51 protein-coding genes and 1 rRNA gene (1 of these 52 running past the window's edge) are annotated in these 56,273 nt (G+C 53.0%); 32 read left to right on the top strand and 20 right to left on the bottom strand.

Features of this window, described 5'->3' with window-relative positions:
• Nucleotides 1-4: 4 nt before the first annotated feature.
• The 3 genes from rrf (at nt 5) to J4645_RS18295 (ending at nt 2,189) form a co-directional block, all read left to right on the top strand.
• Nucleotides 5-120 (top strand): 5S ribosomal RNA (gene rrf / locus J4645_RS18305).
• A gap of 208 nt (nt 121-328) precedes the next feature.
• Nucleotides 329-784: a DUF4385 domain-containing protein gene (locus tag J4645_RS18300; RefSeq protein ID WP_000985657.1), complete on the top strand. Its 456-nt coding sequence runs from the start codon at nt 329-331 to the stop codon at nt 782-784.
• Nucleotides 785-887: 103 nt separating this feature from the next.
• Nucleotides 888-2,189 carry an MFS transporter gene (locus J4645_RS18295; protein ID WP_023214587.1) on the top strand — a complete coding sequence of 434 codons (1,302 nt, stop codon included), beginning with the start codon at nt 888-890 and terminating at the stop codon, nt 2,187-2,189.
• Here J4645_RS18295 and J4645_RS18290 read toward each other — a convergent pair.
• From J4645_RS18290 to trxC, 5 genes are all read right to left on the bottom strand, one after another.
• On the bottom strand, nt 2,186-2,509 hold the full coding sequence (locus J4645_RS18290) for a YfiM family lipoprotein (RefSeq protein WP_023214315.1): 324 nt from the start codon (nt 2,507-2,509) through the stop codon (nt 2,186-2,188). The two genes, J4645_RS18295 and J4645_RS18290, sit on opposite strands and share 4 nt — an antisense overlap.
• A 43-nt stretch (nt 2,510-2,552) precedes the next feature.
• A complete protein-coding gene (gene pssA / locus J4645_RS18285) occupies nt 2,553-3,908 on the bottom strand; it encodes a CDP-diacylglycerol--serine O-phosphatidyltransferase (RefSeq protein ID WP_023376673.1) in 1,356 nt (451 codons plus the stop codon).
• Between the two features lie 114 nt (nt 3,909-4,022).
• The gene (gene pat / locus J4645_RS18280) at nt 4,023-6,683 is read right to left on the bottom strand and encodes a protein lysine acetyltransferase (RefSeq protein WP_000082636.1); all 2,661 of its coding nucleotides are present in this window, start codon (nt 6,681-6,683) and stop codon (nt 4,023-4,025) included.
• Nucleotides 6,684-6,736: 53 nt separating this feature from the next.
• Nucleotides 6,737-7,417 (bottom strand): tRNA-uridine aminocarboxypropyltransferase, encoded by a 681-nt coding sequence (gene tapT, locus J4645_RS18275; protein ID WP_000183647.1) that lies wholly within the window; start codon nt 7,415-7,417, stop codon nt 6,737-6,739.
• A 72-nt stretch (nt 7,418-7,489) separates the two neighbouring features.
• The gene (gene trxC / locus J4645_RS18270) at nt 7,490-7,909 is read right to left on the bottom strand and encodes a thioredoxin TrxC (RefSeq protein ID WP_001098732.1); all 420 of its coding nucleotides are present in this window, start codon (nt 7,907-7,909) and stop codon (nt 7,490-7,492) included.
• A gap of 203 nt (nt 7,910-8,112) precedes the next feature.
• Between trxC and J4645_RS18265 the strand changes: the two genes are divergently transcribed.
• Entirely contained in the window at nt 8,113-9,150 is a 1,038-nt protein-coding gene (locus J4645_RS18265) for a tRNA/rRNA methyltransferase (protein ID WP_023214585.1), read from the top strand.
• 115 nt (nt 9,151-9,265) lie between these two features.
• Here the strand turns inward: J4645_RS18265 and ung are convergent, their stop codons facing one another.
• Nucleotides 9,266-9,955 (bottom strand): uracil-DNA glycosylase, encoded by a 690-nt coding sequence (ung, locus tag J4645_RS18260; protein WP_000179978.1) that lies wholly within the window; start codon nt 9,953-9,955, stop codon nt 9,266-9,268.
• 318 nt (nt 9,956-10,273) lie between these two features.
• On the opposite strand from ung, the gene grcA reads away from it, so the two are divergent.
• Nucleotides 10,274-10,657: an autonomous glycyl radical cofactor GrcA gene (grcA, locus tag J4645_RS18255; protein ID WP_000627811.1), complete on the top strand. Its 384-nt coding sequence runs from the start codon at nt 10,274-10,276 to the stop codon at nt 10,655-10,657.
• Nucleotides 10,658-10,718: 61 nt separating this feature from the next.
• Here grcA and eamB read toward each other — a convergent pair whose 3' ends face one another.
• Entirely contained in the window at nt 10,719-11,306 is a 588-nt protein-coding gene (gene eamB / locus J4645_RS18250) for a cysteine/O-acetylserine transporter (RefSeq protein ID WP_000188414.1), read from the bottom strand.
• Nucleotides 11,307-11,408: 102 nt separating this feature from the next.
• On the opposite strand from eamB, the gene J4645_RS18245 reads away from it, so the two are divergent.
• Nucleotides 11,409-12,308 (top strand): LysR family transcriptional regulator, encoded by a 900-nt coding sequence (locus J4645_RS18245; RefSeq protein ID WP_000365861.1) that lies wholly within the window; start codon nt 11,409-11,411, stop codon nt 12,306-12,308.
• 17 nt (nt 12,309-12,325) lie between these two features.
• Here J4645_RS18245 and srmB read toward each other — a convergent pair whose 3' ends face one another.
• Nucleotides 12,326-13,660 (bottom strand): ATP-dependent RNA helicase SrmB, encoded by a 1,335-nt coding sequence (srmB, locus tag J4645_RS18240; RefSeq protein WP_000219174.1) that lies wholly within the window; start codon nt 13,658-13,660, stop codon nt 12,326-12,328.
• Between the two features lie 129 nt (nt 13,661-13,789).
• Here srmB and trmN point away from each other — a divergent pair, with 129 nt between their 5' ends.
• Nucleotides 13,790-14,527: a tRNA(1)(Val) (adenine(37)-N(6))-methyltransferase TrmN gene (gene trmN / locus J4645_RS18235; RefSeq protein ID WP_023214584.1), complete on the top strand. Its 738-nt coding sequence runs from the start codon at nt 13,790-13,792 to the stop codon at nt 14,525-14,527.
• Here the strand turns inward: trmN and nadB are convergent.
• Nucleotides 14,512-16,134, bottom strand: a complete 1,623-nt coding sequence (gene nadB, locus J4645_RS18230; RefSeq protein ID WP_000989187.1) for an L-aspartate oxidase — start codon at nt 16,132-16,134, stop codon at nt 14,512-14,514. The two genes, trmN and nadB, sit on opposite strands and share 16 nt — an antisense overlap.
• 263 nt (nt 16,135-16,397) lie before the next feature.
• Between nadB and rseD the strand changes: the two genes are divergently transcribed.
• The 12 genes from rseD (at nt 16,398) to acpS (ending at nt 26,009) form a co-directional block, all read left to right on the top strand.
• On the top strand, nt 16,398-16,562 hold the full coding sequence (gene rseD, locus J4645_RS18225; protein WP_014344135.1) for a rpoE leader peptide RseD: 165 nt from the start codon (nt 16,398-16,400) through the stop codon (nt 16,560-16,562).
• The gene (gene rpoE, locus J4645_RS18220; protein ID WP_000003307.1) at nt 16,559-17,134 is read left to right on the top strand and encodes an RNA polymerase sigma factor RpoE; all 576 of its coding nucleotides are present in this window, start codon (nt 16,559-16,561) and stop codon (nt 17,132-17,134) included. The genes rseD and rpoE overlap by 4 nt, the downstream gene beginning before the upstream one ends.
• A 31-nt stretch (nt 17,135-17,165) precedes the next feature.
• Nucleotides 17,166-17,816 carry an anti-sigma-E factor RseA gene (rseA, locus tag J4645_RS18215; RefSeq protein ID WP_001168374.1) on the top strand — a complete coding sequence of 217 codons (651 nt, stop codon included), beginning with the start codon at nt 17,166-17,168 and terminating at the stop codon, nt 17,814-17,816.
• On the top strand, nt 17,816-18,772 hold the full coding sequence (gene rseB / locus J4645_RS18210; RefSeq protein ID WP_000812021.1) for a sigma-E factor regulatory protein RseB: 957 nt from the start codon (nt 17,816-17,818) through the stop codon (nt 18,770-18,772). Before rseA ends, rseB begins: the two co-directional genes overlap by 1 nt.
• The gene (gene rseC / locus J4645_RS18205; RefSeq protein WP_000589089.1) at nt 18,769-19,248 is read left to right on the top strand and encodes a SoxR-reducing system protein RseC; all 480 of its coding nucleotides are present in this window, start codon (nt 18,769-18,771) and stop codon (nt 19,246-19,248) included. Before rseB ends, rseC begins: the two co-directional genes overlap by 4 nt.
• A 251-nt stretch (nt 19,249-19,499) precedes the next feature.
• Nucleotides 19,500-21,299 carry a translation elongation factor 4 gene (gene lepA / locus J4645_RS18200; RefSeq protein WP_000790154.1) on the top strand — a complete coding sequence of 600 codons (1,800 nt, stop codon included), beginning with the start codon at nt 19,500-19,502 and terminating at the stop codon, nt 21,297-21,299.
• A 16-nt stretch (nt 21,300-21,315) separates the two neighbouring features.
• The gene (gene lepB / locus J4645_RS18195; protein ID WP_000002559.1) at nt 21,316-22,290 is read left to right on the top strand and encodes a signal peptidase I; all 975 of its coding nucleotides are present in this window, start codon (nt 21,316-21,318) and stop codon (nt 22,288-22,290) included.
• Between the two features lie 273 nt (nt 22,291-22,563).
• Complete coding sequence (gene rnc, locus J4645_RS18190; RefSeq protein WP_001068341.1) at nt 22,564-23,244, top strand: ribonuclease III; 681 nt, start codon at nt 22,564-22,566, stop codon at nt 23,242-23,244.
• Nucleotides 23,241-24,146 (top strand): GTPase Era, encoded by a 906-nt coding sequence (gene era / locus J4645_RS18185; RefSeq protein ID WP_000102230.1) that lies wholly within the window; start codon nt 23,241-23,243, stop codon nt 24,144-24,146. Before rnc ends, era begins: the two co-directional genes overlap by 4 nt.
• 11 nt (nt 24,147-24,157) lie before the next feature.
• Complete coding sequence (gene recO / locus J4645_RS18180; protein ID WP_000399380.1) at nt 24,158-24,886, top strand: DNA repair protein RecO; 729 nt, start codon at nt 24,158-24,160, stop codon at nt 24,884-24,886.
• Between the two features lie 11 nt (nt 24,887-24,897).
• Nucleotides 24,898-25,629 carry a pyridoxine 5'-phosphate synthase gene (pdxJ, locus tag J4645_RS18175; RefSeq protein WP_000818972.1) on the top strand — a complete coding sequence of 244 codons (732 nt, stop codon included), beginning with the start codon at nt 24,898-24,900 and terminating at the stop codon, nt 25,627-25,629.
• Nucleotides 25,629-26,009, top strand: coding sequence for a holo-ACP synthase (gene acpS, locus J4645_RS18170; RefSeq protein WP_000986043.1), 381 nt, complete (start codon nt 25,629-25,631; stop codon nt 26,007-26,009). The genes pdxJ and acpS overlap by 1 nt, the downstream gene beginning before the upstream one ends.
• A gap of 111 nt (nt 26,010-26,120) precedes the next feature.
• Here the strand turns inward: acpS and J4645_RS18165 are convergent, their stop codons facing one another.
• Both J4645_RS18165 and J4645_RS18160 read right to left on the bottom strand, forming a co-directional pair.
• A complete protein-coding gene (locus J4645_RS18165) occupies nt 26,121-26,381 on the bottom strand; it encodes a YfhL family 4Fe-4S dicluster ferredoxin (RefSeq protein WP_001196290.1) in 261 nt (86 codons plus the stop codon).
• A 37-nt stretch (nt 26,382-26,418) separates the two neighbouring features.
• Entirely contained in the window at nt 26,419-27,345 is a 927-nt protein-coding gene (locus J4645_RS18160; protein WP_001022462.1) for a LysR family transcriptional regulator, read from the bottom strand.
• 115 nt (nt 27,346-27,460) lie between these two features.
• On the opposite strand from J4645_RS18160, the gene J4645_RS18155 reads away from it, so the two are divergent.
• Entirely contained in the window at nt 27,461-28,657 is a 1,197-nt protein-coding gene (locus J4645_RS18155) for an OFA family MFS transporter (RefSeq protein WP_001276368.1), read from the top strand.
• Between the two features lie 21 nt (nt 28,658-28,678).
• On the top strand, nt 28,679-29,596 hold the full coding sequence (locus tag J4645_RS18150) for an oxidoreductase (RefSeq protein WP_000684032.1): 918 nt from the start codon (nt 28,679-28,681) through the stop codon (nt 29,594-29,596).
• 38 nt (nt 29,597-29,634) lie between these two features.
• Here the strand turns inward: J4645_RS18150 and J4645_RS18145 are convergent, their stop codons facing one another.
• On the bottom strand, nt 29,635-30,483 hold the full coding sequence (locus tag J4645_RS18145; RefSeq protein ID WP_000995688.1) for a MurR/RpiR family transcriptional regulator: 849 nt from the start codon (nt 30,481-30,483) through the stop codon (nt 29,635-29,637).
• 115 nt (nt 30,484-30,598) lie between these two features.
• On the opposite strand from J4645_RS18145, the gene murQ reads away from it, so the two are divergent.
• From murQ to tadA, 4 genes are read left to right on the top strand one after another with little or no spacing between them, the layout of a single operon-like run.
• A complete protein-coding gene (gene murQ / locus J4645_RS18140; RefSeq protein WP_001048532.1) occupies nt 30,599-31,492 on the top strand; it encodes an N-acetylmuramic acid 6-phosphate etherase in 894 nt (297 codons plus the stop codon).
• Nucleotides 31,493-31,502: 10 nt separating this feature from the next.
• Nucleotides 31,503-32,864: a PTS transporter subunit EIIC gene (locus tag J4645_RS18135; RefSeq protein ID WP_000361660.1), complete on the top strand. Its 1,362-nt coding sequence runs from the start codon at nt 31,503-31,505 to the stop codon at nt 32,862-32,864.
• A 3-nt stretch (nt 32,865-32,867) separates the two neighbouring features.
• Nucleotides 32,868-33,503: a phosphatidylglycerophosphatase C gene (gene yfhb / locus J4645_RS18130; protein WP_000253558.1), complete on the top strand. Its 636-nt coding sequence runs from the start codon at nt 32,868-32,870 to the stop codon at nt 33,501-33,503.
• 24 nt (nt 33,504-33,527) lie between these two features.
• On the top strand, nt 33,528-34,079 hold the full coding sequence (gene tadA, locus J4645_RS18125) for a tRNA adenosine(34) deaminase TadA (RefSeq protein ID WP_001134556.1): 552 nt from the start codon (nt 33,528-33,530) through the stop codon (nt 34,077-34,079).
• Nucleotides 34,080-34,129: 50 nt separating this feature from the next.
• On the opposite strand, the gene mltF is transcribed toward tadA, so the two are convergent.
• On the bottom strand, nt 34,130-35,674 hold the full coding sequence (mltF, locus tag J4645_RS18120) for a membrane-bound lytic murein transglycosylase MltF (protein ID WP_000734249.1): 1,545 nt from the start codon (nt 35,672-35,674) through the stop codon (nt 34,130-34,132).
• Nucleotides 35,675-35,908, bottom strand: coding sequence for a hypothetical protein (locus tag J4645_RS18115; RefSeq protein WP_001543559.1), 234 nt, complete (start codon nt 35,906-35,908; stop codon nt 35,675-35,677).
• Between the two features lie 21 nt (nt 35,909-35,929).
• Here J4645_RS18115 and purL point away from each other — a divergent pair, with 21 nt between their 5' ends.
• From purL to glnB, 5 genes are all read left to right on the top strand, one after another.
• The gene (gene purL / locus J4645_RS18110) at nt 35,930-39,817 is read left to right on the top strand and encodes a phosphoribosylformylglycinamidine synthase (RefSeq protein ID WP_024147054.1); all 3,888 of its coding nucleotides are present in this window, start codon (nt 35,930-35,932) and stop codon (nt 39,815-39,817) included.
• Nucleotides 39,818-40,464: 647 nt separating this feature from the next.
• Nucleotides 40,465-41,895: a two component system sensor histidine kinase QseE/GlrK gene (gene qseE / locus J4645_RS18105; protein WP_023231178.1), complete on the top strand. Its 1,431-nt coding sequence runs from the start codon at nt 40,465-40,467 to the stop codon at nt 41,893-41,895.
• Nucleotide 41,896: 1 nt separating this feature from the next.
• On the top strand, nt 41,897-42,661 hold the full coding sequence (gene qseG / locus J4645_RS18100) for a two-component system QseEF-associated lipoprotein QseG (RefSeq protein WP_076727016.1): 765 nt from the start codon (nt 41,897-41,899) through the stop codon (nt 42,659-42,661).
• On the top strand, nt 42,661-43,995 hold the full coding sequence (gene glrR / locus J4645_RS18095; protein ID WP_024131152.1) for a two-component system response regulator GlrR: 1,335 nt from the start codon (nt 42,661-42,663) through the stop codon (nt 43,993-43,995). The genes qseG and glrR overlap by 1 nt, the downstream gene beginning before the upstream one ends.
• Before the next feature lie 76 nt (nt 43,996-44,071).
• Nucleotides 44,072-44,410, top strand: a complete 339-nt coding sequence (gene glnB, locus J4645_RS18090) for a nitrogen regulatory protein P-II (RefSeq protein ID WP_000717694.1) — start codon at nt 44,072-44,074, stop codon at nt 44,408-44,410.
• Nucleotides 44,411-44,458: 48 nt separating this feature from the next.
• On the opposite strand, the gene dtpD is transcribed toward glnB, so the two are convergent.
• The 5 genes from dtpD to hmpA form a co-directional block, all read right to left on the bottom strand.
• Nucleotides 44,459-45,919: a dipeptide permease DtpD gene (gene dtpD / locus J4645_RS18085; protein ID WP_023214580.1), complete on the bottom strand. Its 1,461-nt coding sequence runs from the start codon at nt 45,917-45,919 to the stop codon at nt 44,459-44,461.
• A gap of 55 nt (nt 45,920-45,974) precedes the next feature.
• Complete coding sequence (gene cadA / locus J4645_RS18080) at nt 45,975-48,119, bottom strand: lysine decarboxylase CadA (RefSeq protein ID WP_001100652.1); 2,145 nt, start codon at nt 48,117-48,119, stop codon at nt 45,975-45,977.
• Between the two features lie 82 nt (nt 48,120-48,201).
• Nucleotides 48,202-49,533: a cadaverine/lysine antiporter gene (cadB, locus tag J4645_RS18075; RefSeq protein WP_000100008.1), complete on the bottom strand. Its 1,332-nt coding sequence runs from the start codon at nt 49,531-49,533 to the stop codon at nt 48,202-48,204.
• A 360-nt stretch (nt 49,534-49,893) separates the two neighbouring features.
• Nucleotides 49,894-51,438 carry a lysine decarboxylation/transport transcriptional activator CadC gene (gene cadC, locus J4645_RS18070; RefSeq protein WP_001187142.1) on the bottom strand — a complete coding sequence of 515 codons (1,545 nt, stop codon included), beginning with the start codon at nt 51,436-51,438 and terminating at the stop codon, nt 49,894-49,896.
• Nucleotides 51,439-51,618: 180 nt separating this feature from the next.
• A complete protein-coding gene (gene hmpA, locus J4645_RS18065; RefSeq protein WP_000883147.1) occupies nt 51,619-52,809 on the bottom strand; it encodes an NO-inducible flavohemoprotein in 1,191 nt (396 codons plus the stop codon).
• Between the two features lie 324 nt (nt 52,810-53,133).
• Between hmpA and glyA the strand changes: the two genes are divergently transcribed.
• Nucleotides 53,134-54,387 carry a serine hydroxymethyltransferase gene (gene glyA / locus J4645_RS18060; RefSeq protein WP_000919178.1) on the top strand — a complete coding sequence of 418 codons (1,254 nt, stop codon included), beginning with the start codon at nt 53,134-53,136 and terminating at the stop codon, nt 54,385-54,387.
• A gap of 195 nt (nt 54,388-54,582) precedes the next feature.
• Nucleotides 54,583-55,722, top strand: a complete 1,140-nt coding sequence (locus tag J4645_RS18055; protein WP_001173729.1) for a 3-phenylpropionate MFS transporter — start codon at nt 54,583-54,585, stop codon at nt 55,720-55,722.
• On the opposite strand, the gene csiE is transcribed toward J4645_RS18055, so the two are convergent.
• On the bottom strand, nt 55,717-56,273 hold the end of the coding sequence (gene csiE / locus J4645_RS18050; RefSeq protein WP_023214579.1) for a stationary phase inducible protein CsiE. It continues 721 nt past the right edge of the window; 557 of the gene's 1,278 nt are visible here — the last part of the coding sequence; its start codon lies beyond the right edge, outside the window; its stop codon occupies nt 55,717-55,719. The genes J4645_RS18055 and csiE overlap by 6 nt on opposite strands.

Genomic DNA, 56,273 nt, shown 5'->3' with positions numbered 1-56,273 from the left:
TTTGCCTGGCGGCACTAGCGCGGTGGTCCCACCTGACCCCATGCCGAACTCAGAAGTGAAACGCCGTAGCGCCGATGGTAGTGTGGGGTCTCCCCATGCGAGAGTAGGGAACTGCCAGGCATCAAATAAAACGAAGGGCCCTGTCGGAAGACAGGGCCTTTTGTTTTTGTCTGTTTCTGCCGGATGGCGGCTCCGCCTTATTCGGCCCACAGGAATTATCCCGCCTACGAAGCTGGTGTTCTTGTAGAACCGATAAGAGCACAACCCACCCAATCGTTAACGATGAACTATCCTTTACACGTGCTTATATAAGCAGTGAGGATTTTCATTGGCTATCAAACCTTTTAACTACCAGCAAGACTTTTCCAGCATTGACTTCCGCCAGCAGCCTGAATTGTATCAGGTTGGACGAGGCGAGCAGGGGGTGCTACTGGTTGAACCCTACAAAAGCGAAATTCTTCCTTTCTGGCGCTATAAAGATGAAACATCGGCGATGAAATCCGCAGAACAGATCTACCAGTTGTTCGAAGCTTACCGGCAGCAGGATGATTTCGTTGGTATGGACATGGCGCGTAAATTTATTCAGATGGGATACACCCGCGCCAGGCGATACGCTAACTATAAAGGCGGTAAAAAGTATGCAGAAGACGGCAGCCTGAATACACGGGGTAATGATCCTATTAAGGCCGCGGCGGCAACGGTTTTCAAAAGTTGGTGGGATAAAATTCGTCAGGACGAAGACTATCTGAAACGGAAACGCCAGCATCAGGCACGGTGGGGATAAAAATTAGCAAACAAATAATTAACACTTTATTTACTTTTTGGTCTCGCGTAATCTGAATCTCCAAAATAAAAGGCCGATTAAGCCTGGCAACAAGGAGAACAGTATGGCAGAAATTATTCAGCGTATAGATAAAAACAACGCTGAGGCTCCGGAGATGCGGCGACGCATATGGGCTATCGTGGGGGCATCTTCCGGAAACTTAGTGGAATGGTTTGATTTCTACGTCTACTCTTTCTGCTCGCTCTATTTTGCACATATCTTCTTTCCTTCTGGTAATACCACCACTCAGCTTTTGCAAACGGCAGGCGTCTTTGCCGCCGGTTTTTTAATGCGACCTATCGGTGGTTGGCTGTTTGGACGCATTGCCGATCGACGCGGGCGCAAAGCCTCAATGTTGATTTCGGTGTGCATGATGTGCATGGGGTCGCTGGTGATTGCCTGCTTACCTGGTTACGATACCATCGGCACCTGGGCACCGGCGCTGCTACTTATTGCAAGGTTATTTCAGGGGCTCTCGGTAGGGGGAGAGTATGGGACCAGCGCGACATATATGAGTGAAGTTGCGCTTGAAGGTCGTAAGGGATTTTTCGCCTCGTTTCAGTACGTTACGCTTATCGGTGGCCAACTACTGGCATTGCTGGTCGTTGTGATTTTGCAGCAGGTTCTGGAGGATGCTGAGCTTCGTGCCTGGGGATGGCGTATTCCCTTTGCGTTGGGCGCCGTGCTGGCGGTTGTGGCATTATGGCTACGTCGCCAGCTGGATGAAACCTCGAAGCATGAGACTCGCGCGTTAAAAGAAGCCGGTTCGTTGAAAGGTTTGTGGCGTAATCGCAAAGCCTTTTTGATGGTGCTTGGTTTCACCGCGGCAGGCTCGCTGTGCTTTTATACTTTCACCACCTATATGCAGAAATATCTGGTAAATACAGCAGGTATGCATGCCAATGTCGCCAGCGGCATTATGACGGTCGCGCTGTGTGTTTTCATGTTGGTGCAGCCGTTATTCGGCGCGTTATCCGATAAGATTGGCAGGCGCACTTCTATGCTATGTTTTGGCGCGCTCGCGATGCTTTTCACCGTTCCAATTCTCTCCGCGTTGCAGAATGTGACGTCGCCTTATGCCGCATTTGCTTTAGTGATGTGCGCGCTATTGATTGTGAGTTTCTATACCTCGATTAGCGGGATCCTGAAAGCGGAGATGTTTCCAGCGCAGGTTCGCGCCCTGGGCGTCGGTTTATCTTACGCGGTAGCAAATGCGTTATTTGGCGGCTCTGCGGAATATGTCGCGCTGTCGCTAAAGTCTGTTGGTATGGAGAGTTCGTTCTTCTGGTATGTTACCGCGATGGCCGTTCTGGCTTTCCTGGTTTCGCTGATGTTGCACCGTAAAGGAAAGGGCTTACGCCTTTAGTATCGCGCCATTTGCCAGATAGCGTAACCGGTTGTCGCGCCAGCGACATCCCAGACAAAATCTTTCCAGCTCCAGCCGCTGCCTTCCGGGCGGCTGTCCCAGAGTTCTTTTGAGGCTCCGAGACTCAAAGAAAACATCAGCCCTATCGCTGCGCTGCGGTCAGGGCTTACTCCCTGGTGACGCGCATACTCATTACCGGCTGCCGATAGCATCGCTGATGCTATAAAATGCTGGGCTTTATCCTGACCGCTCCAGTGGTCGTTAGCCAGATGGCTGCACCCGGAGAGAAACAACACCGTAAAAGGAATCAACACGCGCACCAGTCACTCCTAAGAGAAAACCCCGTACAGGACGGGGCTTCGATTACAGGATACGGCTAATTAATCTGTCGATGCGGATCCGGCGCAGGCGGCGAATCAATTTACGCACTTTTATCGGATAGTCGGCAATGCTCTGCAGGTCACGATAATGTTTTACGATGGTTGTGTGCATTCGGATAAGTTCCAGCTCTTTTTCCCGCTGAGGGGCAAGCTCCTGCTTAGGATCGTGGATCAGAATGGCGTTTTCCAGATCCAGACGCCAGGCGCGAGGATTCAGATTGTTGCCGGTGAGCAGCATCCATTTATCATCTACCCACATCCCTTTCAGATGATAGGTATTGTCGTCATCTTTCCACAGACGCACCACAAGCTGATCGGTATTGACGTAATACTGTAAACGGCTCAGGAAGCGGCGCAGGTTAATCTCATAGAGATAGGGCAGCGCGCCAATGATCTTGAACGGTTCATCTTCCGGAATGTAAAAATCATTCGCGGTTTTATCGCCAACAATGATTTCGACTTTCTTTCCGTCGCGCAGTAGCTGAATAATATTCCGCACCAGCACCGCTGGTAGATTGAAATAAGGGGTACAAATGGTGAGCTTATGCTCCGCACAGGGCATGAGATGGAAAATGGTTTTGTTCAGCAGACTGGATTTTCCAAGCCCGACCAGCGGCGTAACGGAGAGTTGCTCGTCATTAGCGTCACCCTGAAAATGATATGACGCATCCCGCAGCTCCTGACGGTATAAGCGGATATCGTTTTTAATCTCCGGGCTTTTCGGACGCTGGGTATTATCCAGACGATTCACACCACGGCCATTCATCAGATTTTGCGTCACCCAGTCAAACATGATGTCTGCCATTTGCCGATTGCGAATCAGCTGGTAGCGATCGTAGCGATATTTGTCATGCTGATGGAGATAGACATCGTTCAGGCTGGCGCCGCTGTACAGGACGCTATCATCAATGATAAAGCCTTTAAAATGCAGTACGCCAAGCGCTTCTCGCGTATTAATCGGTACGCCGTAAACCGGGACATCAATGCCGGGGTTTTCCTGCGCCAGTCGGCAATACCAGTCTGCATTGGTATTCGAGGCTGCTGCGCCAATGCGCCCGCGTTGCGCGCGATGCCAGTCGACCAGCACCCTCACGTCCAGTTCAGGACGCTGCCGTTTAGCCGCATAGAGCGCGTCGAGTATACCTTTACCCCCATCGTCCTGTTCCAGATACAGGGCAACGATACAAATACGCTGCGTCGCGCTGGCGATTTTCTCCAGCAGTGTCTCCCGAAAAGTAGCAGGAGTATAAAAGAAATCTACATCATCAACTGACTGAGAAATCTTAGGGAGTTGGGCAAGGTGTTGTTGATGTTTATTACGCTTAAATTTTGACAACATCACAGTGCATTTCTTCTCTGTTCATTGAAGGGTCCTCTGTGCTATGCAGACGACATAAGCGAGCAATAATAACATCAGTACCCGTTAAAGTGGTCAACATTTCCAGTACATTACTCACGATTCATCACATTTGGCCAGATTCAGCGTCAATCCCACGATGCCCTCTTCGAGCTGGATATCGACCTGAAATCCCAGTTTTCTGGCCAACGCGACCATACCGCGATTGTTCGGCATCGTAATACCGTTCAGCCGCTTCAATCCGTGATCGCGAGTATAGGCAATCAATTTCTCCATTAAACGGCGTCCTAAACCCAACCCTTTGAGATCTGAACGCACCAATACGGCAAATTCGGCATCTACGTTGTCAGGATCGGAGATCGCGCGCGTTACGCCGAGGATCTCTTCAGCGTTGTCCATCCGCCTCACGGCCACAAAGGCCATTTCTCGATCGTAGTCGATCTGCGTCATGTTGGCTAAATCTTCATGGGTGAATTCGTTGATCTCGCTGAAATAACGGTAGTAAAGATCCTCTTTGGTGACCTGGGCGATGAATTGTCGCAGTTGGGGCTCATCTTCCGGCAGGATCGGACGGAACAGGCAGCGATCGCCGTTTTTCATCTCCACCCACTCTTCGAGCTGGTGGGGATAGGGGCGTACCGCAAGTCGACTTTCGTTATCGCCATCAAACGGGGCAATATCCAGCGTCACATCCAGCGCGGTAAACTCACTGGCGGAAGCCAGCAGCGGATGGATATCCAGACGCTGAATTTCCGGGCAGTCGACAATCAGGTTTGAAACCTGGACCAGCAGCTGGCTTAAACCGACAATATCCAGCGGACGCAGCGCGCTACGGGCGCGAATTTTCCGCTGTTTAATGCCCTGAATCACCAGATAGCGCGCCAGATTCATGTTGAGCGGCGGCAGCGCGACGACCGCCTGCTCTTCCGGACGCCACTCTACACCGCCTTCACCCAACATAATCAAAGGACCAAACACCGGATCGTGCTCGACCACCACACGCAGCTCCTGCGCGCCGGCGCGGTTAGCCATACTTTGTACCAGCAAACCGTGAATCCGCGCCTGCGGCCAGGCCATCTTTACACGATCGAAAATGGCGTTTGCGGCCTGTTGTACCTCGCTTGCGGTCCGCAGGTAAAGCATGACCCCCTGAACTTCAGATTTATGCGGAATGTCAGGCGAGCGCAGCTTGAGAGCTACCGGATAGCCTATCTGTTCGGCGATATGCACCGCTTCAGCGCTGTCGCTGGCAATCCAGGTTGGGAGCGTATGCAGCCCATAGGCGTGTAAAATCGGCTGTACTTCATGGGTGTCCAGTGAGGTGGCGCCTTCCGCAATCGCCCGCTGTAACAGATTATGCGCCTCAGCGGTATTGGACGTCAGGTTACTCGGCAACGCTGGCGTTTCCCGCAGTTGCTTCTGGTTACGCCGGTATTCCACCATATGCATAAACGCGGTAATCGTGCCTTCCGGCGTGCGGTAGGTTGGTAATCCGGCTTCGCTGAATAGCCGTCTTGCTTCCTGAGACGAGAACTCGCCGCACCAGTTTGTCAGCAGCGTAACAAACTTGCCTCTGGGGTGGCGCTTAATCGTCTCGATCAGGGCATGGGCGCTTTCCGTACCCGGCGCGGCAGCGCTGGGAGAGTGGATAACCATAAGCGCGTCAAAATCCTGACTGGCGAGCAGGATATCCAGCGTTTTGACGTAATGTTCGCTGCTGGCGTCATCACACAGATCCAGCGGATTGGCAATATCAATGTGCGCGGGAAGCGCCTGCCGTAATTGCAGGCAGGTCTCTTCGCTCAACGTCGCCAGTTTGCCGTTACGCGACCACAACTCATCTAACGCCAGCGCGGCAGGCGCGGCGCCATTGCTGATAATCATCAGTCTGTCGCCGCGTAGCGGACGCATATGGCTCAGTGTTTCGACGGCGGAAAAAAGCTCGTGCGTATCCTGGACTCGCAGCAGGCCTGCGCGCTGGATGGCCGCATCCCACGCAGGGTCCATTCCCGCGCTGGTATTAAGTAAACGCTGGGCTGCCGGGCTTCGGCCGCTTTTAATCACCAGAATCGGTTTGTTACGTGAAGCGCTACGGGCGGCGGAAACAAAACGGCGGGCGTCGCTTAACTGTTCCAGGTAGAGCAAAATCGCGCTGGTCTTGCTGTCGCGCGCCAGATAGTCCAGTAGTTCATCGACATCAATATCCAGGCTATCGCCCAGCGCGATAAAGTAGGAAAAGCCCATTTCACGCTGTTGCGCCCAGTCAAGAATAGTATTAGAAACGGCGGCAGACTGGGAAATAAAAGCGAGCTTGCCCTGTTTAATCGGGACGGGAGAAAAGCTGGCATTCAGCCCTTGCCACGGCGCGAGGAGCCCAAGACTGTTTGGACCCAGCAGACGCATTTTATAATGCCGGGCACAGGCAAGAAGTTCTTCATGTTGTGACGAGGGAGCAGAAAGGATAATGCACGTTTTACAACCTTTCGCGCCAAGCGCGTCCAGTAACGCCAGGTTTCGGCTGGCGTTAGTGCATAAAATAGCCAGATCGGGGGTGAAGGGAAGACTGGCGATATCCGGCCAGGCCATGACGCCTAAAACGGCTTTCCAGGCGGGCGTCACGGGAAGGACGGGGCCATTGAATCCGCCCGCCAACAAGTTACGCATCATCAGGTAACCCGCGCGGTGGGGCTTCATTGATGCGCCAATCACCGCGATCGATTTTGGTCGCAGTAGCGCTTCCAGTCCTTGCTGGCTCATACCGGTTTCCCTTACACAGAAGTGACCGGATAATTTTAAACGCTTTCGCTATTTTATGCTGTGACGTTTCCCGGATGTTGCGTTTTTCCTGCCAGATAGCGCGTTTTAAAACGGGTAAAATGTTCACCTAAACTGGTTGCCGCCTCGGTATCTCCCGCCAGATCTAACAACGCTATGGCGACTTCGGCGGTACAATATTGCCCTTCGGCATGGATTTCACGCAGACGATAAGCTGAAAGACGCGATAAATCGACGGAAATGACCGGCAGATGATCCAGATAAGGGCTTTTACGAAACATTTTACGTGCTTCGGGCCAGGTGCCGTCCAGCATAATAAACAGCGGCGGTTTCCCGGCGGGCGGGGTGGAAATGACCTCGCGCGCTTCGCCAGCGTAGGACGCAGGAAAGACCACTATCGGCTGATAATCCGGATGCCGTACCAGCTCCAGCAACGCCTGCGGCGGCTCGGTACGCGACCACTGAAACGCCGCGGTATCCGGCAAAATATCGGCTATCAGCCGGCCGGTATTGCTGGGTTTCATCGGTTCAGTGTCAAACATGACCAGACAAAAACGGCTTTTCGCCTGAGAAGGCGTTAACGTATCACACAGGCAAGATTTTAGCGGCAGCAGGCAGCGTTGACAGCGGCGAACCCGATTGCCTCTGGCAAGAAAAGGGCGTGTAGCGCGCGCAAGCCGTTCGGCGCGTAACTGAAGGACAGCGTTATTGGTCATAGAAAGCGTTTGCGGAGAAAAACGCTATTGTGGCAGAGGTGAAAACGGGGCACAAGATGCGCCCCGTGGCGTTTACAGCGCTTCGTTCAGCCAGCTGTCGAAAGGCGCTTTAGGCACTGCGCCATTAAGCATATCGACCACCTGTCCATGTTTAAAAATCATAATCGTCGGGATGCTGCGAATACCGAAACGGGCGCTGAGTTCCCGTTCCGCCTCGGTATTTACTTTGACGAAACGGACTTTACCGCTGCGCTCTTCTGCGACATCCTCGAAGATTGGCGCAAAGTTACGGCAAGGGCCGCACCAGGGGGCCCAAAAGTCGATCACCACTGGAAGATCGTCCTTCAACAGTTTGTCCAGCGTTTCGCCGGTCGCATTAATGACTTCTCCGTCAAACAACTCATGACCGCAGCGTCCACATTTTGCCGCATCCTGAAGCCGATCGTCGGGGATGCGGTTAATGGCCTGACAATGGGTACAAACGGTGTTCATAGCTAACCTCTGAATACGTCGGAAGACGTCCCGCTACGCGCGGGATGTTTCTATAATGTTACATATTATCGAGGAGTCTGTGCTAAACAACAATGTGTTTTATTCAATGAGTACAATAGTCGCAAGCTTTTAAACGAAATCATGGCTAACCGGATGCACATCGGGTAATCTTCGCGCTTCGCGCTGCGCTGGTGGAGAAAAGCATGAACGATGAATTAAAAAACAAAAGCGGCAAAGTCAAAGTGATGTATGTCCGTAGTGATGATGACTCTGATAAACGCACCCATAACCCGCGTACCGGGAAAGGGGGAGGCCGCCCAGCAAAGTCTCGCACTGACGGTGGACGTCGCCCCGCCCGTGATGAGCGAAATAATCAGAGCCGTGACCGTAAACATGAAACTTCGCCGTGGCGCACCGTGTCCCGCGCGCCAGGCGATGAAACGCCTGAGAAAGTCGATCATGGTGGTATTAGCGGTAAAAGTTTTATCGACCCTGAAGTTTTGCGTCGCCAGCGTGCGGAAGAGACGCGCGTCTACGGCGAAAATGCCTGCCAGGCGCTATTCCAGAGCCGTCCTGACGCCATCGTGCGCGCATGGTTTATCCAAAGCGTAACGCCGCGTTTTAAAGAGGCGCTGCGCTGGATGGCGGCGAATCGTAAAGCCTACCATGTGGTGGATGAAGCCGAACTGGCAAAAGCTTCCGGGACTGAGCACCACGGCGGCGTGTGTTTCCTGATTAAAAAGCGTAACGGTACGACCGTTAAGCAATGGGTAAAGCAGGCGGCGGATCAAGACTGCGTGCTGGCGTTGGAAGATGTCGCTAACCCGCATAATCTGGGCGGCATGATGCGTAGCTGCGCGCACTTCGGCGTGAAAGGCGTGGTGGTACAGGATGCGGCGTTGCTGGAGTCCGGCGCGGCGATTCGTACCGCGGAAGGCGGGGCGGAGCATGTCCAGCCGATCACTGGTGAAAGCATTGTTGACGTACTGGATGATTTTCGTCAGGCGGGGTACACCGTGGTGACGACGTCCAGCGATCGCGGTCAGACGCTCTTTAGTACGACCCTGCCGGAAAAGATGGTGCTGGTCTTAGGCCGTGAATATGACTACCTGCCGGAAGCGGCGCGCGAACCCGACGATCTGTGCGTGAAAATTAACGGCACCGGGAACGTGGAAAGCCTGAATGTGTCGGTTGCGACAGGCGTACTGCTCGCCGAGTGGTGGCGACAGAATAAAGCGTAAGGGCTGCAGCCCGGTGACGCAACGCGCGCCGGGCCAATGATGTACTTTCTACCGCCCGGTCAGACAAGGCGCTTTCGCGCCGTTATCCGGGCGATAAAACGGCGAGTCGCCAACGTTATTCACTCTCAGCCGGTAATACTGGCGTCCAGTCGATAGTTTTCTCGCCGTGTTGTTCCAGCCATTGGTTCGTTAGCGCAAAATGGTTACAGCCAAAAAATCCGCGGTGCGCAGAGAGTGGCGAGGGATGCGGAGCTTTCAGAATATGGTGGCGCTGTGGATCAATAATCGCGCCTTTCTTCTGGGCGTGCGAGCCCCACAGCAGGAAGACGACCCCTTCGCGGTGTTGGTTAATCAGGCTTATCACTTTATCCGTAAAGGTTTCCCACCCCAGGCTGGCATGAGAGTGCGCCTGGCCTGCCCGTACCGTGAGCACCGTATTCAGTAACAGTACGCCCTGGCGCGCCCAGCTTTCCAGATAACCGTGCGCGGGGCGAACAAAGCCGGGAATGGAGGCTTCCAGCTCTTTGTACATATTCACTAATGACGGCGGGGGAGCGATCCCAGGACGCACGGAAAAAGCAAGACCATGTGCCTGGCCGGGGCCGTGGTAAGGATCTTGTCCCAGGATCACCACCTTAACGTCGCCCAGTTCCGTGAAACGAAAGGCGTTAAACACATCTTTTTGCGGCGGGTAGACCGTGATACCCGACTGACGCTCGCCAGCAACAGTGTGAAGCGTATTGATAAAGTAAGGTTGCTGTTTCTCATCAGCCAGCACATCGTGCCAGGTTAACTCAGTCGCCATCTCGCTCTCCTGCGAATTTCCAGTTCCCTTAGCTTAACTGCTTCTTTCTGCAGTGCAAAATCCTGCGTGCTACAAAAACGGTTACCTACAAAAGATAGTTGAAAATTTATGTAAAAAGTTTATAGGTATGAATGGTGTAAGTTGATGTAAAACAATAAATTCCCTTCATCACCCTTTTTATGGTGTGGTTTTTATTGATTTAAATCAAAGAATGAAGGGTGATCGAAGGGTATATATACACTCAAGCAACAATGGTTTTACCAATTGGCCGGGATTAGGCCGACCGAAATCAAATAATTTTGCCTGGGGAGGCATCACATGATTACAGGTATCCAGATTACTAAAGCCGCTAACGACGACCTGCTGAATTCCTTCTGGCTGCTGGACAGCGAAAAAGGCGAAGCGCGCTGCATCGTTGCAAAATCCGGCTTTGCTGAAGATGAAGTTGTGGCTGTCAGCAAACTGGGCGAGATTGAATACCGTGAAATTCCGATGGAAGTTAAACCGGAAGTACGCGTTGAAGGCGGTCAGCATCTGAACGTTAACGTTCTGCGTCGCGAAACTCTGGAAGACGCGGTTAAGCATCCGGAAAAATACCCGCAGCTGACTATTCGTGTTTCTGGTTATGCGGTGCGTTTTAACTCCCTGACGCCGGAACAGCAGCGCGACGTTATCGCTCGTACCTTTACCGAAAGCCTGTAAGGCTTATCCGGTAATAACAAGCGGAAGAGGCCGGGCCTTTTCCGCTTTTGTTTTATTTGGGTCAGTAAAAAATCCGCACCGCGCAGTACACCAGCAGTAACGCCAGAATGATATTTAACTGGCGACCATAATGGCGAAACGCCCGCTGAAACAGATGTCCCGCCAGCGCCCAACACACATTACCGAACGTGCCGATCAATGCCAGCAATATACTGACGCCGATGACCCAATTCAGCGCCTGCGTTTGCGGTAAAACAAATGTAGACAGAGCGGTAATGCCGTACAGAATAATTTTGACGTTCACAAACTGCAGGCCAAAGCTTACCCAAAAGCCAACCGGTTTTGGTCTGGCGTTTTCATCCGCCGCTGGACTGGTGGCAATTTTCCACGCCAGCCACAGGATATACGCAGCCCCCACCCAACTGAGTAAATGAATGATTGCCGGATCGATAACCGCAAGGGAAAACGCGATCCCGGCGCACAGCAGCATGACGACCAAAAATCCCAGACTCATACCTGCCAGTACACGAATACTCTGCCGAAAACCATGTGCAGTTGCTGCGCTAAGCGCGAGAATATTGTTTGGGCCGGGGGTAAGGGCGGTGATTAATGTATAAGTCCAGAAAGCGCTTAAAAGCATCGGTGTCACTTGTCATCTCCTCTGTTTTAGCAGACAGTACCCGATATGAAATATTTAAAAAAATGAATGTTTTTTAATTCTGAATTCGAGATTTTCGATAGGTTGGTGGTTATGGATCTGCGTCGGTTTATTACGCTGAAAACGGTAGTGGAAGAGGGCTCGTTTCTGCGGGCTTCGCAAAAGCTGTGCTGTACTCAGTCGACGGTAACTTTTCATATTCAACAGCTTGAACGTGAGTTTTCCCTGCAACTGTTCGAGAAAATAGGGCGCCGAATGTGCCTGACCAATGAGGGGAAAAAGCTGATGCCGCATATCCATGAACTGACGCGTGTGATGGAGTCGATTCGTGAAGCCGCAAGACAGGATGCGGAACCCGGCGGAGAGCTGCGCGTGGCGACAGGTGAAACCTTACTGGCGTACAAAATGCCGCAGGTTTTACAACGATTTAAGCTGCGAGCGCCGAATGTCAGATTGTCGCTACAGTCGCTGAATTGCTATGTAATACGTGATGCGTTGCTGAATGACGAGGTCGATCTGGGCGTTTTTTATCGCGTAGGTAATGATGATGCGCTCACGATGCAGCAACTGGGGGAGCAGTCGCTGGCGCTGGTGGCCTCTCCACTGCTACAGGATGCTGATTTTACGCAGCCAGATCAGCATATTCCCTGTAGCTTCATCATCAATGAACCGCAATGTGTCTTCCGCCAGCTGTTTGAAAGTACGCTACGGCAGAGGCGGATTACGCTGGAAAACACCATTGAACTGTGGAGTATTGAAAGCATTAAACAGTGTGTGGCTGCTAACCTGGGCATCAGCTTTTTACCACGTTTTACCGTTGAACGAGAACTTAGTACCGGTCAGTTGAAAGAGCTGCCGTTTGGCGCGCCGTCGCTATCGATCATGGCGCTGTGCGCCCATCATGCCGGGAAAGCGGTCAGCCCGGCAATGCAGATATTTATGCAGTGTATGGAGGCGTGTTTTACTGTGGAAGATAAAAAAATGCCGGGTTAACGAACCCGGCATTATCATCACTCTTCGCTGGATTGCTCCTGCATTTTCGTACCGCTTGGCTTGCGGCGCTTACCGATATTTTTTGTATCGCGGTGACGTTTCTTCACGCGCGGCTTCTCTTTTTCTTTCTCTTTTTTCTTCTCGGCGCGTTTCGCCAGCACTTTTTTCGACGGTTTGCCGGTCAGCTTTTCGCTGGGCGCACGCGTGGTCGGGCGAAGCTCATCAATGACGCGCGCTTTTAGCGGCTCTTCGATGTAGCGACCGATTTTCAGCAGCAACAGATGGTCGTGGGCTTCTACCAGCGAGATTGCAGTGCCTTTGCGACCCGCACGGCCTGTACGACCAATGCGATGCAGATAGGTATCGCCACTGCGCGGCATGTCGAAGTTAATGACGTGGCTAACGTCAGGAATATCAATCCCGCGTGCCGCGACGTCGGTCGCGACCAGCACGTTAACACGACCGTCGGTGAGACGCTTAATACCTTCGTTACGTTTGATCTGTGCCATCTCGCCTTCAAGATAGCAATTGTTGATCCCGGCCAGACGCAGCGTTTCAGCCAGTTCATGGACGCGTTCACGTTTACGTACAAACACGATAGAACGGGTTGCATCGTCTTGTTTTAGCAGGTGCTTCAACAGCGCAACTTTATGTTCGAAATTGTCGGCACGGTAGTACCACTGGTGAATTTTCTTACGCTCGCGGGTTGACGGATTGGCGGAAACCTCAACCGGGTCTTCCAGCAGACGCTCGGCAAAATCTTTAATCGCATCGCCTTCCAGCGTGGCGGAGAACAGCATCGTCTGTTTACGCCAGCGGGTCTCACCAGCGATATGTTCAATGTCCTGAGCGAAGCCCATGTCGAGCATCCGGTCAGCTTCGTCAAGGATCAGTGTTTCAACCGCCCGGCAGTCAAAGTTCTCTTCTTTTATATATTGCAGCAGACGGCCCGTTGTGGCGACCACGATATCCTGGTTTTCGCTAAACACTTCAGCATGGTTCATATAGGCCACGCCGCCGGTAATCGTGGCGATATCCAGATGAGTATGCTTAGCCAGTTCACGAGCGTGATCGGCAACTTGCATTGCCAGTTCGCGGGTTGGCGTCAGGATCAGAATACGCGGCGGCCCCGATTTTTTACGCGGAAAGTCGAGCAGGTGCTGCAACGCCGGCAGCAGATATGCCGCCGTTTTACCGGTGCCTGTCGGCGCAGAACCGAGTACATCACGGCCATCGAGCGCAGGCGGAATGGCGGCAGCCTGAATGGCGGTCGGGCGAGTGAAACCTTTATCCTGGAGGGCATCCAGCAGGCTTTCGTCGAGTTCAAGTTCGGAAAAAGTCGTTACAGTCATGTTCTACCTCTGTGTGGGGCGCTGATTATAGACGTTACGGCCACAATCTTCATCTGTTTGTATGGATATCCCTTCTCAGGTATTGTTTTCACCCGGCGCTGTCGCCGTTTTTTGCAAGGTTGTTTTTACATGTCTCAGTCTGGCTCCGTTCTTCGTCGTAACGGATTTACGTTTAAACAGTTTTTTGTCGCACACGATCGGTGTGCGATGAAAGTGGGAACTGACGGTATTTTACTCGGGGCGTGGGCACCGGTCGCGGATGTAAAGCGAATTCTGGATATCGGTACTGGAAGCGGTCTACTGGCGTTAATGCTGGCGCAGCGGACGGATGACAATGTGCCTATTGACGCCGTGGAACTGGATGCCGGGGCTGCCATGCAAGCGCAGGAAAACGTTGCTCACTCTCCCTGGCCGCATCGAATAACGGTGCATACTGACGATATTCAGCGTTGGGCGCCTCGCCAGACGGTACGCTTTGATCTTATTATCAGCAACCCGCCTTATTACGAACCCGGTGTGGAATGCGCCACGCCGCAGCGGGAGCAGGCGCGTTACACCGCTACGCTGGATCACCAGACGTTATTGGCTATTGCGGCGGATTGTATTACCGAAGACGGCTTTTTTTGCGTAGTCTTGCCGGAACAAATAGATAACGCTTTTACACAGCAAGCGCTCAACATGGGATGGCATTTGCGATTACGTACTGACGTTGCGGAAAACGAAGCGCGCTTGCCGCACCGGGTTTTGCTCGCATTCTCCCCGCAAGCCGGAGAGTGCTTTAGCGACAGATTAGTAATTCGCGGGTCAGACCAGCATTATTCTGAAAGTTATACGGCGCTGACCCAGGCATTTTATCTGTTTATGTGAGGCGTTAACGGCGAAAGGATCGATGGGCCTGATTCAGCCAGTTGTTGCGGATAATCCAGCGTAAAGTGCAGCCCCCGGCTCTCTTTACGCATCATCGCGCAACGCACAATCAGTTCGGCCACTTGCACCAGATTGCGCAGCTCCAGTAAATTATTCGAGACGCGAAAGTTGGCGTAATATTCGTCAATCTCTTGTTGCAACATAGTAATACGCCGTAGGGCGCGCTCCAGCCGTTTCGTCGTGCGCACAATGCCCACATAGTCCCACATCAGCAGGCGCAGTTCATGCCAGTTATGCTGAATCACCACCCGCTCATCGGCGTTCTCCACGCGGCTTTCATCCCAGGCGGGAAGGACGTCAACGCTGTGGACAGAAGGCATTCGCCTGTCGATATCCATTGCCGCGGACCAGCCGTACACTAAGCATTCCAGCAACGAGTTGGACGCCATACGGTTAGCGCCGTGCAGGCCGGTGTAACTGACTTCGCCAATGGCATATAAGCCGTCTACATCGGTACGACCATAATCATCGACGACCACGCCGCCGCAGGTATAGTGCGCGGCAGGAACAACGGGAATCGGTTCTTTGGTTAAATCCATCCCCAAATCGAGCAGTTTCGCATAGATCATCGGGAAGTGTTGGCGGACAAAATCGTCAGGCTTGTGGCTGATATCGAGAAACATACAGTCTGCGCCGAGTCGTTTCATCTCATGGTCAATAGCGCGGGCGACAATATCGCGCGGCGCCAGTTCCCCGCGTTCGTCAACGTCCGGCATAAACCGTGAACCGTCCGGACGTTTAAGGTATGCGCCTTCGCCGCGCAGCGCTTCGGTAAGGAGAAAATTACGCGCCTGCGGGTGATAAAGGGCGGTGGGATGAAACTGGTTAAATTCCAGATTAGCGACCCGACAGCCCGCGCGCCAGGCCATCGCGATACCGTCGCCGGAGGAAATATCCGGGTTAGTGGTATATTGATACACCTTTGAGGCGCCGCCGGTCGCCAGCACCACCGACTTCGCATGACAGGTTTCAACCCACTCTTTATTGCGATTCCAGATCCAGGCGCCGACGACCCGGCGAGGCCCCGGCAGACCCATTTTATCGGAAATAATTAAATCAACGGCGTTGCTGCGTTCCAGCACCTGAATATTAGGATGATTTTGCGCCCGACTGACCAACGTGGTTTCGACTTCCTTTCCGGTAGCGTCAGCGGCATGAAGGATACGGCGATGGCTATGGCCGCCTTCACGCGTGAGATGATAGCTCTCCTTGCCGTTTGGCTGGACATGCGTATCAAACAGCACGCCCTGATCGATAAGCCACTGCACGCAGGTACGAGCGTTGCTGGCGACAAACTCCACCGCGTGGCGATCGCAAATTCCGGCGCCGGCAATCAGCGTATCTTCGACATGCGACGCAATACTGTCGGTTTCATCAAACACGGCGGCAATACCGCCCTGCGCATAAAACGTGGAGCCCTCGCTCACCGGCCCTTTACTCAGGACGATAACCTTATGTTTTTCAGCCAGACGCAGCGCCAGCGAGAGTCCGGCCGCGCCGCTGCCGATAATTAACACATCACAGGACAGTTCAGGAGTTGTCATTATGGTTTTTGTTTAATTTACTAAACACGGTTGCGGCAGATTAGCACTATATGGCGCTAAAAAGCACGTGATGATTTCGCTGGTGTTGTGCTTATTAAACATAAAATAAAAATACGGCGAGAGATAAACGGCAAAAAATATTTTATAGGGCAGGGTGTTAGCGTCGGATTTTGTAGTGAAATAAAGATGCTGTTAGGTTACTCTGCAAACGACGAAATGGGCATTTCTGTACAGATAGTGCGTTGTTCAGCATCTGTAGACTTATAATGGAAGATAAGACCTGTCTACAACATGACAAACAAAAACAAATGCGTAACGGAACTTTACGAAACATAGACACTCTAACCTGTTGCTTGCTCATAGTGCGGCTTATGGAGTGGCGTTTCGAAAGCGCGTGGAAATTTGGTTTGGGGAGACATTACCTCGGATGAGCGAGCAGTTAACGGACCAGGTCCTGGTTGAACGGGTCCAGAAGGGAGATCAGAAAGCCTTTAACTTACTGGTAGTGCGCTACCAGCATAAAGTGGCGAGTCTGGTTTCCCGCTATGTGCCATCGGGCGACGTTCCCGATGTCGTACAGGAATCATTTATTAAGGCCTATCGCGCGCTGGATTCTTTCCGGGGGGATAGCGCTTTTTATACCTGGTTGTATCGCATTGCGGTCAATACCGCGAAGAACTACCTGGTTGCGCAGGGGCGTCGTCCGCCTTCCAGTGATGTAGACGCGATTGAAGCAGAAAACTTTGAAAGCGGCGGCGCGCTGAAAGAAATTTCGAACCCTGAGAACTTAATGTTGTCAGAAGAACTGAGACAGATAGTTTTCCGAACTATTGAGTCCCTCCCGGAAGATTTACGTATGGCAATCACCTTACGGGAGCTGGATGGCCTGAGCTATGAAGAGATAGCGGCTATCATGGATTGTCCGGTGGGGACGGTGCGTTCACGTATCTTCCGGGCGCGGGAAGCTATTGATAATAAAGTTCAACCGCTTATCAGGCGTTGACGATAGCGGGATACTGGAAAAGGTATTAGGCATGCAGAAAGAAAAACTTTCCGCTTTGATGGATGGCGAAACGTTGGATAGTGAGCTGCTCAAAGCGCTTACGCACGACCCGGAAATGCAGAAAACCTGGGAGAGTTATCACCTGATCCGCGATTCAATGCGGGGGGATACGCCTGACGTTCTCCATTTCGATATATCCGCTCGCGTGATGGCCGCTATTGAAAACGAGCCAGTACGTCAGGTGTCGCCATTAATCCCTGAGGCCCAACCCGCTCCGCAGCAATGGCAGAAAATGCCGTTCTGGAAAAAAGTGCGTCCGTGGGCGGCGCAGCTTACCCAAATGGGCGTGGCGGCGTGCGTTTCACTTGCAGTTATCGTCGGTGTCCAGCACTATAATGGGCAATCTGAAACATCCCAACAACCTGAAACGCCGGTTTTCAATACCCTGCCTATGATGGGGAAAGCCAGCCCGGTAAGTCTGGGAGTGCCTTCTGAAGCAGCGCCTGTCGGCAGTCAGCAACAGCAGGTACAGGAGCAGCGTCGTCGCATTAATGCCATGTTGCAGGACTATGAACTGCAGCGCCGACTGCACTCCGAACAGCTTCAGTTTGAGCAGGCGCAAACCCAGCAAGCCGCGGTACAGGTGCCAGGAATCCAAACTTTAGGAACGCAATCGCAGTAATGAAGCAACTTTGGTTTGCCATGTCCCTTGTGGCGGCTAGCCTGTTCTTCTCAGTAAACGCCTCGGCCGACCCTGCGTCCGGGGCGTTATTGCAGCAGATGAACATCGCCAGTCAGTCACTGAATTACGAGCTGTCATTCGTCAGCATCACGAAACAAGGCGTTGAATCTCTGCGTTATCGACACGCACGCCTGGATAGTCGCCCGCTTGCGCAATTGCTACAGTTGGACGGTCCCCGCCGGGAGGTCGTACAACGTGGTAATGAAATCAGTTATTTTGAACCGGGCCTTGAGCCGTTCACCCTGAACGGTGATTATATTGTCGATTCTCTGCCTTCCCTGATTTACACCGACTTCAAGCGTCTGGCGCCTTACTACGACTTTATTTCCGTCGGACGCACCCGTATCGCAGACAGATTGTGCGAAGTTATCCGCGTTGTGGCGCGCGATGGTACGCGTTACAGCTATATCGTCTGGATGGACATGGACACCAAACTACCGATGCGCGTTGATCTGCTGGATCGCGATGGCGAGACGCTGGAGCAGTTCCGCGTTATTGCGTTCACGGTGAGTCAGGATATCGGCAGCAACATGCAGGCGCTGGCGAAGGCGAATCTGCCGCCGCTGCTTTCTGTTCCCGGTGGCGAAAAAACGAAATTTAACTGGAGTCCATCCTGGGTGCCGCAAGGCTTTAGCGAAGTTTCCAGCAGCCGTCGTCCGTTGCCGACGATGGATAACCTGCCTATCGAATCGCGGCTTTATTCTGACGGTCTGTTTAGCTTTTCCGTCAATGTGAACCGGGCGACGCAAAACAGCAGCGATCAGATGCTGCGCACCGGGCGCCGAACGGTTTATAGCAGCGTTCGCGACAACGCGGAAATCACCATTGTCGGCGAGCTTCCGCCGCAAACGGCGAAGCGCATTGCCGACAGTATCAAATTCAGGGCAGTACAATGATTAAAGAGTGGGCAACCGTTGTCTCCTGGCAGAATGGTCAGGCGGTGGTGAGCTGCGACGTTAAAGCGTCATGCAGCAGCTGCGCCTCCCGTGCGGGATGCGGCAGTCGCGTGCTGAATAAATTAGGGCCGCAAACCACGCATACCATTGTTGTGCCAAGCGCGGAGCCGCTGGCGCCGGGGCAGAAAGTCGAGTTGGGCATCGCCGAAAAAAGCCTTTTAGGTTCGGCGATGCTGGTCTATATGTCGCCTTTAGCGGGGCTATTTCTTTGTGCGGCGCTTTTTCAGATGCTGTTTGGATCTGACCTTGCCGCATTAAGCGGGGCCGTGTTGGGCGGCGTGGGCGGTTTTCTGGTTGCCCGCGGCTATTCCCGAAAACTGGCGGAGCGCGACGCCTGGCAGCCGGTGATTTTAAACGTTGCCCTCCCGCCGGACCTTGTTCGCGTCGAAACTACCTCAATCGAAACGCGCCAGTAAACGTTTTGCCCAACGGTACACCTGCCGCGTTGGGTTGTTGTCCCGATAAGCATGCGCTTTTCCTGCGTTGCGGTGTTTTACAGGAAAAAAGCGAGGCGTTTTCCAGTTCCCGTTCTCCTTACACTATGAACATTTCCTCGCCTTAGCGTTGTAGTGTAGAATGCGGCGTTTCAGTTAAAACAGACGTTAAGCTCAGAACAGCGACCTCTAAAGTCTGGTCAACCAGGCGTAAGGCATAATAATTTATCTCTATGAAGAACATACGTAACTTTTCGATCATTGCTCACATTGACCACGGTAAATCGACGCTGTCTGACCGTATTATCCAAATCTGCGGTGGCCTGTCTGACCGTGAAATGGAAGCTCAGGTACTTGATTCGATGGATCTTGAGCGTGAGCGCGGTATTACTATTAAAGCCCAGAGTGTGACGCTGGATTTTAAAGCGTCTGATGGTGAAACTTATCAACTGAACTTTATCGACACGCCGGGACACGTTGACTTTTCCTATGAAGTTTCCCGTTCGTTAGCCGCCTGCGAGGGCGCGCTGCTGGTGGTGGATGCCGGCCAGGGCGTAGAAGCGCAAACGTTGGCGAACTGCTACACCGCGATGGAAATGGATCTTGAAGTGGTGCCGGTGCTTAACAAGATTGACCTGCCAGCCGCCGATCCGGAGCGTGTGGCGGAAGAAATCGAAGACATTGTCGGTATCGATGCGACGGACGCGGTACGCTGCTCCGCCAAAACGGGTGTCGGCGTGACGGATGTTCTGGAACGCCTGGTGCGCGATATCCCGCCGCCGCAAGGCGATCCGGACGGCCCGCTGCAGGCGCTGATTATTGACTCCTGGTTCGATAACTACCTGGGCGTGGTATCGCTGGTGCGTATTAAAAACGGCACCATGCGTAAAGGCGACAAAATTAAAGTGATGAGTACCGGGCAGACCTACAACGCTGACCGCCTGGGGATCTTCACGCCGAAACAGGTTGATCGTACCGAGCTGAAGTGCGGCGAAGTAGGCTGGCTGGTCTGCGCCATTAAAGATATCCTCGGTGCGCCGGTTGGCGATACCTTAACCTCAGCGCGTAACCCAGCGGAAAAAGCGTTGCCGGGCTTTAAGAAGGTGAAACCGCAGGTCTATGCAGGTCTGTTCCCGGTCAGCTCCGACGATTATGAAAGTTTCCGCGACGCGCTCGGCAAGCTAAGCCTGAACGACGCCTCACTGTTTTATGAACCGGAAAGCTCCTCGGCGCTGGGTTTTGGTTTCCGCTGCGGCTTCCTCGGCCTGTTGCACATGGAGATCATTCAGGAGCGTCTGGAACGCGAATACGATCTGGATCTGATCACCACTGCGCCGACCGTGGTTTATGAAGTAGAAACAACGGCGAAAGAGACTATCTATGTTGATAGCCCCTCCAAGCTGCCGCCGTTGAATAACATTTATGAACTGCGCGAGCCTATCGCCGAATGTCATATGCTGTTACCACAAGCCTATTTAGGTAACGTTATTACGCTGTGTATTGAGAAACGCGGCGTACAAACTAACATGGTGTATCACGGTAACCAGGTCGCGTTGACCTATGAAATCCCGATGGCGGAAGTGGTGCTCGACTTCTTTGACCGTCTGAAATCGACGTCGCGCGGCTATGCGTCTCTGGATTATAACTTCAAGCGCTTCCAGGCTTCCGATATGGTGCGTGTTGATGTGTTAATCAACAACGAGCGTGTCGATGCGCTGGCGCTGATCACGCACCGCGATAACTCGCAAAGCCGTGGTCGCGAGCTGGTGGAGAAGATGAAAGATTTGATCCCACGCCAGCAGTTTGATATCGCGATTCAGGCGGCGATTGGTACGCATATTATTGCCCGTTCGACGGTAAAACAGTTACGTAAAAACGTGCTGGCGAAGTGCTACGGCGGTGATATCAGTCGTAAGAAAAAACTGCTGCAGAAACAGAAAGAAGGTAAGAAACGCATGAAGCAGATCGGTAACGTCGAGCTGCCTCAGGAGGCGTTCCTAGCCATTCTGCATGTCGGTAAAGACAATAAATAATCCCTAAGGAGTTGGCATGGCGAACATGTTTGCCCTGATTCTGGTGATAGCCACACTGGTGACGGGCATTTTATGGTGCGTTGATAAGTTTGTTTTCGCGCCAAAACGTCGGGCGCGCCAGGCTGCCGCGCAAACGGCGTCGGGAGATGCGCTGGATAACGCTACGCTCAATAAAGTGGCGCCTAAGCCGGGCTGGCTGGAGACCGGGGCGTCGGTTTTCCCGGTTCTGGCGATCGTTCTGATCGTTCGTTCATTTCTTTATGAACCCTTTCAGATCCCGTCAGGCTCAATGATGCCGACACTGCTTATCGGCGATTTTATTCTGGTGGAAAAATTTGCCTACGGCATTAAAGATCCGATCTACCAGAAAACCCTGATTGAAACCGGTCATCCAAAGCGCGGGGATATTGTGGTATTTAAATATCCGGAAGATCCTAAGTTAGATTACATCAAACGCGCCGTCGGTTTGCCGGGCGATAAAATCACTTATGATCCGGTTGCAAAAGAGGTGACGATTCAGCCTGGCTGTAGCTCCGGTCAGGCGTGCGAAAATGCGCTGCCGGTTACCTACTCTAACGTTGAGCCGAGCGATTTTGTACAGACTTTTGCCCGCCGTAACGGTGGAGAAGCGACCAGCGGTTTCTTTGAGGTTCCGCTAAACGAGACAAAAGAAAACGGCATTCGCCTGACCGAACGTAAAGAGACGTTAGGCGATGTAACGCACCGCATCCTGATGGTGCCGATAGCCCAGGATCAGTTGGGCATGTATTACCAACAGCCAGGACAACCGCTGGCGACCTGGGTTGTACCACCGGGACAATATTTCATGATGGGCGACAACCGCGATAACAGTGCGGATAGCCGTTACTGGGGATTTGTTCCGGAAGCGAATCTGGTCGGTAAAGCGGTCGCTATCTGGATGAGCTTTGACAAGCAGGAAGGGGAGTGGCCGACAGGCGTACGCCTGAGTCGTATCGGCGGTATTCACTAACTGTGACGAAATGATCGTTCACGCTGCCGTCTTTTTAGCGGCAGCGTGAATTATTTCCTGGATAAATTCCCTCAGACTAACGACATCCCCTGTCGTTGTGTATAGAATATTCCCCCGAAGTTTTAGGTTGGCGCCGTTTGGTCGCCACGGCACACGAAACAGCGTTGGTTATAGACAACCTTCTTTCCGCTGCAGCGATGCGGCAGGACAGATGACGTGTATCAGGTCTGTTTCGTGTGCTGGATTGTTGACGCATTCATTTATTGGTATCGCATGAACCCCATCGTAATTAATCGGCTTCAACGGAAGCTGGGCTACACTTTTAATCATCAGGAGCTGTTGCAGCAGGCATTGACTCACCGCAGCGCCAGCAGTAAACATAACGAACGCCTGGAGTTTTTAGGCGATTCAATCCTGAGCTTCGTTATCGCTAACGCGCTTTATCACCGTTTTCCACGGGTGGATGAGGGAGATATGAGCCGTATGCGCGCCACGTTGGTACGTGGTAATACGCTGGCGGAATTAGCCCGTGAGTTTGATTTAGGCGAGTGCCTGCGTTTAGGGCCGGGCGAATTAAAAAGCGGCGGATTCCGTCGGGAGTCCATTCTGGCGGACACCGTGGAAGCGTTAATCGGCGGAGTATTTCTCGATAGCAATATCCAGACCGTCGAGCAGTTAATCCTTAACTGGTATAAAACCCGTCTGGATGAGATAAGTCCGGGCGATAAACAAAAAGATCCTAAAACGCGCTTGCAGGAGTATTTGCAGGGCCGCCATCTGCCGCTGCCATCTTACCTGGTTGTGCAGGTACGCGGCGAGGCGCACGATCAGGAATTTACTATCCACTGCCAGGTCAGCGGCCTGAGCGAACCGGTGGTTGGCACGGGTTCCAGCCGTCGTAAGGCGGAGCAGGCTGCCGCCGAACAGGCGCTGAAAAAACTGGAGTTGGAATGAGCACTGACAAAACTTACTGCGGATTTATTGCCATCGTCGGGCGTCCGAACGTTGGCAAATCCACCTTGCTGAACAAACTGCTTGGGCAGAAGATTTCGATCACTTCCCGTAAAGCGCAGACCACGCGCCACCGCATTGTCGGTATTCATACCGAAGGCCCGTATCAGGCAATCTATGTCGATACCCCGGGACTGCATATGGAAGAAAAGCGCGCCATTAACCGTTTGATGAATAAGGCGGCGAGCAGTTCGATTGGCGACGTTGAGCTGGTGATTTTCGTTGTGGAAGGCACCCGTTGGACGCCGGACGACGAAATGGTCCTGAACAAACTGCGCGATGGCAAAGCGCCGGTTATTCTCGCCGTTAACAAGGTGGATAACGTGCAGGAAAAAGCCGATTTGCTGCCGCACCTCCAGTTCCTGGCAAGCCAGATGAACTTTCTTGATATCGTACCGATCTCTGCTGAAACGGGTATGAACGTCGATACCATTGCCGGTATCGTGCGTAAACATTTACCGGAAGCTATTCACCACTTCCCGGAAGATTACATCACCGATCGCTCTCAGCGCTTTATGGCGTCTGAAATCATCCGTGAAAAGCTGATGCGTTTTCTCGGCGCCGAGCTGCCGTATTCCGTTACCGTTGAGATTGAACGTTTTGTTACCAACGAACGCGGCGGCTATGATATCAACGGGCTGATCCTCGTCGAGCGCGAAGGGCAGAAGAAGATGGTGATTGGCAACAAAGGTGCCAAAATCAAAACCATTGGTATTGAAGCGCGTAAAGACATGCAGGAGATGTTTGAAGCGCCGGTACACCTGGAATTGTGGGTGAAAGTGAAATCCGGCTGGGCCGATGACGAACGCGCTCTGCGCAGTCTCGGTTACGTAGACGATCTGTGAGTTAACACCGCGTGGAAGGGTGGCAGCGCGCATTTGTTCTGCACAGTCGCCCCTGGAGCGAAACCAGCCTGATGCTGGACGTCTTCACGGAAGAATCGGGGCGCGTGCGCCTTGTCGCCAAAGGCGCGCGATCTAAACGTTCCAATCTGAAAGGCGCGTTACAGCCTTTCACGCCGTTATTGCTACGCTACAGCGGACGCGGCGAGGTGAAAACCCTGCGCAGCGCCGAGGCAGTTTCTCTGGCGCTGCCGTTAAGCGGTATTACGCTCTATAGCGGCCTGTATATCAACGAACTCCTCTCTCGCGTACTGGAATATGAAACGCGCTTCTCCGAACTCTTTTTTGATTATCTGAACTGTATTCAGGCGCTGGCGGGAACCACCGGCTCGCCTGAACCGGCGTTGCGACGTTTCGAACTGGCGTTGCTGGGACATCTGGGGTATGGCGTCAATTTCACCCACTGTGCAGGCAGCGGCGAACGGGTGGATGACACCATGACCTACCGTTACCGCGAAGAAAAAGGCTTTTTCGCCAGCGTCGTCATCGATAACAACACCTTTACCGGACGGCACCTGAAAGCGCTGGAGGCGCGGGAATTCCCGGATGTAGATACCCTGCGTGCCGCTAAACGCTTTACCCGTATGGCATTAAAGCCGTATCTTGGGGGAAAACCGTTAAAAAGCCGGGAGCTGTTCCGGCAATTTATGCCCAAACGCACAGTAAAAACGAAGAAAGATTAACGAGGATTGTCATGGCTGAATTACTGTTAGGCGTCAATATTGACCACATTGCCACGTTACGTAATGCGCGCGGCACCGACTATCCGGATCCGGTACAGGCGGCGTTTATTGCTGAACAGGCAGGCGCGGACGGCATTACCGTACACCTGCGCGAAGATCGTCGCCACATTACCGATCGCGATGTGCGCATTCTGCGTCAGACGCTGCATACGCGTATGAATCTGGAGATGGCGGTGACCGAAGAGATGCTGGCGATCGCCGTAGAAACCAGGCCGCATTTCTGTTGTCTGGTGCCGGAAAAACGCCAGGAAGTCACCACCGAAGGCGGTCTGGATGTGGCCGGACAGCGCGATAAAATGCGTGATGCCTGTGCGCGCCTGGCGGCGGCTGGCATCCAGGTTTCGCTCTTTATCGATGCCGATGAAACGCAAATCAACGCGGCGGCGGAAGTCGGCGCGCCGTTTATCGAAATCCATACCGGCTGCTACGCCAACGCAGAAACCGATGCGGAACAGGCAAAAGAGCTGGCGCGTATTGCCAGCGCCGCGACCCTGGCGGCTCGCCTGGGGCTAAAAGTAAATGCGGGTCATGGCCTGACCTACCATAACGTCAAAGCTATTGCCGCGCTGCCGGAAATGCACGAACTTAATATCGGTCATGCCATTATTGGTCGGGCGGTGATGACGGGCCTGAAAGAGGCGGTGGCTGAAATGAAACGTTTGATGCTGGAAGCGCGCGGCTAATGGCGATTCTCGGCCTGGGAACGGATATTGTAGAGATTGCCCGCATTGAGGCAGTGATCTCCCGTTCCGGCGAACGTCTGGCAAGGCGTGTGCTCAGTGACAACGAGTGGGCTATCTGGGAGACGCATCAGCAGCCGGTGCGTTTTCTCGCCAAGCGTTTTGCGGTCAAAGAGGCGGCAGCGAAAGCTTTTGGCACCGGCATCCGCAACGGTCTGGCGTTTAATCAGTTCGAAGTGTTTAACGATGAGCTGGGAAAACCACGTTTGCGGCTGTGGGGCGAGGCGTTAACGCTGGCGGAAAAACTCGGTGTGGCGCACATGCATGTCACGTTGGCCGATGAACGCCATTACGCCTGCGCTACGGTCATTCTGGAAAGTTAGATTTGCCGGATGGCGGCGTAAACACGTTATCTGACCTACAGGCCGATATATTGTCGGCCTGATAAGCATAGCGCCATCAGGCATTGTTGCGTTGGAAGTGCGTTAACCCGCTTACAGTTTATCTGCGTGATGCATCAGAACAAACTTATCCCACAACTGTTCTTCGCTTTCGACATGGGCGGGATCCTGCAAAATCGTATTGGGGATTGGGCAGACTTTCTGACAGGTCGGCGTTTCGTAATGGCCTACACACTCGGTGCATTTGTCGCTGTTAATCTCATAAATGCTGTCGCCCATTGAAATCGCCTCATTCGGGCACTCCGGCTCGCACATATCGCAATTGATACATTTTTTGGTGATTAACAGCGCCATCAGGAAATTCTCAGAAACAACACAAATCGGGCGGGCATTATACGCCTATTTTCTGCTCGGGCCAGCTCTTTTCTGGCGCTGATTTGTTATCTACAGTGTAAAAATTTTTGATCTGCTTGAGCAGGCAGATGGTTGCGTTATCCAGTGAAAGGTCATTACTGTGCACCAGCATGACAGGAATAAAGAATGCGGGGATGCCCAGTGAAACCAGGCGAACATTTTTGGGTGTCGATAAATGGGTTAGCGAGCGGGTAATAAATGCGATGCCAATCTGCGCTTCGGCATACTCAAGGCATGAGTAGTGGTTATCCAGTTCGCAGATGACGTTAGGAACGACTTTGCGGTTATTAAATTCAGTGGTGATGATTCCTCTTAATAGCAGAGAGTCATTAAGCACGATAATGGGTTGGTCGTTTAAATCTTTTAAATGCAGACGTTCGCGTGTCGCCAGAGGATGAGAAAGTGGGATTGCAGCGATAATTTCATCTTCAAACAGCATGGTCGAGCTTAGCTGGGCAGGGAGCGCTATTCGATAAACAATGCCAATATCAACGGCGCTATCCGTCAGCTTTTTAATGGTTTGCTCAGTTGAGAACTCTTTAACATTTAAAGATATTTCCGGATGGTGCGCCATAAAGTTGCGAAAAGCGGGCAGGACCAGGTAGCTGCCTGACACCCCGATTGAAATAGTATCGCGCTGTTGATCTTGATAGGGAAGAAGTTCATTTTCTGCATTTTTTAAATCCAGCATTATTTTGTTAGCGTGTCGTTGCAAAATAATACCTGCTTTTGTTAATTTAATTCCTCTACCTTTTCGCTTAAATAATATTGTCTTAAGTGATGACTCAAGTTGTTTGATTTGCTGACTTAATGATGGCTGAGTGATAAACAGGCGACTGGCTGCCCGACCATAATGTAATTCATCACACAATATCAGGAAGGAATGTAGTTGTTTGATATTCATTAAAATTTAATGCCAATCGATTGGGTTTTGTTATAACGATTATAAAAAATACCAAATTGTTTGCCTATTTTGCTTTTTTTAAACTGTGATCAGTGCATTTTAAAAAGGGAAAATTATGTCGGCATCAATCAACCGCTGGGGAATGCTTGCCGCTCACGTGTGCATCAATTTTGTGCTCGGGGGCGTCTACGCATTTAGCTATTTCAAAACACCACTCATGGCGCAATATCATTGGGATCCGGCTACGCTGGCGTTAGCATTCTCTATCAACATGGGGATCATTCCTTTACCGATGATTTGGGGCGGGAGAATGATCGACAATGGTAAAGGAAAGCAGGCGATAGTTATCGGCGGTATCCTGTTTTCTTTAGGTTTTATCTTGTCCGGGTTTGTGGATAATTTGCCCATGCTGTTTTTAACCTACGGCGTCATTGCCGGGTTGGGATCGGGCCTGGCTTTTACGGGTAATCTTAATAATATTCTGAAATTTTTCCCCGACCGTCGCGGTCTGGCCAGCGGTATCGTACTGGCGGGTGTTGGCGTCGGGACGCTACTTTGCACCCGCCTGGCCGAATATTTTATGGCGCAAACTCACGATGTTAGTCGGGCGTTGTTATATCTGGGTATTGTTTATCTGGTGGTTATTTTTATCGTCCAGTTCTTTATTCGTAGCGCGCCAGCAAAAGATAGCGGAGGAATTAAAGCATCGCCAATGGATAAAAACTATCGGCACATGCTGAAAGATCTGCGCTTCTGGCTGTTGTTTATGATTCTGGCGCTGGGCGTGTTCTCTGGGATGGTAATTAGCTCAAGCTCTGCGCAAATTGGTATGACGCAGTACGGTTTACTGTCCGGTGCATTAGTCGTTAGCCTGGTATCGATATTTAACTCAATTGGTCGCCTGTTCTGGGGAGGGTTAACCGATAAATTAGGCGGCTACAATACTCTGGTTATCGTTTATCTTTTTACCTGCGTCTGCATGCTGCTATTGTTGTTCTTCAACGGTAATACTTCGGTATTCTATTTCAGCGCTCTGGGCGTGGGCTTTGCTTATGCCGGTATATTAGTTATCTTCCCTGGCTTGACCAGCCAGAATTTTGGTATGCGTAACCAGGGACTAAACTACGGCTTTATGTATTTTGGTTTTGCCGTCGGTGCGGTTATTGCTCCTTACGTCACGTCCGCTATTGCAAAATATACCGGAAGCTACAATACGGTATTTATTTTGACAACGGTGCTATTGCTTATTGGAGTCGTGTTGACCCTGATAACGAAGAAATATGTCGCAACGGTTTTAGCCAAAATTCATTAATCAGATAATAAGGAAATAAAAATGAAAATTGCAATCGCAGGTGCAGGCGCTATGGGATGTCGTTTTGGCTATATGCTGCTGGAGGCCGGGCACGACGTGACGCTTATCGATAGCTGGCAGGAGCATGTTGACGCTATTCGTAGCAAGGGGTTGTTTGTCGAAACGGAAACGACTCAGAAGTATTACCCCATCCCTGCTATGTTGGCTGATGAATCCCAGGGGGAGTTTGAGCTGGTTATTCTGTTTACCAAAGCCATGCAGCTGGATAGCATGTTACAGCGTATTAAGCCATTACTGCCAGCCGCGAAAGTAGTGATGATTTTATCTAACGGCCTGGGAAATATCGAAACGCTGGAGAAATATGTCGATCGGCAGAAAATCTATGCGGGTGTGACGTTATGGTCCAGCGAACTGGAGGGGGCTGGGCATATTATGGCCACCGGTACCGGAACGATTGAACTGCAGCCGATTGCCAGCCATGATTCGGCTCAAGAGGCTAAGGTCATTGCCACCCTTAATAGCGCTGGATTGAATGCTGAAATAAGCCCTGACGTATTATTATCGATCTGGAAGAAAGCAGCCTTTAATAGCGTAATGAACACCTATTGCGCGCTACTGGATTGTAATGTCGGCGGATTTGGTCAGCGGCCTGGTGCTTTAGATTTAGCGCAAGCGGTAGTTGATGAGTTTGTGTTAGTTGCTGCCAGCCAGAATATTCCGTTGACTGAGCAAATGGTGATGAATACGGTGAAGAAAGTGTTCGATCCGCGTGAGAGCGGCCACCACTATCCTTCTATGCATCAGGATTTACATAAAGGCCGACTGACCGAAATCGACTATTTAAATGGTGCGATTGCGCGAATCGGCGCTCAGAACAATATTGCCGTACCGGTTAACAAACTCCTGACGCAATTGATTCACGCTAAAGAAGCGCAATAAACTTGATGGCTCTTCTGCATGAGGCGGAAGAGCCATTTTCAAACCAGTTTTTTTACCAGCGCCTCGCTATGGCGAATACGCTCCGGCGCCCGCTCTAAATCCTGTTGTACCAGCGCCATAAACAGTAAGTCGGTCAACATCATTTGCGCATGTGTCGAGGAGATAGCGGCGCTGCGCGTCGCCTGCTCTTCAGCAATCGTATACAGACAGCGGGTGGCGCGCTGCTGCAAGGCGTTGGGAGAAAAACCGGTAATGGCCAGGATCTTCGCGCCTGCGCGTAATGTTTCGTCCGCCGCCAGGTTCAGCTCGCGCCGTTCCCCGGAATAAGAGATCGCCAGCAGCAGATCCTCCGGCGCCAGCGCCTGCACCGTCGCCAGCAGGGCGTGCATATCGCGCTCAACCACCGCGTTAATGCCAATCTTCAGTAGCTTCCAGGCAAAATTTTGCGCCACCAGCCCAGAGGCGCCAATCCCGGTGGTCACAATACGGCGGGCGTGGCGCAGCATCGTGACGCTTTCTAACAGCTTTTCTTCACTGTTAACGTCCAGCGTGGCGTGCATCGCCGCCACATTCTCTTTAATTAATTTTTCCCCGACCAGGCGCATCGGATCGTCGCCGCGAATATGGTTATGAACGGGAACGGAATGCGGATTAGGATTGCTGGCCAACGCTTCGCTGATAGCCAGTTTCAATGCAGGAAACCCTTTAAACCCCAGTTTTTGCGCGAACTTGACTACGCTGGATTGGCTGACGCCCGCTTCGGCCGCCAGTTGCTGCGAGCTCAGATGCCGCGCCGTATCCGGTTGCGCGAGCAGATAATCCGCCAGTTTCCTGTCGCTTTGCGCGAGATCCGGATAACGCTGGCGAATACGAATCAAACAGTTCATGGGCAGCTCCTGCGAAACGTGATGGCGACGACAAAACGAAATTTCACTCGCCTGGGGGAATATTCTATTCCATCATGGACGCTTATTATGAATTAAAAATTCCAGAGGGACAAAAATGAATCTTGGTACCTTAGTGTCTGAAACCCGTAACCCGCAAACGATGGATCTGGATGCGTTGCCTACTCCTGAATTAGTTAAGCGTTTTAATGAACAGGATACGCGGGTAGCGGAAGCAGTAAAAGCCACTCTGCCTGACGTCGCGCGTGCGGTGGATGCCGCAGCGGCGGCGCTGAAGGCTGGCGGACGTATCATCTATATGGGCGCGGGCACCAGTGGTCGGCTTGGCGTACTGGATGCCTCAGAATGCCCCCCGACGTTTGGCGTTCCGCACGGTCTGGTCGTCGGACTGATTGCCGGCGGGCCGGGCGCGTTGTTGAAAGCGGTCGAAGGCGCGGAAGACAGCCAACAGGCAGGCGAAGACGATCTTGTCGCGCTAAATCTGCAAGAACAGGATCTGGTCGTGGGGCTCGCGGCGTCGGGTCGTACACCCTATGTGATTGGCGGCCTGCGCTATGCGCGACAGTCCGGTTGTACCACTGTTGCCGTCTCCTGTAATCCAGATTCGCCTATTGCGCGGGAGGCTAATATCGCTATTTCGCCCGTTGTCGGGCCGGAAGCGCTTACCGGCTCCACGCGGCTGAAATCCGGCACCGCGCAGAAAATGGTGCTCAATATGATTTCTACCGGCGCGATGGTGAAGTTCGGCAAGGTCTATCAAAACCTGATGGTGGATATGAAAGCCACCAACGTCAAACTGGTCGATCGCGCGTGTCGGATGGTCGTTGAAGCGACCGGGATAGGTCGTGAAGAGGCGGAAACGTTGCTGAAACAGACCGATTTTGAGGTTAAGCCCGCCATTTTGATGGCGCTTACGGGGCTGGATGCTGCAGCCGCCAGGGAAAAACTCGCTGCTCATCAGGGCTTTTTAAGGGCGGCGTTAGAACACTAAAGAGGTGTGTATGGATAAGACGGCAGCGCTCGCCAGCGACATTTTACGTGGTATCGGCGGAGAGCAAAATATTCTGCGCCTGGAAAACTGTATGACGCGAGTCAGGGTGGAGGTACAGGACGACAGCCAACTGGATATTCCGCGCTTAAAAGCGTTGCCTGGCGTCAGTGGATACGTAAAGCAAGGGGAGCAACATCAGCTGATCGTTGGGCCGGGGAAGGCTGCACAGGTGGTTGATGCGATGCGCGTGCAGATTGCCGCAGGTGGTGTAAAGCCGGATGACGCTATGGCGCGTACCAAATCCGAGGCGAAAGCGAAGTATAAAGCGCCGATGAGCGATGCGTTGCGTAAGCTGGCGAATGTTTTTATTCCGCTTATCCCCGCCTTTATCGCATCCGGCTTGATTACCGGCATTATCAACATTCTTAAACGTCCGGATATCGTCGGCGACGTTGCCGTCCACTATCCTAACCTGCTGGGCCTGATGGGGATATTTGGCAGCGCGGTGTTCGCTATCATGAACATTCTGGTTGGCGTCAATACCGCGAAAGTCTTTGGCGGATCGCAGGCGTTAGGCGGCGTGATGGCGGGGATCCTTTCCAGCCCGCAACTGGCGCAGATTACGCTCTTTGGCGAGGCGCTTCAGCCGGGACGGGGCGGCGTCATCGCCGTCCTGCTGGTGGTGGCGTTAATGTGCTGGATTGAGCGCCAGTTCCGTAAGCTGCTGCCGGGGTCGCTGGAGTTAATTCTTAACCCTTTATTGACGACTGTTATCACCGGCGCGGTAGCGATTGTCGCTCTGCAACCGCTTGGCGGCTGGATTTCAGACGCTATCGCTCACGGCGCGTCCTGGGCTATCGATCGCGGCGGTTTTCTGGTGGGCGCGGTGTTAGCCGGAACCTTCCTGCCGTTGGTACTGACCGGGCTACATCAGGGGCTGGTGCCTATTCATGTGGAGCTGGTGCAAGCGCACGGCTATAACGCGTTGTTTCCCATCCTGGCGATGGCGGGCGTTGGTCAGATAGGCGCGGCCATTGCCGTACTGATGAAAACCCGCAATGCGCGACTCAAAAAGGTGATTAAAGGCGCGCTTCCGGTCGGACTGCTGGGAATTGGCGAGCCGCTGATTTTTGGCGTCACGCTGCCATTGGGTAAGCCATTTATTGGCGCTTGCCTCGGCGGCGCGGTAGGCGGGGCGTTGATCAGCTACTGGAAAGTGGCGACGGTAATTACCTTTGGTATTTCCGGTTTGCCGCTGGCATTAACAATTGTTGCCGGAAAAGTCCTGTTCTATCTGTTAGGCTATTTAATAGCGGTAATTGCCGGGTTTATTTTTACCTGGCTGCTGGGGTTCAATGATCCAGAGGAGTAAGGTTTGGTCAGCCACGAGCGTCGTGTCGTCTTTTTTGATTTGGATGGAACGTTACATCAACAGGATATGTTCGGCAGTTTTCTGCGTTATTTGCTGCGCCGTCAGCCGCTAAATGCGCTGCTCGTACTGCCGTTGTTGCCCATTATCGGTATCGGTTTACTGGTAAAAGGGCGTGCGGCCCGCTGGCCGATGAGTCTGTTATTGTGGGGCTGTACTTTTGGCCATAGCGAAACGCGTTTGCAGGCGCATCAGGCGGATTTTGTCCGTTGGTTTCGCGCTAACGTCACGGCGTTTCCGGTTGTACAGGAGCGTCTGACCACCTATCTATTGAGCTCTGACGCGGATATCTGGCTTATTACCGGTTCTCCGCAATCATTGGTAGAGCAAGTCTATTTTGATACGCCGTGGTTGCCGCGCGTTAACCTCATCGCCAGCCAGATGGCGCGACGGTATGGCGGCTGGGTATTAACCGTGCGCTGTCTGGGCCATGAAAAAGTCGCGCAACTGGAACGTAAAATCGGTACGCCGTTGCGTCTTTATAGCGGCTACAGCGACAGCAAACAGGATAACCCGCTGCTTTATTTTTGCCAGCATCGCTGGCGGGTGACGCCGCACGGCGAGCTGCAGCAGCTCGAATAGTGAAACGCATAGCGTCTGTGTATAATGCCGCCCGCTTTCATTACCGGAGTTATCTCTTTGTCTGATGTCGAATTAGATCACGAATACTGGATGCGCCACGCGCTGACGCTGGCGAAACGCGCCTGGGACGAACGCGAGGTTCCGGTTGGCGCGGTATTGGTGCATAACCATCGTGTCATTGGCGAAGGCTGGAACCGACCCATTGGCCGCCACGATCCTACTGCGCATGCTGAAATAATGGCGCTGCGTCAGGGAGGTCTGGTATTGCAGAATTACCGGTTACTGGATACCACGCTGTATGTCACGCTGGAACCCTGTGTGATGTGCGCAGGCGCTATAGTGCATAGCCGCATTGGACGCGTTGTCTTTGGCGCGCGCGATGCAAAAACCGGCGCGGCCGGATCGCTAATTGATGTGCTGCACCATCCGGGAATGAATCACCGGGTCGACATTATTGAAGGGGTGCTGCGCGATGAATGTGCGACGCTGCTCAGTGATTTTTTCCGTATGCGTCGTCAGGAAATTAAAGCCCTGAAGAAAGCCGACCGTGCGGAAGGCGCGGGGCCGGCAGTATAGCGCAATGCCGGATAAGACGTTGCGCGTCGCCATCCGATAAGACCATCGCACTATTTTTCTTCTTTCTTCTGCGGCGTAAACAGTAAAGACGGCGAATGCGTCAGGTAGCCTGATGACTGCGATAAAAACGACAGGAGGGGGAAGGGCGCTTTATTCAGCTCCTCCGGCGACACCGCCGGGTAATCCTGCGCCAGTTTCATGGCTTCCGCTTCCTGCTTTTCTTTTTCCTGCAAATACCCCACTAAACTTATCTGGTATTTACGGATATTTTCCACATAAGCATAAGCCTCATGTCCACGCGCGTAACCGTAGGTTAGCTTACTGTAATACGGTTTTTGGCTTAACAGAGGCAAACGCTGCTTCACATCGGTCCAGCTATCCGGATTGCCTTTGGTTTTTACCGTCAGCGATCTGGCATCGAGCATGTGCGCATAACCCATATTGTAGGCGGCTAAGGCAAACCAGATACGCTCGTCTTCCGGAACGGTTTCGGGAACTTTAGCCATCATATCTTCAAGATAGCGAGCGCCGCCGCTGATGCTTTGCTCCGCATCGGTACGGTCGGTCAGCCCCAGACTTTGGGCGGTATTTTTAGTCAGCATCATCAGGCCGCGCACGCCGGTTGGCGAGGTCGCCAGCGGATCCCAGTGCGATTCCTGATAAGAAATCGCCGCCAGCAGGCGCCAGTCTATCTCTTTGGCATATTTTTTAAATAACGGTTCCAGCTCCGGCAGGACGTTATCCACCGCTCGCAGGAAAGAGCGGGTATCAACGTAGTCGAAATCATCGCCATGTCCCAGATATTTCTCTTCGATCCGCGCCAGAGAACCGTCTTCATTGATCGAATTGAAAAAATCGAGCAGCGCGGCGGAGAGCGTATTATCGTCGTCCAGTCGGCTAAACCAGGTCACGGGCTGTTCATCCGTGACATCCAGCGCCACGGCCAGCTCGGGATGAACGCGCTGAAACAGACTGATCGCCACTGAATCGGCAATGGTGTAATCCAGTTTGCCGCTGATGACCTCTTCCAGCAGCGTCGTCGAGCCTTTTTTATCATCCACTTTCCAGCTCAGGTCGGGAAACTTTGTCTCTTTTAAACGCTGTAAATCATTGACCACGACGTGCCCTGGCGCAATGGTAAGCTGATTCTCGTTAACGGTCGCCAGCGAGCGTGGGCGATATTGTCCGACCCGGTAGACGAGCTGTTGCGAAACTGAATAATACATGGGGCCGGGCTGATAGTTTTTAACGCGTGCGCTGTCGTAGACCAGCCCAGCCGCGAGCAGGTCGGCATTGCCGTTATCCAGATCGTCAAACAACTGGCTGATATTCTGGCGCACCGTCACTTTCAGCTTCACGCCGAGATAGTTGGCGAACTGCTGCGCCAGTTCATAGTCCAGACCATATTTTTTACCGTTGATAACGGAATAGGTTAATGGCGAGTCGATCGTACTGACGCGCAGTACCCCCCGGGCTTGAATCGCGGCGATATGGTTTTCGGTTTTACCGAACCAGGGGATTGAGGGCCAAAGGGCTGCTGCCAGCAGCAGCGTCAATATGCCGATGAACAGATAATTAATCTTTAATTTTTTCAATTAGTTAATTCTCTGGATCGTGCGTTGCCTCGGGCTGAAAAAGATGTTTTGCTGCAATAGATAAGTCATTAATGAGCGGCATTTTGCGTAACAATGCGCCAGTTGGCAACTTATTCGCAACGATAGCCGCACCGTATGACAAGAAAAAGCGGTGATTTTATTTATACGCAAACGGTTTCGTCGGCGCGTCAGATTCTTTATAATGACGGCCGTTTCCCCCCTTGCGCACACCAAAGCTTAGAAGACGAGAGACTTATGATGGAAATTCTGCGTGGTTCGCCTGCACTGTCTGCATTCCGTATCAATAAACTGCTGGCGCGCTTTCAGGCTGCCAACCTCCAGGTCCACAATATATACGCTGAGTATGTCCATTTTGCTGACCTGAACGCCCCGTTAAATGATAGCGAGCAGGCGCAGCTTACCCGTCTGCTGCAATACGGCCCGGCGCTTAGCAGCCATACGCCGGCGGGTAAACTCCTGTTGGTCACACCGCGTCCTGGTACCATCTCCCCCTGGTCTTCAAAAGCAACGGATATCGCCCACAACTGCGGCCTGCAACAGGTTGATCGGCTGGAGCGCGGCGTAGCGTACTATATCGAGGCTTCGACGTTGACGGCGGAACAGTGGCGACAAGTGGCCGCAGAGCTGCACGACCGTATGATGGAGACGGTGTTCTCTTCTTTAACCGATGCGGAAAAACTGTTTATCCACCATCAGCCTGCGCCGGTTTCCAGTGTCGATCTGCTGGGAGAAGGCCGTCAGGCGTTAATTGACGCCAACCTGCGTCTCGGTCTGGCGCTGGCGGAAGATGAAATCGACTATTTGCAGGAGGCGTTTACCAAACTGGGGCGCAACCCGAACGATATCGAATTGTACATGTTCGCCCAGGCGAACTCCGAGCACTGCCGCCACAAGATTTTTAACGCCGACTGGATTATCGACGGTAAACCGCAGCCGAAGTCGCTGTTTAAAATGATTAAAAACACCTTCGAAACCACGCCGGACTATGTGCTCTCTGCCTATAAAGACAATGCCGCGGTGATGGAAGGATCTGCGGTGGGGCGCTACTTCGCCGACCACAATACCGGCCGTTACGATTTTCATCAGGAGCCCGCGCACATTTTGATGAAGGTCGAAACGCATAACCACCCAACCGCCATCTCTCCGTGGCCGGGGGCGGCGACCGGTTCCGGCGGCGAAATTCGTGATGAAGGCGCCACCGGGCGTGGCGCGAAACCAAAAGCCGGGCTGGTGGGCTTCTCCGTTTCCAACCTGCGTATTCCGGGCTTTGAACAGCCGTGGGAAGAGGATTTTGGCAAGCCGGAACGTATTGTCACCGCGCTGGATATCATGACCGAAGGTCCGCTGGGCGGCGCGGCGTTTAACAACGAATTTGGTCGCCCGGCGCTGACCGGTTACTTCCGTACTTATGAAGAGAAAGTGAACAGCCACAACGGCGAAGAGCTGCGCGGCTACCATAAGCCGATCATGCTGGCGGGCGGGATCGGTAATATCCGCGCCGATCACGTGCAGAAAGGCGAGATCGTCGTCGGCGCGAAGCTGATCGTCCTTGGCGGCCCGGCGATGAATATCGGCCTCGGCGGCGGCGCGGCATCGTCAATGGCTTCCGGCCAATCTGACGCTGACCTCGACTTTGCTTCCGTACAGCGCGACAACCCGGAAATGGAACGCCGCTGCCAGGAGGTGATCGACCGCTGCTGGCAGTTGGGCGACGCCAACCCAATCCTGTTTATCCATGATGTGGGCGCGGGCGGTCTCTCCAATGCGATGCCGGAGCTGGTGAGCGACGGCGGGCGCGGCGGGAAGTTCGAACTGCGCGACATTCTTAGCGACGAGCCGGGCATGAGCCCGCTTGAAATCTGGTGTAACGAATCCCAGGAGCGCTATGTGCTGGCGGTCGCGGCTGACCAGTTGCCGCTGTTCGACGAACTGTGTAAGCGCGAACGCGCGCCGTATGCGGTCATTGGCGACGCTACCGAAGAACAGCATCTCTCGTTGCATGATAACCATTTCGACAATCAGCCGATCGACCTACCGCTGGATGTCCTGCTGGGCAAAACGCCGAAAATGACCCGCGATGTGCAAACATTGAAGGCGAAAGGCGATGCGCTGAACCGCGCGGATATCACGATTACCGACGCGGTAAAGCGTGTTCTGCATCTGCCGACCGTGGCGGAAAAAACCTTCCTTGTCACTATTGGCGACCGTACCGTCACCGGTATGGTGGCGCGTGACCAGATGGTTGGCCCGTGGCAGGTCCCGGTGGCTGACTGCGCGGTCACTACCGCCAGCCTCGACAGCTACTACGGCGAAGCGATGTCGATTGGCGAGCGCGCGCCGGTGGCGCTGCTGGACTTTGCCGCCTCCGCCCGTCTGGCCGTCGGTGAAGCGTTGACTAACATTGCCGCGACGCAGATTGGCGATATCAAGCGCATCAAACTTTCCGCTAACTGGATGGCGGCAGCCGGTCATCCTGGCGAAGATGCCGGTTTGTATGACGCGGTTAAAGCGGTGGGAGAGGAACTCTGTCCGCAGCTTGGCCTGACGATTCCGGTGGGCAAAGATTCGATGTCGATGAAAACCCGCTGGCAGGAAGGCAACGAACAGCGCGAAATGACCTCGCCGCTGTCGCTGGTGATTTCCGCGTTTGCCCGCGTGGAAGACGTGCGTCACACCCTTACGCCGCAGCTGTCAACGGAAGATAACGCCTTGTTGCTGATCGATCTTGGCAAGGGCCACAACGCGCTGGGTGCAACGGCGCTGGCGCAGGTCTATCGTCAGCTTGGCGACAAACCCGCGGACGTGCGTGACGTCGCGCAACTGAAAGGCTTCTATGACGCCATGCAGGCGCTGGTCGCTGCGCGTAAATTACTGGCCTGGCACGACCGTTCCGACGGCGGTCTGCTGGTGACGCTGGCCGAGATGGCCTTTGCCGGCCACTGCGGCGTGCAGGTCGATATCGCCGCGCTGGGCGATGACCATCTGGCCGCACTGTTCAACGAGGAGCTGGGCGGCGTGATTCAGGTACGCGCTGAAGACAGAGACGCGGTCGAAGCGCTGTTGGCGCAGTACGGCCTTGCTGACTGCGTCCACTACCTTGGTCAGGCTCTGGCTGGCGATCGCTTTGTAATTACCGCTAATGATCGGACGGTATTCAGCGAAAGCCGTACTACGCTGCGTGTCTGGTGGGCGGAAACCACCTGGCAGATGCAGCGTCTGCGCGACAATCCGCAATGTGCCGACCAGGAACACGAGGCGAAAGCGAATGATGCCGATCCGGGCCTCAACGTGAAGCTGTCGTTTGATATTAATGAAGATATCGCCGCGCCGTACATTGCGACAGGCGCACGACCGAAAGTCGCTGTCCTGCGCGAGCAGGGGGTGAACTCTCACGTGGAGATGGCGGCGGCGTTCCATCGTGCGGGCTTTGACGCGATTGACGTCCATATGAGCGACCTGCTGGGCGGTCGTATCGGTCTGGGTAACTTCCACGCTCTGGTGGCTTGCGGCGGCTTTTCCTACGGCGACGTGCTGGGGGCGGGCGAAGGCTGGGCGAAATCCATTCTGTTTAACCATCGGGTGCGCGACGAATTCGAAACCTTCTTCCATCGTCCGCAGACGCTGGCGCTTGGGGTGTGCAACGGTTGTCAGATGATGTCGAATCTGCGCGAGCTGATCCCGGGCAGCGAACTGTGGCCGCGTTTTGTACGTAACCATTCTGACCGCTTCGAAGCCCGCTTCAGCCTGGTGGAAGTGACGCAAAGCCCATCGCTGCTGCTGCAAGGAATGGTAGGCTCACAGATGCCGATTGCGGTTTCCCATGGGGAAGGGCGCGTTGAGGTGTGTGACGATGCGCATCTTGCCGCGCTTGAGAGCAAAGGCCTGGTCGCCCTGCGCTATGTAGACAATTTCGGCCACGTGACCGAAACCTATCCGGCTAACCCGAACGGTTCGCCGAACGGCATCACGGCGGTGACGACCGAAAACGGTCGGGTGACGATTATGATGCCGCATCCGGAACGCGTATTCCGCACCGTCGCCAACTCCTGGCACCCGGAAAACTGGGGCGAGGATAGCCCGTGGATGCGTATCTTCCGTAATGCGCGTAAGCAGCTTGGTTAATTAGCCCGATAGCCATTAAGCCCCTCTTCACGAGGGGCTTTTTGTAGACGACGCTTATCAGGCCCACGGAGAAGCGCGGTTGTAGCTACCGTCTTGAACGTCAAGCGGTAGGCCGGATAAGGCGTTTACGCCGCCATCCGGCAATAAACTAGTGCTTATGCCGCAAGATTAAAGTGTCGGGAAATCCCGACATGAGTGGAGGTAGGCTGTCGCCAAAAAGAGACACTTAACCATTTGATTTAAAATGATTTTGTTTTTAGGTGTTGCGAGTGTTGCTGATTGGCGACAGAAAGGGCAAAAAACAGGCAGAGCCATTTTTAGCATGAATAACGATATTTTTCATATCTATCATTGTGTTAACAAAGTCTTTTGAATGTTGGCACAATTACTGCATAATAGTAACCAGTGGCTCATTCACCTTCTTATGTCAGCCCCTTAGGGACGCGCTACATAAACTTCGAATGACGCACAACAAGGTGCCTGCCGTCCAACTTCTGATAATAGCGTAGCTTTATCAACCTCCGGGCGAAACGTCGAGTTAGGCACCGCCTTATTCCATAACAAAGCCGGGTTTAGCCCGGCTTTGTTGTATCTGGCGCTCCCCTCGGTTAGCATCTTTTTTATTCTTCTTTTATGTGAGCGACACGTTGAAGCGCTGGTCTGTTTTCCCCCGTTCTTTACGACAATTGGTCATGCTGGCCTTTTTGCTGATCCTGCTGCCGTTGCTGGTTCTGGCCTGGCAGGCGTGGCAAAGCCTTAACGCGTTAAGCGATCAGGCTGCGGTGACTAACCGCAGCACGCTTATTGACGCCCGGCGCAGCGAGGCGATGACCAACGTCGCGCTGGAGATGGAGCGAAGCTACCGACAGTATTGCGTGCTTGACGATCCGACGCTGGCAAAAGTGTATCAAAGCCAGCGTAAGCGCTATAGCGATATGCTGGACGCCCATGCCGGCGTCTTGCCGGATGATAAGTTGTATCAGGCGTTACGCCAGGATTTAAACGCGCTGGCGCAATTGCAGTGTAAAGATAGCGGCCCGGAAGCGGCAGCGGCCGCGCGTCTGGAGGCCTTTGCCAACGCTAATACGGAAATGGTGCAGGCGACGCGTACTGTGGTTTACTCGCGCGGGCAGCAGTTACAACAAGAAATCGCCGAGCGCGGACAATTTTTCGGCTGGCAGGCGCTGGTGCTATTTCTGGTGAGCCTGGCGATGGTGCTACTTTTTACCCGCATGATTATCGGGCCGGTGAAAGGAATTGAACGGATGATTAATCGCCTGGGCGAAGGCCGTTCTTTGGGGAATACCGTCACCTTTACCGGTCCGCGTGAATTACGATCGGTGGGGCAGCGCATTATCTGGCTGAGTGAGCGTCTGGCGTGGCTGGAATCCCAGCGCCATCAGTTTCTACGTCACTTGTCCCATGAGCTGAAAACTCCGCTGGCTAGTATGCGCGAGGGGACAGAGCTGCTGGCCGATCAGGTGGTTGGGCCGCTGACGCCGGAGCAAAAAGAGGTGGTCGATATTCTGGATGACAGCAGTCGTAATTTACAAAAATTGATTGAGCAATTGCTTGATTACAACCGGAAACTGGTAGACAGTGCCACAGAGCTGGAATCGGTCGATATCGCGCCGCTTGTGGATATGGTGGTTTCCGCCCACAGTTTGCCTGCCCGCGCTAAAATGATGCATACCGATGTCGACCTGAAGGCCGAACGCTGCATAGCAGAGCCCATGTTGCTGATGAGCGTGCTGGATAATCTCTATTCCAACGCGGTGCACTATGGCGCTGAATCCGGTAACATTTGTATCCGTAGTCGCTCTCAGGGCTCCACGGTTTATATCGATGTGGTTAATAGCGGCGAACCGATTCCGCAAACCGAAAGAGAAATGATTTTTGAGCCTTTTTTCCAGGGAAGCCACCAGCGAAAAGGGGCGGTAAAAGGCAGTGGGTTAGGGCTGAGTATCGCCAGAGATTGTATTCGCCGAATGCAGGGAGAGATCCAACTGGTGGATGACAAAGCGCAGGAAGTCTGTTTTCGCATCTCGCTGCCATTGCCTGCATCTGACAAACACTAATATGAATTTAAGCCTGGTGCGTATGTCACACGTTTTAGTCCAAACTATTAAACGATGCCTTTTGCGGTGGGGAATACCGGTGGGCATATCGTGTCTGGCGCTGACCGCATGTGTTCCCCATGCTTCACAGCAACTGCCCGGTAGCGCAGCGCAGGACACGCTCCCCCATTATCAACTGGCGGATTATCTCCCGACGGCGTGCGCGGATATCTGGTCGCTACGCGGGCAGGCGGTGGAGACGAATCCGCTGTACTGGCTACGCACGATTGACTGCGCCGATCGTCTGATGCCGGTTCAGTCGCGCGCAGAGGCGCGCGCGTTGACGGATGATAACTGGCAGAATGCCTTCAGGCGCGGGATCTTACTGGCGGATGCAAAAATTACGCCGCCGGAGCGGCGCGCCATAGTGACCCGTCTGGAGGCGTTAAGCGCGCAAATACCGGCTCAGGTACGGCCCGTCTACCAAATCTGGCATGACGGTCAGGCGCTGCAATTAGCGCTTTCTGCCGAACGTCAGCGTTATAGCAAACTCCAGCAAACGTCAGATAGTGAGCTGGATGCGCTGCGCCAGCAGCAACAGGCCTTGCAAACGCAGCTCGATCTTACCACCCGTAAGCTGGAGAGTTTAACCGATATTGAGCGCCAGCTTTCGACACGAAAACCGGCAGGGAATTACAACGCCGATACGCCGCATACCAATGACAAACCCGCGACGTCTGAAGATGGCGCGGCGCCGTCGCCGTCACAAGATGAGGTAACGCCATGATAAGCCGTAAACCGGCGCACCTGTTGCTGGTCGATGACGATCCCGGATTACTGAAATTGCTCGGTATGCGCCTGACCAGTGAAGGATACAGCGTCGTGACCGCAGAGAGCGGCCAGGAAGGACTGCGGGTACTGCATCGGGAAAAAGTGGATTTGGTAATAAGCGACCTGCGCATGGACGAAATGGATGGTATGCAACTGTTCACAGAAATTCAGAAAGTACAGCCGGGAATGCCGGTTATCATTCTGACGGCGCATGGTTCTATTCCGGATGCGGTGGCCGCTACCCAGAAAGGCGTATTCAGCTTTTTGACGAAGCCGATCGACAGAGACGCGTTATATAAAGCGATAGATGAAGCGCTGGAGCAGTCCGCTCCCGCGACGGACGATAGCTGGCGCAACGCTATCGTTACCCGTAGCCCGCTGATGCTGCGACTGCTTGAACAGGCGCGCATGGTCGCGCAGTCGGATGTCAGCGTATTGATTAACGGACAAAGCGGTACCGGAAAAGAGATTTTCGCACAGGCGATTCATAATGCCAGCCCGCGCAATAACAAGCCGTTTGTCGCCATCAACTGCGGCGCGTTGCCGGAACAGTTGCTGGAGTCCGAATTATTCGGCCATGCGCGCGGCGCCTTTACCGGCGCAGTGAGCAATCGTGAAGGGTTGTTCCAGGCGGCGGAAGGCGGCACGCTATTTCTGGATGAAATTGGCGATATGCCCGCGCCGTTACAGGTGAAGCTGCTGCGGGTGTTACAGGAGCGCAAAGTCAGGCCGCTGGGCAGCAATCGCGATATTGATATAGACGTGCGAATTATTTCCGCGACGCACCGCGATCTGCCGAAGGCGATGGCGCGGGGCGAATTTCGTGAAGATTTGTACTACCGGCTGAATGTCGTGAGTCTGAAAATTCCGGCGCTGGCGGAGCGTACCGAAGATATTCCGCTGCTGGCTAATCATCTGCTCAGACAGTCGGCACAGCGGCATAAACCGTTTGTTCGCGCCTTTTCTACTGATGCAATGAAACGGCTGATGACGGCAAGCTGGCCGGGCAACGTGCGCCAACTGGTCAACGTCATTGAACAATGCGTGGCGTTAACCTCTTCGCCGGTGATCAGCGATGCGTTGGTCGAACAGGCGCTGGAAGGCGAAAACACCGCGCTGCCAACTTTTGCCGAAGCGCGAAACCAATTTGAACTGAACTATCTGCGCAAGTTACTGCAAATTACCAAAGGTAACGTGACGCACGCGGCAAGGATGGCGGGGCGCAACCGCACGGAATTCTATAAGCTACTCTCCCGTCACGAACTGGATGCGAATGATTTCAAAGAGTAGTTTTCATGCCGTAAAGTAGCGCGAAATATGTTACGTTTAACCGATCAAAACACAGGCGACCTTTTCAAGGAATAGCATGAAAAAGATTGATGCGATTATTAAACCCTTCAAGCTGGACGATGTCCGTGAAGCGCTGGCCGAGGTAGGTATTACCGGCATGACGGTCACTGAAGTCAAAGGCTTTGGCCGTCAAAAAGGCCACACCGAGCTGTATCGCGGCGCGGAATATATGGTGGATTTTCTGCCGAAGGTAAAAATTGAAATCGTTGTGCCTGACGACATCGTGGATACCTGTGTTGACACCATCATTCGTACCGCGCAGACGGGGAAAATCGGCGATGGTAAGATCTTTGTCTTTGATGTCGCCCGCGTTATTCGTATCCGTACTGGCGAAGAAGACGACGCGGCTATCTGATGTGCCGATTCGCTGCCCGTCTCCTCCTTGTGGGCAGCGAACCACCGTTTAATCGCCCTGCGGTAGCGCCGATGTAGTCCGGGTGCAAATCCATCTCAGGCCGACAATGGCGACGATCAGCGCCACGCAACTTAGCGTCCACTCGCCCATTTGCGAGAAAAAGTGTCCGTAGGCGGCTACCGCCGTATCACTAATTTGCGATTCCGTGGTTTGTTGCGCGACGACGCCAGCCAGCCAGTTAGCGACCGCGCCGGTCGCCAGCATATAAATACCGGTCAGCACGCCCGTGACGCCAGGCAGGTTGAGGCGGGTAATTTGCGCCATCGCGACCGGATCAATAAACAGCTCCGCAAAGCCCATCAGCGCCAGCCCTGCGATCATCATTCCCATTGATGCCTGCCCGTCTAACCGGGCCTGATGCGCGTTTAGCGCCAGCAGCATAAAACCGCCGCCCATTAATACCAGCCCCACGGCAAATTTAAGCCAGACGCGCAGCACCGAGCGGGCGCTCTCTTTCGGGCTGCTCAGCCACGCCAGCACCACGCCCGCCGCCATCACCGCAATCGCATTGACCGACTGGAACAATGCGGTGGGGACGGTCATGTTCAGCCAGTGGCGGTTGACAAAACGGTCGATGAATAAACTGATCGAACTTCCGCCCTGCTGCGCCAGAACCCAGAAGAGAGTGCCGGTGATCATTAACAGAACGATTTGCCACAAGGCGCGACGGTGTTCGGGAAATTTAACCATAATACGGGCGATAAGTTGCGCCGCGAAGACGCAGACAATGGCCAGCACATAGCCAGACCAGTTATTTTCCAGCAGGAGGGTGAAGAATACCGGCGCGATACACAGCATTAATACCAGCCAACCCCAGGTTGGAAGGGCGAATTTAACCGCCCGCAGCGCGGGGCGATTAACACCGCGCGTCTGCTGAAAGTGGCGATGACCGCTTAAAAAGATGAGCAGGCCGATGAACATTCCCACGCCCGCCAGCGCAAAGCCGACATGCCAGCCATACCACTGCGCCGCCAGACCACAGGCGATCGGCGCGGCTATCGATCCAATATTCCCGGCGGCGTAGAGCAGCGAGAATCCCCCGTCGCGGCGGTTGTCATCAGGGGCGTAAAGTTCGCCCAGCAGACAGCTAATATTGGATTTAAACAAGCCGTAGCCGCAGATAATAATGGCCAGCGCCGCATATAAACTCAGCGTTGAATCAGATTCTAAGCCCAATACCACATGACCCAGCGTCATCAATAAGGCGCCGGTGATAACCGCCACGCGGTTGCCAAGCAGGCGGTCGGCAAGCCAGCCGCCAAGAATAGGGGTAACGTAAACTAAAGAGGCGTAGGCGCTGAAGAGGTTGATCGCGTGGCTGTCATTAAAACCAAGCTGGTGGGTAAGATAAAGGATGAGTAAGGCACGCATGCCGTAAAAGCTGAAGTATTCCCAAATTTGAATCGCCACGATGTAAAAAATCGCGCGCGGTTGTGAGGGTGTTTTCATAAAGTCTCCTTGCTGCGTGAAAAAAGGGAAGTGGCAAGCCACTTCCCTTTGGTACTTATTTCGTATTTTCTTTCAGCACCTTAACGGTGTAACGTCCGTCTGCCTGACGATAGGCGCCGTGGATATCGGTTTCGAAGCCCGGATAGTGGGCGCCGATTTCGCACAGCATTTGCAGGAATTCCAGTACCGGACGGCTTTCCTCGGTGATCATTTCACCTGGCATCACCAGCGGCACTCCCGGAGGGTAAGGAAGGATCATGTTGGCGTTGACGCGACCAACCATCTCTTCAAGATACACCTCTTCCGTTTCGCCATGCAGCTCTTTCTGGAACGCAGTATACGGCGTCATCACCATTTTCGGCAGCACTTCAAACGCACGGTACATTAAGTCCGGCAGATTATGATGTTCGACCAGTTTATGAATATTCTGCGCCAGTTCCTGGATGCGCATATTTTCATAAAACTCAGGCGCTTCGCGGTACAGTGCCGGCAGAATGTTTTTGACGCGCAGGTTCAGGTCAAAGGCGCGTTTAAATTCAGTGAGCGCGCGCAGCAGGCTCAGAGCTTTGGTTTTGTCGATACCAATGCTGAACAGGAACAGCAGGTTGTATGGACCGGTTTTTTCTACGATGATGCCACGTTCATCGAGATATTTGGCGACCAGACTTGCCGGAATACCGAACTCATCCATCGTACCGTCTTTTTTCATCCCCGGCGTCAGGATAGTGACTTTGATCGGGTCGAGGTACATGTGTTCGTTATCGATATTTTTGAAGCCATGCCATGCGCTATCTGAACGCAGCGGCCAGCACTCAGCCCCATCGATATGTTCCGGCTGCCATACGTCAAAGAACCAGCCGTCGGATTCGCTTTTCAGGCGTTTAATTTCTTTACGGAATTTAATCGCACGTTCAATAGAACCGTTAATCAGGCGTTTACCCGCATTACCTTTCATCATCGCCGCTGCGGTTTCAGTAGACGCTACGATACCGTAGTGCGGAGAAGTGGTGGTATGCATCATGTAGGCTTCGTTAAAGGTTTCTTCGTTAATGTCGCCTTTAACATGAATCATGGATGCCTGTGAAAACGCCGCCAGCAGTTTATGCGTGGACTGGGTTTCATAAATGATTTTGCCTTCTACACGGTCGCCGCTCATACCGCATTTACCCTGATAAATAGGGGAGAAATTGGTATAAGGCACCCAGGCGGAGTCAAAATGAATGGACTTCACATCCAGAGTTTTCTTGATGTAGTCAGTGTTATACAACAAACCGTCATAGGTTGAGTTAGTAATAACAGCATGGACCGGCCAGGTTGCGTTAGGCGTCTCTTTTACCCGTTTAGCGATAGTGGCGTGCTGGAACTCGCTTTGCGGAATACCGCCAAGAATACCGTAGGCGTTACGGGTTGGGCGGAAATAAATCGGCGTAATGTCGCTCATCATCATCAGATGGGTCAGCGATTTATGGCAGTTACGGTCAATCAGTACCGTGCTGCCTGCCGGCGCGGAGTACATACCGACGATTTTGTTCGCCGTAGAGGTGCCGTTCGTCACCATGTAGCTACGTTCGGCGTTAAAGACGCGGGCGATATACTCTTCCGCTTCTTTATGCGGGCCGGAGTGGTCCAGCAGCGAACCCAGTTCGGAAACGGAAATCGAAATATCGGATTTCATCGTGTTCGGGCCGAAGAAATCATAAAAGATGCTGCCGACGGGGCTTTTCTGGAAAGCGGTCCCGCCCATGTGGCCAGGCGTACAGAAAGTATATTTCCCTTCGCGCACATATTTGAACAACGCTTTTGTCAGCGGCGGCAGAATATTGTCGATGTATTCATCGGTATTCTGGCGAATTTTCGCCGCGATATCGGCTGCGGCGCCTAAAGCATATTCAAAGAAGCGAACCTGCATTCTCAGATCGTTGAGGCTGACGTCCAGCGTAGAGTAGCTGTTGGCGAAGGCGTACAGCGGCATATACTCGTTCAGCTTGCTAATCTCTTCGCAAAGCTCAAGGTTATATTTATCCCAGTCGAAAATGACGCCGCAAAGGCGGGAGTTATTTTCAATCAGCTTCAGCAGGTCTTCTCGGTCGTTTGGATAGACGATACGGAAATTTAAACCTTCCAGTGCACGATGCAGTTCACGAATAGGCTCTTCTTTAAAGTAGACGCCCATGTGGTTCATGATAGCAATAACGTTCATAGTCTTGTTCCTGGTAAAGTGGGCCCCTCCCGCTACGCTATAGCAGGTGACGAAAGGGGCTTTGAGAAAAAGGAGTTAGCGGTTAAAGCGCTTCAGCCGTATTGTTGTCGCTGTCGTTGTTCTGGCGCTGGTGCATTTTGCGACCGTAGAACATCAGGATGATCAGACTGACGATAAAGGTGCCGGAGAGTTCGAAGGAGCTGGCGCCCATCAGTGCGATGAAGCAAAATGCGCAGCCCAGTACAGAACAAATCAGGCTTACCGAGTTACGGATGTTGAACCCTTCGAAGCGAATCAGGTCAACACAGGAGTAGAAGTACGGCAGCATGGTAAGCAGTACGGCAATCCCGGTCAGTTCGCCGAACAGGTCGGACGCTTTACCGCCGCTGGAGTTCATGATGGTGATCAGAATCATCAGCGCCGTCATTTTCACCGCAGCCAACAGCAGACCTTTTTTCGGAATACCGTTTTTATCCATTTCACCGTAAATTTTCGGGAAGTTGCCGTCGTTGGCGGCGCGAACCCCAGCCTGGCCGACCAGCATCATCCAGGAGCCCAGAGACGTCAGGCAGGCGAAAGCGGTAAAGGCGGAAACCAGCGGCGCAGCCCAGCCACCCAGAATCGTGGAGGTACTGATAGCGAACGGCGCGCCGGAAGAGGCCATAACGGAAGCTGGGAACATCCCGGCGATAACCTGAGTCGCAGCGATATAGATGATGCCTGCCAGCGCGGTACCCAGCATGGTTGCCAGAGGTACGGTGCGTTTCGGGTTTTTCACCATGCCGGTGCTGACGGCGGCAGACTCAACGCCAACGAACGCCCACAGGCAGAGCAGAATACTTTTAACAATGGCGTGAGAGTCGGTCGTCGTAGACGTGTTCCAGTTCGCGTGATAGGTCGCGATATCGAACCAATGCCAGCCGGCGACTGCGGTCAAGACTACCGGGATCAGCACCAGGAATAGGCCAATCGTTGTTAAGCGGCTGACCCAGGCCCCGCCCAGCATATTAATAAAGGTGAACAGCCAGACGATAGCAATACAGGCAATACCTGCCGGTATTGGATTATTTAATGCCGGGAAGAATGTAGAAAGATAAGAAACAGCGGTAATGCCGATGGCTAAGTTACCAATCCAGTTTGCGTGATAATAAAGAACACCGGTCTGGAAACCAAACGCCGGAGATATTTCCCCAGCATAAGCGATAGGGCCACCCTGTTGAGGGTTTTTGGTTGCCAGCCTCGCATAAACATAAGCCAGCGACATTGCCCCAATAATAGAAATTACCCAGCCCCAGATGGCAATGCCACCAATACTGGCAAGGTTGGCGGGTAATAATGCAATCCCGCTCCCCATCATATTACCGGCAACGACGCCAGTACAGGCAAATAGCCCGATCTTTTTGACAGAACTCATGTTCATTTCTCCTGAGCTGTATTTTTAAGAACCGGGCTTATGCTTCATATATGCTGCGTGCCCGTTCAACTGTCGACAAGATTAACGAATGGGTTGAGATAAGTCCTAAAGAAAAAGTGAAATAAACACAAACATGAAAAAACTGATAGATTGATTTTTTTGAATTAACATATAAATATCATGAAAAATATCATGAAAGGATAAACATCGTTTAATTACAAGGGGTTATATTTACATTTCTTTGCGATGAATATGTTGCCAAAATTAACATAAGCTATTTTTGGCAACATGTTTTTCACAAAATAAAAGCGAAAAATTTAATATCTTTTCGCTTTTATTTGTCATGGTTCAGCGTTAAATTTAATCTTCTGCCAGAAAACTATTCAGATAAGGGACAATTTTCTGAACGGATGTCTGAAATACGCCGTTCTCGATCCAGTACAGAGTGTTTTCACCTGGACGTAAATTAAAGGCGGTCAGATAGGCATCAGCGGCCAGACGATTCTCACCTTTCATTTCGTAAACTTTCCCCAACAGGACATAGTTAAACCACGACATTTCAAGCTCGATGCTTTTATTGATTTCCTCATACGCTGCATCGATATCACCTTTGCCTAACAGATCAACGGTCTTGATTTTATAATAAACAGACGTTTTCTCAACGCCCGGAATTTGATCTATTTTTTTAAACTCTTCGTTCAGCGCAGCCACTTGTTCTTTATCAAACGGCTGCTGTGATTGCCGTAATACATCTACCAGCACTTTATATTCATAGGCATAGTTGAAATCAGGCGTTTCCTTAATAATGCCATTCAGAATATCGCTGGCTTTACCTAGCGCCTGCGCATCGCCGCTCAGAATAAGCTGGCGCGCCTCATAAAAACGCATCAGCGCGGTATTTTGCGGCGTTCTGAACAGGGCCAGTTGTTCTCGCATACGATTAGGCCAGGGCTGTGTTAAAACGAAAGACAGGCTATTAAACAGATCATCCTGGATGGACAACTGGTTAGTATTGGTGACGAAATAACGCTTATCCAGCATGGTTGAACCATCGGCGTTATCAATGAGCACCACAGACATAAAGCACTGCTGCGCCCGATAGTGGCGCTGATTGACAAACTGAATGGTTAACGTCTTACCGGAGCTGCTTGGCTCATTGACCCGGTAATTAGTTTTATCGTGCACCATAAAGGTCGAGTAGGTGTTCAGCAGGTCGGTGATTAAGCCGCCCAGACCGATGGCGTAGGACTCCTGCGAGACCCAGTTATTACAGGAATTGCCGCCTTCAAAACGAACATCTATATCTCGTGGGTTAAGTAATAACCGCGTTTTTGTTACCGCGGCATTATGATCTACCACCGACATCACGATAAACACCACCAGCGTCGCCAGCGAGAGTAGGAACATTACCCACGTCCAGAAAGCGGCGATACGCGGCTTTTTCGCCTTTTTAGTCGGCGTTTGCAAAGAGGCGGGCGGCACAGGCGTAGCGGCAGTAGCCCCCTCTGCTGGTTCTGCATTCGTTGCTGCGATCGGCGGCGGCGGCGACGTTGATGAATTATCGATCTCATCGCTATTTTCTTCGCACCAGATAACCGGCGCCGTCAGCTTATAGCCGCGTTTAGGTACGGTAACAATGTATTCAGCATTGCTGTCTCCGCCATCTCTTAATGATTTGCGTAGTTCAGAAATGCTTTGGGTGACAACATGGTTGGTCACGATGGTGCGCATCCAGACATGATCAATAATGTTATCCCGGCTTAACACTTCATCCGGGTGATGCGCAAAATACATCAGAAGATCGATCAGCCGTGGTTCAAGAGTAATCTGGCGTCCCTGACGACTGATCTGATTAACAGAAGGTGTAACCAGCCACTCTCCAATGCGTACAACAGGTTGCTGCATAAAAAGATGCCCTAACGAGCTAAGTCAAACGTTAATAATAACACGATTTGCACAGACTTTTTTTATTCCCCTTTTTTGTAAAAGAAAGGCATAAAAAGCAGCGCAATAAGCAGGGGGCGGGAAGGAAAACGGGCGTTCGCCTTAACGATAACGCCCGTTTTTTCAGCGGATTTCTTGCAATTACAGCACTTTATGCGGGCCGAAGCATTCGTAATGAATGTTTTCGTTATTCACGCCAAGGGAAACCAGTTGTTTTGCGGCAAACTGCATAAAGCCTACCGGGCCGCAAAGATAGAACTGCATTGCCGGATCGCTGATTGCGGCTTCCAGTTTGCTTAAATCCATCAGCCCTTCGCTGTCAAAGACGCGTTGGGCGCGATCGGCCTCGGTCGGTTCGCGGTACCAGGTATGGGCAGTGAAACGTGGCAGTGTACGGCCCAGCTCGCTTACTTCGTCGGCAAACGCATGAACGTCGCCGTTCTCCGCCGCATGGAACCAGTTCACCTGCGCGGTATGCTGTTCTTTCGCCAGCGTATCGAGCATCGCCAACATCGGCGTCTGGCCGACGCCAGCGGAAATCAGCGAAACGGGGGTATCAGCGGCGACATTCATAAAGAAGTCACCTGCCGGCGCAGCCAGATGTACCACATCGCCCACGCTGGCGTGGTGGTGTAACCAGTTTGATACCTGGCCGCCGTCTTCACGCTTCACGGCAATACGGTACCCTTTGCCATCGGGTTTACGGGTCAGTGAATATTGGCGGATCTCCTGATGCGCAAAACCTTCCGGCTTCAGCCAGACACCCAGATACTGCCCGGGGCGGTATTCCGCCACCGTACCGCCGTCGACTGGTTCAAACTCAAAGCTGGTGATCAGTGCGCTACGCGGGGTTTTTGCAACGATGCGGAAGGGGCGCGTGCCTTCCCAGCCGCCGTCTTTGCTGGCGTTCTCGTGATAAATCTCGGCTTCCCGATGAATAAAGACGTTAGCCAGTACGCCATAGGCTTTTCCCCACGCGTCCAGCACCTCCTGGCCCGGGTTGAACATTTCGTCCAGCGTCGCCAGCAGATGCGTCCCGACGATGTTGTACTGCTCCGGCTTAATCTGGAAGCTGGTGTGCTTCTGCGCGATTTTTTCTACCGCCGGCAGCAACGCCGGTAAATTTTCGATATTGCTGGCGTAGGCCGCGATAGCATTAAACAGGGCTTCGCGCTGATCGCCGTTACGCTGGTTGCTCATATTGAAGATTTCTTTGAGCTCCGGATTATGCGTAAACATACGGTCGTAGAAGTGGGCGGTCAGTTTCGGTCCTGTTTCAACCAGCAGGGGAATGGTGGCCTTTACTGTAGCGATGGTTTGTGCGTCAAGCATACGTGCTTCCTTTATGTGAAAATCTAATGATGTATATCAAATGCATCTTATAAAAATACCCTTGCATTGTAAATGGATCTTCTCTGCCTTACTTTATGGAGGTAACAACGTGAAAAATCTGCATCACAAAGCTGAAAAGAAATCCGTTGAAATTCGTCAGGCTCTCGTTCAGGAAACCCTTATCTGACGCATAGGTAATCGTTTGCGTAAAAACCTTTGTCAAGACCTGTTATCGAAGAATGATTCGGTTATACTGTTGGCCGAAGTCCCACGGACTGCCTTTTCAGGCACAAATTTTATTGTTAGCTGAGTCAGGAGATGCGGATGTTAAAGCGTGAAATGAACATTGCCGATTATGATGCCGAATTGTGGCAGGCTATGGAGCAGGAAAAAGTACGTCAGGAAGAGCACATCGAACTGATCGCCTCCGAAAACTACACCAGCCCGCGCGTGATGCAGGCGCAGGGGTCTCAGCTGACCAACAAATACGCTGAAGGTTATCCGGGCAAGCGCTACTACGGCGGTTGCGAATACGTTGATGTCGTAGAGCAGCTGGCTATCGACCGCGCGAAAGAACTGTTCGGCGCTGACTACGCTAACGTGCAGCCGCACTCCGGTTCTCAGGCTAACTTCGCTGTTTACACCGCGCTGCTGCAGCCGGGCGATACCGTTCTGGGTATGAACCTGGCGCAGGGTGGTCACCTGACTCACGGCTCCCCGGTTAACTTCTCCGGTAAACTGTACAACATCGTACCTTACGGTATCGATGAGTCCGGTAAAATTGACTATGACGAGATGGCGAAGCTGGCCAAAGAGCACAAGCCGAAGATGATTATCGGTGGCTTCTCTGCCTACTCCGGCGTGGTTGACTGGGCAAAAATGCGTGAAATCGCTGACAGCATCGGCGCATACCTGTTTGTCGACATGGCGCACGTGGCGGGCCTGATTGCCGCAGGCGTTTACCCGAACCCGGTTCCCCATGCGCATGTGGTCACCACCACCACCCACAAAACCCTGGCGGGTCCGCGCGGCGGCCTGATCCTGGCGAAGGGCGGCGATGAAGAGCTGTATAAAAAACTGAACTCCGCCGTCTTCCCAAGCGCGCAGGGCGGCCCGCTGATGCACGTGATCGCGGGTAAAGCGGTAGCACTGAAAGAAGCGATGGAGCCGGAGTTCAAAGTTTACCAGCAGCAGGTGGCGAAAAACGCCAAAGCGATGGTAGAAGTGTTCCTGAACCGCGGCTACAAAGTGGTGTCTGGCGGCACTGAGAACCACCTGTTCCTGCTGGACCTGGTGGATAAAAACCTGACCGGTAAAGAAGCTGACGCCGCGCTGGGCCGTGCTAACATCACCGTGAACAAAAACAGCGTGCCGAACGATCCGAAGAGCCCGTTCGTGACCTCCGGTATCCGTATCGGTTCCCCGGCGGTTACTCGTCGCGGCTTCAAAGAAGCGGAAGTGAAAGAGCTGGCTGGCTGGATGTGCGACGTGCTGGACAACATCAATGATGAAGCCACCATTGAACGCGTGAAAGCGAAAGTACTGGATATCTGCGCCCGCTTCCCGGTTTACGCGTAAGCGCTTATGTTGTGAAAATGGCCCGATGGCGCTGCGTCTGTCGGGCATTACTTATGCGCCATAACGTGACGCCGCCGGAAGTCATTATCCGGCGGCGTTGCCGTTTGAACTTCTCCCTCCGCTTGTTAATCTTATGTTACCCTTGCCAGCGCAACCGTTTACCGCCAGACTATCGCCTCCAAACGGGAGGGAATCATGGCATTGCATTCCACGCGCTGGCTGGCGCTCAGTTATTTCACCTACTTCTTTAGTTACGGTATTTTTCTGCCCTTCTGGAGCGTCTGGCTCAAAGGTCTTGGGCTAACGCCGGAAACCATCGGTCTTCTGCTGGGCGTGGGTCTGGTCGCGCGTTTTCTCGGTAGTCTGCTCATTGCGCCTCGCGTAAGCGATCCTTCGCGGTTGATCTCCGCGCTGCGCGTACTGGCATTGCTGACGCTGGTATTTGCGCTGGCATTTTGGGCAGGAACGCATGTCGCGTGGCTAATGGTGGTGATGGTTGGGTTTAACCTCTTCTTTTCACCACTGGTGCCGCTGACCGATGCGCTGGCCAATACCTGGCAAAAGCAAATTACCCTGGACTATGGTCGGGTGCGGCTGTGGGGGTCCATCGCCTTCGTGATAGGGTCGGCGCTGACCGGTAAGCTGGTGAGTTTATACGATTACCAGGCGATTCTGGCGCTACTGACGCTCGGCGTCGCCTCGATGTTGCTGGGTATGTTGTTACGTCCCAGCGTGCCGCCGCAAGGGGAAAGCCGTCAGCAGGAGAGCGCAGGCTGGCCCGCCTGGCGTACGCTGGTGGCACAAAGTTGGCGTTTTCTGGCCTGCGTCTGTTTGCTGCAAGGGGCGCACGCCGCCTACTATGGTTTTAGCGCCATCTACTGGCAGGGGGCTGGCTATTCAGCATCGGCGGTCGGCTATTTATGGTCGTTGGGCGTGGTGGCGGAAGTGATCATTTTCGCCCTGAGTAAAAAGCTATTCCGCCGGTTTAGCGCCCGCGACTTGCTATTGCTTTCTGCTGTGTGCGGGGTGGTACGCTGGGGGCTGATGGGCTGGAGTACGGCGCTGCCGTGGCTGATTGTGATACAAATCCTGCACTGTGGCACGTTTACCGTTTGCCATCTGGCCGCCATGCGTTATATCGCTGCGCGTCAGGGAAGCGAGGTGATTCGTTTGCAGGCCGTCTATTCCGCTGTGGCGATGGGCGGCAGCATCGCGATTATGACAGTATTTGCCGGTTTTCTGTATCAACATCTGGGCGGCGGCGTATTCTGGATTATGGCGCTGGTGGCATTGCCCGCTATCTTTCTTCGGCCCAAAGTGGTTGCCGCGTCATGATTCCAGGATCTTGCGGATCTGCTGCTGTTGGTGCTCTGTGAGGGCGCGATCCGCATGAATTAACGGCGGTGAGAAGAGCGGTAGCGGCGTGGCGTAAGGGGTAACAATCAGCGCTACGCCGCGCGGGCATCCCTCTTTTTGAAACGCCTGGAGCGATATCCGTCTGATATTCAGCGGCAATAGGGTCAGTTCACGCAGTTGCTGCTCAATATGCGTCTCCAGCGCATCATTTTTATCCGCTAACAATACGATCTGTCTCTCATGCAAATCGTTATCCTGCATCAGCCAGGCGCCGAAAATCACTGCCACCAGCCCCGTCTCTTCCTCGGAAAAGTGGACACCATATTCGGCTTCAAACCCGGCGAGCGCCTCACGTGTGGTGCGAACCAGACGCGGATAAAGACGGTTAAACTCTTCCGGAAGCGTATTATCGATGCCAATCGTGAATAAACTTCGGTTCAGCGCCTGGGCGAGATGGACATACAGCTGATCGTTAAGCCCTTGTTCGTCGCTGAAGCGTACGTTCCCTTTTTCTTGAAAGCGCAGCACCA

The sequence above is a fragment of the Salmonella sp. 32082101201600294FB01SM01 genome (genome assembly GCF_017572865.1).
Classification (GTDB): Bacteria; Pseudomonadota; Gammaproteobacteria; order Enterobacterales; family Enterobacteriaceae; genus Salmonella; species Salmonella enterica.
This window is presented reverse-complemented; position numbering and strand designations above follow the sequence as displayed.

Coding starts and splice junctions, on each gene's coding strand:
- J4645_RS18295 (WP_023214587.1), top strand. CDS start 888: ATGGCAGAAATTATTCAGCGTATAGATAAAAACAACGCTGAGGCTCCG.
- pssA (WP_023376673.1), bottom strand. CDS start 3,908: ATGTTGTCAAAATTTAAGCGTAATAAACATCAACAACACCTTGCCCAA.
- pat (WP_000082636.1), bottom strand. CDS start 6,683: ATGAGCCAGCAAGGACTGGAAGCGCTACTGCGACCAAAATCGATCGCG.
- tapT (WP_000183647.1), bottom strand. CDS start 7,417: ATGACCAATAACGCTGTCCTTCAGTTACGCGCCGAACGGCTTGCGCGC.
- trxC (WP_001098732.1), bottom strand. CDS start 7,909: ATGAACACCGTTTGTACCCATTGTCAGGCCATTAACCGCATCCCCGAC.
- J4645_RS18265 (WP_023214585.1), top strand. CDS start 8,113: ATGAACGATGAATTAAAAAACAAAAGCGGCAAAGTCAAAGTGATGTAT.
- ung (WP_000179978.1), bottom strand. CDS start 9,955: ATGGCGACTGAGTTAACCTGGCACGATGTGCTGGCTGATGAGAAACAG.
- grcA (WP_000627811.1), top strand. CDS start 10,274: ATGATTACAGGTATCCAGATTACTAAAGCCGCTAACGACGACCTGCTG.
- J4645_RS18245 (WP_000365861.1), top strand. CDS start 11,409: ATGGATCTGCGTCGGTTTATTACGCTGAAAACGGTAGTGGAAGAGGGC.
- srmB (WP_000219174.1), bottom strand. CDS start 13,660: ATGACTGTAACGACTTTTTCCGAACTTGAACTCGACGAAAGCCTGCTG.
- trmN (WP_023214584.1), top strand. CDS start 13,790: ATGTCTCAGTCTGGCTCCGTTCTTCGTCGTAACGGATTTACGTTTAAA.
- rseD (WP_014344135.1), top strand. CDS start 16,398: ATGGAAGATAAGACCTGTCTACAACATGACAAACAAAAACAAATGCGT.
- rpoE (WP_000003307.1), top strand. CDS start 16,559: ATGAGCGAGCAGTTAACGGACCAGGTCCTGGTTGAACGGGTCCAGAAG.
- rseA (WP_001168374.1), top strand. CDS start 17,166: ATGCAGAAAGAAAAACTTTCCGCTTTGATGGATGGCGAAACGTTGGAT.
- rseB (WP_000812021.1), top strand. CDS start 17,816: ATGAAGCAACTTTGGTTTGCCATGTCCCTTGTGGCGGCTAGCCTGTTC.
- rseC (WP_000589089.1), top strand. CDS start 18,769: ATGATTAAAGAGTGGGCAACCGTTGTCTCCTGGCAGAATGGTCAGGCG.
- lepA (WP_000790154.1), top strand. CDS start 19,500: ATGAAGAACATACGTAACTTTTCGATCATTGCTCACATTGACCACGGT.
- lepB (WP_000002559.1), top strand. CDS start 21,316: ATGGCGAACATGTTTGCCCTGATTCTGGTGATAGCCACACTGGTGACG.
- rnc (WP_001068341.1), top strand. CDS start 22,564: ATGAACCCCATCGTAATTAATCGGCTTCAACGGAAGCTGGGCTACACT.
- era (WP_000102230.1), top strand. CDS start 23,241: ATGAGCACTGACAAAACTTACTGCGGATTTATTGCCATCGTCGGGCGT.
- pdxJ (WP_000818972.1), top strand. CDS start 24,898: ATGGCTGAATTACTGTTAGGCGTCAATATTGACCACATTGCCACGTTA.
- acpS (WP_000986043.1), top strand. CDS start 25,629: ATGGCGATTCTCGGCCTGGGAACGGATATTGTAGAGATTGCCCGCATT.
- J4645_RS18165 (WP_001196290.1), bottom strand. CDS start 26,381: ATGGCGCTGTTAATCACCAAAAAATGTATCAATTGCGATATGTGCGAG.
- J4645_RS18160 (WP_001022462.1), bottom strand. CDS start 27,345: ATGAATATCAAACAACTACATTCCTTCCTGATATTGTGTGATGAATTA.
- J4645_RS18155 (WP_001276368.1), top strand. CDS start 27,461: ATGTCGGCATCAATCAACCGCTGGGGAATGCTTGCCGCTCACGTGTGC.
- J4645_RS18150 (WP_000684032.1), top strand. CDS start 28,679: ATGAAAATTGCAATCGCAGGTGCAGGCGCTATGGGATGTCGTTTTGGC.
- J4645_RS18145 (WP_000995688.1), bottom strand. CDS start 30,483: ATGAACTGTTTGATTCGTATTCGCCAGCGTTATCCGGATCTCGCGCAA.
- murQ (WP_001048532.1), top strand. CDS start 30,599: ATGAATCTTGGTACCTTAGTGTCTGAAACCCGTAACCCGCAAACGATG.
- J4645_RS18135 (WP_000361660.1), top strand. CDS start 31,503: ATGGATAAGACGGCAGCGCTCGCCAGCGACATTTTACGTGGTATCGGC.
- tadA (WP_001134556.1), top strand. CDS start 33,528: ATGCCGCCCGCTTTCATTACCGGAGTTATCTCTTTGTCTGATGTCGAA.
- purL (WP_024147054.1), top strand. CDS start 35,930: ATGATGGAAATTCTGCGTGGTTCGCCTGCACTGTCTGCATTCCGTATC.
- qseG (WP_076727016.1), top strand. CDS start 41,897: ATGAATTTAAGCCTGGTGCGTATGTCACACGTTTTAGTCCAAACTATT.
- glnB (WP_000717694.1), top strand. CDS start 44,072: ATGAAAAAGATTGATGCGATTATTAAACCCTTCAAGCTGGACGATGTC.
- dtpD (WP_023214580.1), bottom strand. CDS start 45,919: ATGAAAACACCCTCACAACCGCGCGCGATTTTTTACATCGTGGCGATT.
- cadA (WP_001100652.1), bottom strand. CDS start 48,119: ATGAACGTTATTGCTATCATGAACCACATGGGCGTCTACTTTAAAGAA.
- cadB (WP_000100008.1), bottom strand. CDS start 49,533: ATGAGTTCTGTCAAAAAGATCGGGCTATTTGCCTGTACTGGCGTCGTT.
- cadC (WP_001187142.1), bottom strand. CDS start 51,438: ATGCAGCAACCTGTTGTACGCATTGGAGAGTGGCTGGTTACACCTTCT.
- hmpA (WP_000883147.1), bottom strand. CDS start 52,809: ATGCTTGACGCACAAACCATCGCTACAGTAAAGGCCACCATTCCCCTG.
- glyA (WP_000919178.1), top strand. CDS start 53,134: ATGTTAAAGCGTGAAATGAACATTGCCGATTATGATGCCGAATTGTGG.
- J4645_RS18055 (WP_001173729.1), top strand. CDS start 54,583: ATGGCATTGCATTCCACGCGCTGGCTGGCGCTCAGTTATTTCACCTAC.